Below are 57,059 nucleotides of genomic sequence, written 5' to 3'. Positions count from 1 at the left end.
CGCATCGTCAGCAACGAGTCGTCCGAGATCATCCGCATGTTCAACTCGGCCTTCAACGAGCTGACCGGCAACCACCTGGACTTCTACCCCGAAGCCCTGCGTGGCGAGATCGACGCCCTCAACGAGCGCATCTACCCGAACGTCAATAACGGCGTTTACCGCGCTGGCTTTGCCACCACTCAGGAAGCCTACGAAGAAGCCTTCGACGGTCTGTTCAACACCCTCGAATCACTGGAAACCTTGCTGGGGCAGAAGCGCTACCTGGCCGGCGAACAGATCAGCGAAGCCGACTGGCGTCTGTTCACCACCCTGATTCGCTTCGATGCGGTGTACCACGGCCACTTCAAGTGCAACCTCAAGCGCATCGAGGATTACCCGAACCTGTCCAACTGGCTGCGTGAGTTGTACCAGTGGCCGGGCGTGGCGCAGACCGTGGACTTCGAACACATCAAGCACCACTACTACGCCAGCCACCTGACCATCAACCCGACCGGGGTGGTGCCGAAGGGGCCGTTGCAGGATTTTGCTCGCCCGCACGATCGCGATCGGTTGCCGGGGCAAAGCGCCTGAATTTGAATGGATGGAAATTCGTAGGAGCGGCTGGGCGGCATTCCGATCAGCCGCGATGCCTTTCTAAACCCAAAAGCATCGCGGCTGAAGCCGCTCCTACGGGAATGCGTTAAACCTGAGACTGAGCGCCTTCGAACCAAGCCAGTTTGTCGCGCAAGGTCACGACCTCACCAACAATCACCAGCGTCGGCGCATGCACTTCATGCTCCGCCACCAATTTCGGCAGATTGCCGAGTGTGCCGGTGAACACACGCTGGTTGTGGGTTGTGCCTTGTTGGATCAATGCAGCCGGCGTATCGCTGCTACGGCCGTGTAAAACCAACTGCTCACAGATTGACGGCAAGCCCACCAGGCCCATGTAGAACACCAGGGTCTGACCCGGCGCGACCAGGTCCGGCCAGGGCAGATCGGTACTGCCATCCTTCAGGTGCCCGGTGACGAAGCGCACCGACTGCGCATAGTCGCGATGGGTCAGCGGAATACCGGCGTAAGCCGCGCATCCGCTGGCGGCGGTGATGCCCGGCACAACTTGGAAAGGGATGCCATGGGCAGCGAGCTCTTCGATCTCTTCGCCACCACGACCAAAGATAAACGGGTCACCGCCCTTCAGGCGCAGTACGCGCTTGCCTTGCTTGGCTAGCGTGACCAACTGCTGATTGAGCTGCTCTTGCGGCACCGCATGATCGGCGCGCTGCTTGCCCACGTAGATGCGTTCGGCATCGCGGCGGCACAGTTCGACGATGGCCGGCGCCACCAAACGGTCGTACAGCACCACATCGGCTTGCTGCATCAGGCGCAGGGCGCGGAAGGTCAGCAGGTCGGGATCGCCAGGGCCGGCACCGACCAGATACACCTCGCCTTTTACCTCGCCACTTTCGCCGTCCAGCCGCGCTTGTAGCAGGCGCTCGGCCTCACTGCCCTGCCCGGCCAACATGCGTTCGGCCACCGGCCCCTGGAACACGTCCTCCCAGAACACGCGGCGTTGTTGCAGGTCGGGGAAGCGCTCTTTGACTGGCGCGCGGAAACGCTTGGCCAGGCCAGCCAAACTTCCGTAGGCGGCGGGAATCCAGGTTTCCAGCTTGGCGCGAATCAGCCGCGCCAGAACCGGCGCATCGCCGCCACTGGAGACCGCCACCAGCAGCGGTGAACGATCGACAATGGCGGGAAAAATCACACTGCACAGCGCTGGCGAATCGACCACATTGACCGGCACGCCGCGAGCCCGGGCGTCTTGCGACACCTGGGCATTCAGCGGTTCGTCATCCGTGGCGGCGATGGCCAGCACGCAGCCGTTCAGATCCGCCTCGCCGTAGCCACGCAGCAACTGCTCCCCCCCGGTCGATGCCACCAGGGCCGCCAGTTGGCTGTCGATCTGCGGCGCAACCACTCGCAGCACGGCGCCGGTGTCGGCGACCAGCCGCGATTTGCGCAAGGCAATCTCGCCGCCGCCAACCACCAACACGCGTTGCCCGCGCAGGTTATGAAACAGCGGCAGAAAGTCCATTTAACCGATGACCTCGATGCCACCCATATACGGCTTGAGCACCTCTGGCACGCGGATCGAACCGTCGGCCTGCTGGTAGTTTTCCAGCACAGCCACCAGGGTGCGGCCTACGGCCAGACCGGAACCGTTAAGGGTGTGCACCAGCTCAGGCTTGCCGGTTTCCGGGTTGCGCCAGCGTGCTTGCATACGACGGGCCTGGAAGTCACCGCAGTTGGAGCAGGAGGAGATTTCGCGGAATTTGTCCTGGCTCGGCACCCACACTTCGAGGTCGTAGGTTTTCACCGCGCCAAAGCCCATGTCGCCGGTGCACAGCGCCAGAACACGGTATGGCAGGCCGAGCAGTTGCAGGACTTTCTCGGCGTTGGCGGTCAGGCCTTCCAGCGCTTCGTTGGAGGTGCTCGGCTCGACAATCTGGACCATCTCGACCTTGTCGAACTGGTGCTGACGGATCATGCCGCGGGTGTCGCGACCGGACGCACCGGCTTCGCTGCGAAAGCACGGCGTGTGGGCAACGAATTTCAGCGGCAGCTGCTTGGCGTCGAGAATGTCGCCACTGACGATGTTGGTCAGCGACACTTCGGCGGTCGGAATCAGGTACAGATCGGCTTCGCCTTCGCGGCTGATCTTGAACAGGTCTTCCTCGAACTTCGGCAGCTGGCCAGTGCCTTGCAGCGCCGGCGCCTGCACCAGGTACGGGGTGTAAGCCTCTTCGTAGCCGTGCTCGCCGGTGTGCAGGTTGATCATGAACTGCGCCAGGGCTCGGTGCAGACGAGCAATTGGGCCGCGCAGGATGGCAAAACGGGCGCCGGACAGCTTGGCGGCGCGCTCGAAGTCGAGCCAGCCGTGCAGCTCGCCGAGGGCGACGTGGTCCTGAATCGGGAAGTCGAAACTGGTCGGCGTGCCCCAGCGGCGCACTTCGACGTTGTCGTCTTCGTCTTTGCCAACCGGCACGGATTCGTGCGGAAGGTTGGGAATGCCCAGCAGAATGCTGTCCAGTTCGGCCTGAATGGCCTCCAGTTGTACTTTGCCGTCGGCCAGTTCAGTGGCCATACGGTCGACGTCAGCCATCAGCGGGCCGATGTCTTCGCCACGGGCCTTGGCCTGGCCGATGGATTTCGAACGGGCGTTACGCTCGGCCTGCAACTGCTCGGTGCTGCTCTGCACGGTCTTGCGCTGCGCTTCGAGCGACTCGATGCGCGCGACATCCAGCTGGTAGCCACGGGTGGCCAGGCGTGTGGCAATGGCGTGCAGTTCGCTACGGATCAGTTTCGGATCAAGCATGTTCGTCTCTCATCATCAGAGTTTGGTCAGGAGCAAGCCCGCCCAGGTGGCGAGCAGGCCGCCGAACACACTGAGCGCCGCGTAGCCAAGGGCCAGTGGCAACTGCCCGCTTTCCAGCAAGCGCAGTGTGTCGAGGGAAAAGGAAGAAAACGTCGTCAGGCCGCCAAGGAAGCCCACGATCAGACCTGCGCGCAATTCTATCGGCAGTTCCGGGCGCATCAAAAAGAAACCGTACAACAACCCAATCAGCAGGCAGCCAACGATGTTCACCAGAAAGGTGCCGAGGCTGAAATGCTGCGGCCAATTGGCCGCGATCCAGTTACCCGTAGCGAAGCGCACCAGGGTGCCAACGGCGCCGCCAATGGCTACCGCGAGAATCAGGCGAATCATGGTTTTCTCCGCTGCCGGGGGCTGGCCTGGTCTTGCGCCGCCAGGTGGTTGAGCTTGTCGCGAATCTTCAGTTCCAGGCCTCGCGGCACCGGCTGGTAATACTGCCGGGGCTCAAGTGCATCCGGGAAGTAGTCTTCACCAGCGGCATAGGCATCGGGCTCGTCATGGGCGTAGCGGTATTCATCGCCATAGCCCAACTCTTTCATCAACTTGGTCGGCGCATTGCGCAGGTGCAGCGGCACCTCTTGCGAGCCCTGTTCGGCGGCATCGCGCATGGCCATCTTGAAGGCGTTGTAAACCGCGTTGCTCTTCGGCGCGCAGGCCAGGTAGACGATGGCCTGGGCCACCGCCAATTCACCCTCTGGGCTGCCCAGGCGCTCCTGCACATCCCAGGCGTTCAGGCACAGGGTCAGTGCACGCGGGTCGGCATTGCCGATGTCTTCGCTGGCCATGCGCACCACGCGGCGAGCGATATACAGCGGGTCGCAGCCACCGTCGAGCATGCGCGCGAACCAGTACAGCGCACCGTCAGGGCTGGAGCCGCGGACTGACTTGTGCAGCGCAGAAATCTGGTCGTAAAACGCCTCGCCGCCTTTGTCGAAACGCCGACGACTGTCGCCAAGCAGGTTCTGCAACAGGTCGACGCTCAGCTCGCCATCATCTTCAGCGAGGTCAGCCGCGTTCTCGAGGAAATTCAGCAGGCGGCGGCCATCGCCATCAGCGGCCGCCATGAGGATTTTGAAGCTCTCCTCCGGCAGGGTCAGGTGACGATCACCCAGGCCTTTGGGGTCGGTCAGTGCGCGGTGCACCAACTTGCGTAGCGCTTCCTCGTCGAGGCTTTTCAGCACGTAAACTCGCGCCCGCGAGAGCAAGGCGTTGTTCAGTTCGAACGAGGGGTTTTCCGTGGTGGCGCCGATGAAGACCAGCGTGCCGTCTTCCACGTAAGGCAGAAAGGCGTCCTGCTGCGACTTGTTGAAGCGATGCACTTCGTCGACGAACAGGATGGTACGACGGCCGTACTGCGCGGCGTGCTGCTGGGCAACTTCCACCGCCTGGCGAATTTCTTTGACCCCGGACAGCACGGCGGAAATGGTCTCGAAATGCGCATCGGAGACCTGCGCCAACAGGCGCGCCAGGGTGGTTTTACCCACCCCCGGCGGGCCCCAGAAAATCATCGAATGCAGCGCGCCCTGCTCCAGCGCCTCACGCAGTGGCTTGCCGCGGGCCAACAGGTGTTCCTGACCGACGTACTCGTCCAGGCTGGCCGCACGCAAGCGGGCAGCCAGGGGTTGAGCGACGGGGGTGTTGCGGAACAGATCCATGGGCTGCAGCAGCGTCTCGTGGTTAAAGCAACTCTTTATGAACCGACGGTTATTCCTGGATGACGTCGGCGCCGGCCGGCACCTCGAAGGTGAACTGCTTGGCGTCGACCGCCGGGTTCATCTTCACTGCCAGGAACAGGATATTGGTGCGCTGGCCGACACTGTCGATCAGCTGCATGTCGTTGATCACGCCTTTGCGGAACGACAGACGCAGGTTATCGAACAGGGTGTCTTTGGCTTTCGGCTTGAGGGTGAAGTCCACCACGTCGCCGGCTTCCTTGAAGCTGATATCGAAGTTCTGGCGGATTTCCGACACATCACCGGACAGCAGCAGCGCCGGGGTGTGGGTCAGGCGCTGGTCGAGCTTCTGGATGGTCACCTGCTGCAGGTCAGGGTCGTACAGCCACACTTGTTGGCCGTTGGACACCAGCAGTTGCTCCTGCGGCTCGTCGGTGTGCCAGCGGAACAGGCCCGGACGTTTCAACGCCAGCTCACCGGCCGTTTCCTGCAGCTGGGTACCGCCGCCGTCGAGGGTCAGCTGGGAAAAGCGCGCAGTGATGGTCTGGGCCTGGCTGAGCAACTGGGTGAGTTTTTGCACCGCAGCTTCGTCATCGGCTTGTGCCGGGATCGCGGCAACAGCCAGGGCAGCCAGCAACAGCAAGCGGATCAGGCGCATGTAAATCCTCGTCATTGGGTCACACATAAAAGGGGTAACAGGCGTCGTCAGTCGCGAATCGGCGCCGGGGCAATCACATCACGTGAGCCGTTGGTGTTCATGGCGGTGACCACACCGGCCATTTCCATCGCTTCGACCATGCGCGCGGCGCGGTTGTAGCCGATCTTCAGCTTGCGCTGCACCGCAGAAATCGAGGCGCGACGGCTTTCGGTGACAAAGCGTACGGCTTCGTCGTACAGCGGGTCGTCTTCACTGCCCTCGCTGCCTTCACCACCACCGCCACCGCCTTCAAAGCCGCTGCCGGCCTCTTCCACGCCATTGAGAATGTCGTCGATGTAATCCGGCGCGCCACGCAATTTCCAAGCTTCCACCACGCGGTGAACTTCTTCGTCGGAAACGAAGGCGCCATGCACGCGAATCGGCAAACCGGTGCCGGGCGGCAGGTAAAGCATGTCACCGTGGCCGAGCAACTGTTCGGCGCCGCCTTGGTCGAGGATGGTCCGCGAATCGATCTTGCTCGATACCTGGAACGCCATACGGGTCGGGATGTTGGCCTTGATCAGGCCGGTGATCACATCCACCGATGGGCGCTGGGTGGCGAGAATCAGGTGGATACCGGCAGCACGGGCTTTTTGCGCGATACGGGCAATCAGCTCTTCAACCTTCTTGCCGACGATCATCATCATGTCGGCGAACTCGTCGACGACTACCACGATGGTTGGCAGGGTGTGCAGCAGCGGCGCTTCGTCGTGAATGTTTTCGCGCTTGTACAGCGGATCGGCAATCGGCTCGCCCGCTTCTTCAGCGTCTTTGACCTTGCGGTTGAAGCCGGCCAGGTTACGCACGCCGAGCTTGGACATCAGCTTGTAGCGGCGCTCCATCTCGGCAACGCTCCACCGCAGGGCGTTGGCCGCTTCCTTCATGTCGGTGACCACCGGGCACAACAGGTGCGGAATACCTTCGTAGATCGACAGCTCGAGCATTTTCGGGTCGATCATGATCAGTCGGGCGTCTTCCGGGCCAGACTTGAACAGAATCGACAGAATCATCGCGTTCACGCCCACCGACTTACCGGAACCGGTGGTACCGGCCACCAGCAGGTGCGGCATGCGCGCCAGGTCGGTAATCACCGGACGGCCGCCGATGTCGTGACCCAGGGCCAGGGTGACTGGCGACTTGGCGTCGTCGTACTCAGGCGACGACAACACCTCGGAAAAGCGCACGATCTGGCGGTCTTCGTTGGGAATCTCGATGCCGACGGTGGTCTTGCCGGGAATCACTTCCACCACCCGCACGCTCATTACCGCCAGCGAACGCGCCAGGTCGCGAGCCAGGCCGGAAATACGGCTGACCTTGATTCCGGCGGCCGGCTGGATTTCGAAACGGGTGATCACCGGGCCCGGGTGCACTGACTCGACGATGACTTCGACGCCAAACTCCTTGAGTTTGATCTCCAGCAGCCGCGACATGGCCTCCAGGGATTCCGGGGAGAACTTTTTCTGCTTTTTCTCGGCCGGGTCGAGGATGGAAATCGGTGGCAGCGTGCCTTCTACCGCGCTGTCGACAAACAGGGAGACCTGCTTCTCTTTCTGCACGCGCTTGCTCGGCTCGGCGGCCTTAGGCGGTGCTGGCGGGGTAATGATTGGTGCCGGGCGGCTTTCACGCTCGGTCATGTGTTTGCTCAGGGCGTCATCGCGCTCGATGATCCGTTCTTTGACCTTGGCCTGTTCGCGGCGGTCATGCACTACCGGGGCGGCAACTTCGCTGACGCGGTCGTCGACTTCACGCAGTTGCGCGACCAGCTGTTTGCGCTCGACCCGCGAGCTCCACCAGTTATTGATCAAGCTGTTGATCAGCTCGAACAGGTCGAGGGTGATCTTGCCGGTGATGTCCATCACCTTGAACCACGACAGGTCGCTGAACACGGTCAGGCCAAACAGGAACAAAGCGATAAACAGCAGCGTGCTGCCCTGCACGTTCAACGCAGCTACGGCCAACTGACCGAGGCTTTCGCCCAGCGCGCCGCCCGCAGATGCAGGCATGGTGCCGCCGGAGTGAAAATGGATATACGCCAGCGAGGCGCCGGACAGCACGAGGAACACCAGGCCGATCAGCCGCCAGGAAAACAGCCAGCCATTCCACTGCCACGGCTCATGGCGATTGCGAAACACCTGCACAGTCTTGATGACCAGCAGGCCAGGAAAAAGGTAAGCGAAATAGCCGAGGGCCATAAACAGGATGTCGGCAAACCAGGCGCCGGCGCGGCCTGCGGCGTTCTGCACTTGCACCACGTTGCTGGTGTGGGTCCAGCCCGGATCATTCTGGTCGTAGGTCAGCAATGCCATCCACAGATAGAGGCACAGCGCACCGAGGGCGATCAGTGCACCTTCCTTGAGCCGGTAGTGCAATTGCTGACGCCAGACTGGTGCTTGAGCGGTGGTGGTGGAATTCTTCAAAACGCGTCTTTTCCTGCGCTTGTGGCGCGTCCAACTAAACGATTGGCGGCGAAAACTCGGCCATTGTACGGATTTACCCGCTTGTTGCCACGCGCCCAGGCTTGCCTGTGGTGCGTTTTGCCGGGCTCTGCTGCTTCGGTGTAGCATAGCCGCCAGCATCTTTCGTGCGGCCCAATTGGAGCACGCATTCTCTTTTGTGACAAAGGCTTATGGGGTCTTTTTATGAGCGAAGTCAAGCATTCACGCCTGATCATCCTGGGCTCCGGCCCTGCCGGCTACAGCGCTGCTGTGTACGCCGCACGGGCCAACCTCAAACCTTTGGTCATTACCGGCATTCAACCGGGCGGCCAACTGACCACCACCGTTGAAGTCGACAACTGGCCCGGTGACGTCGAAGGCCTGACCGGCCCGGCGTTGATGGAGCGCATGCAGAAACACGCCGAGCGCTTCGACACCGAGATTGTCTACGACCACATCCACACCGCCGAGTTGCAGAGCAAGCCGTTCACCCTAAAAGGCGACAGCGGCACCTACACCTGCGACGCGTTGATCATCGCCACCGGCGCCTCCGCGCAATACCTCGGCCTGCCCTCCGAAGAAGCCTTCGCTGGCCAGGGCGTTTCCGCCTGCGCCACCTGCGACGGCTTCTTCTACCGCAACCAGGTTGTGGCAGTGATTGGCGGCGGCAACACCGCCGTGGAAGAAGCGCTGTACCTGTCCAACATCGCCAAGGAAGTGCACCTGGTGCACCGTCGCGACAAGCTGCGCGCTGAAAAAATCCTTCAGGACAAGCTGTTCGACAAAGCCGCCAACGGCAACATGCGCCTGCACTGGAACCAGAACCTCGACGAAGTACTGGGCGACAACAAAGGCGTGACCGGCGTGCGCCTGCGCGACAGCCACACTGGCGAGACCTCGGAACTGGAACTGGCTGGCGTATTCATCGCCATCGGCCACAAGCCAAACACCGATCTGTTTACCGGCCAGTTGGAAATGCGTGACGGCTACCTGCTGATCAAAGGCGGCAGTGAAGGCAATGTCACCGCCACCAACATCGAAGGCGTGTTTGCTGCCGGCGACGTGGCTGACCACGTCTACCGCCAGGCCATTACCTCGGCCGGTGCCGGCTGCATGGCTGCGCTGGATGCTGAGAAGTACCTGGATCTGTAAGCATCGCTTCGTTAGGCGGGCCCTGGCGGCCCGCCCTCCTCTCTTCGGCCGGGCCTGACCATGCTCACTTGGCTGCAACGCACCAACCTCGACTTCCCCCCGCTAGAGAAAGCCCTGCGCGATCCCGATGGCCTGCTGGCGGCCGGCGGCGATCTTAGTGCCGAGCGCTTGGTGGCGGCTTACCGGCATGGCTGCTTTCCGTGGTTTGCCGAGGGCCAGCCGATTCTCTGGTGGTCGCCAGACCCGCGCACGGTGCTATTCCCGGACGAAATCCATGTCTCCCGCAGCCTGGCCAAGGTGATTCGCCAGGGCCGCTATCAAGTTACCTTCGACCAGGACTTCGCCGCCGTGATCGCCGCCTGCGCCGGCCCGCGCAGTTACGCCGATGGCACCTGGATCACCGACGCCATGCAGGCCGCTTATCTGAAGCTGCATCAGCAGGGCTTTGCCCACTCAGTGGAAGTACGCGAGAACGGCAAGCTGGTCGGCGGGCTGTACGGCCTGGCGATGGGGCAGCTGTTTTTCGGCGAGTCGATGTTCAGCCATGCGGACAACGCCTCCAAAGTCGGCTTCGCCACCCTGGTCGCGCACCTCAAGGCCTGGGGCTTTGTATTGATCGATTGCCAGATGCCCACCCAGCACCTGCACAGCTTCGGCGCGCGGCCGATTGCCCGGGCTGAATTCGCCGGCTTTCTTGCCCGCCACCTGGATCAACCGAGCACAGCCGACTGGGTCGCCTAGTCGAGTGCGGAACCCTGGCATACACTTAAGCCCAGGCTCTCAAGAGTGTTGACCATGACCGAGCTGGCGCGCCTTAAGTTCTATGCCACTCAACCCCATCCTTGCAGCTACCTGCCCGATGAACAGGCCACCACGCTGTTCCTCGATCCCAGCCAGCCGATGGATGTGGAGGTGTATGCCGAACTTTCGGAAATGGGCTTTCGCCGCAGCGGCGACCACCTGTACCGCCCCCATTGCCAGGGCTGCACCGCCTGCGTGCCGGCGCGTATTCCCGCAGCCCTGTTCCAGCCCAACCGCCAGCAACGGCGGATTCTGAAACGCAATGAAAGCCTGCAAGTGCGCGCCGTTCGGCCGAACTTCAACGAAGAGTATTACGCCCTCTACGCCCGCTATATCGAACAACGCCATGCCGATGGCGATATGTACCCGCCCAACCGCGATCAGTTCACCACCTTCCTGGTGCGTGATCTGCCCTTCTCGCGCTTCTATGAGTTCCGCCTCGACGGCCGCCTGGTCGCCATTGCGGTGACCGACGTACTGCCCAACGGCCTTTCGGCGGTTTACACCTTCTACGATCCGGACGAAGAACGCCGCAGCCTGGGGCGCTTCGCAATTCTCTGGCAAATCGCCGAAACCCGCCGGATAGGGCTGCATGCCGTGTATCTGGGGTATTGGATCAAGAGCTGCCGGAAGATGAATTACAAGACCCAATACCGCCCCATTGAGCTGTTCGTCAATCAACGCTGGATCACCCTCACCTGAATCCCTTGGCGGCGCGGCCTGTTTTCGGGCACAATGCAGCCCGCTTTTGCCTGGCGCCAGTTGCACCGGGCCATTCATTGGACACCGAGGGCTTTACTGCATGTCGAAAGAAGACAGCTTCGAAATGGAAGGCACTGTCGTCGACACCCTGCCTAACACCATGTTTCGCGTGGAGTTGGAAAATGGGCACGTCGTAACCGCGCACATCTCCGGAAAGATGCGCAAGAACTACATCCGCATTCTTACTGGTGACAAAGTACGTGTTGAGTTGACGCCGTACGATCTGAGCAAAGGCCGCATTACCTACCGCGCGCGCTAAGCCAGTCCGAATAAAAATGCCCAGCAATTGCTGGGCATTTTTGTTGGTGCGGGTTTAAACGCCGAAACCGGCGGTGGAAACGGCTACGCCATTTCCGCCGTGGTTTCGAAGTCGAAGGTCATCTCGCCATCCTGCACGTCGATGTGTACCACACCGCCGTGCTCGGCCAGTTCGCCAAACAGAATCTCTTCGGCCAGCGGACGCTTGATCTTGTCCTGGATCAGGCGCGCCATCGGGCGAGCACCCATTTGCGTGTCGTAACCGCCAGTGGCCAGCCAGTTGCGCGCGGCGTCGCTGACTTCCAGCGTGACGTGTTTGTCCTCGAGTTGCGCTTGTAGCTCGGTGAGGAACTTGTCGACCACGCTTTTGATCACTTCGTGGCTCAGGCGACCGAACTGGATAATGGTATCCAGGCGGTTTCTGAACTCCGGCGTGAAGCTCTTTTTGATCACTTCCATGGCGTCGGTGGAGTGGTCCTGATGGGTAAACCCGATCGAGGCCCGCGCTGCCGTTTCGGCACCGGCGTTAGTGGTCATGATCAAAATCACGTTGCGGAAGTCCGCCTTACGGCCGTTGTTGTCGGTCAGGGTGCCGTGGTCCATCACCTGCAGCAGCAGGTTGAAGACTTCCGGGTGTGCCTTCTCGATTTCATCAAGCAGCAAGACGCAATGCGGCATCTTGGTGATCGCTTCGGTGAGCAGACCGCCCTGGTCGAAGCCGACGTAGCCTGGAGGCGCACCAATCAAGCGGGAAACGGTGTGGCGCTCCATGTACTCGGACATGTCGAAACGCACCAGCTCGATACCCATGGCCTTGGCCAGTTGCCGCGCTGCCTCGGTTTTACCCACACCGGTAGGCCCGGCGAACAGGAACGAACCAACAGGTTTATCCGGCGATTTGAGCCCTGCACGCGAGAGCTTGATGGCAGTAGCCAGCGAGTCGATGGCTGCATCCTGACCAAACACAGTCAGCTTCAGGTCACGCTCAAGGTTACGCAGCAGTTCCTTGTCGGAACTGGAGACATGTTTCGGCGGAATCCGCGCAATTTTCGCGACGATATCCTCGACGTGCTCCACTTCGATTCGAGCCACGCGCTTCTCGACCGGTTGCAAGCGCTGGTAGGCCCCTGCCTCGTCGATAACGTCGATGGCCTTGTCGGGCATGTGCCGATCGTTGATATAGCGCGAGGCGAGCTCAGCGGCGGCGCGCAGCGACTCATCGCTGTACTCCAGACCGTGATGCTGCTCGAAACGCCCTTTGAGGCCACGCAGAATGCCGATGGTGTCTTCCACCGACGGCTCGGTGACGTCGACTTTCTGGAAGCGACGGGCCAGCGCACGGTCTTTTTCGAAGATGCCGCGGAATTCCTGGAAGGTGGTCGAACCAATGCAACGGATCTCGCCCGACGACAGCATTGGCTTGAGCAGATTAGAGGCATCCATCACGCCACCAGAGGCCGCACCCGCTCCGATGATGGTGTGGATCTCATCGATAAACAGAATGGCGTGCGGGCGTTTGCGCAGTTCGTTGAGCAACGCTTTCAGGCGCTTCTCGAAGTCGCCTCGGTATTTGGTACCCGCCAACAAGGCGCCGAGGTCAAGGGAGTAGACCACGCTGTCAGCCAGCAGATCCGGCACCTGGCCATCGACAATGCGCTTGGCCAGGCCTTCGGCGATCGCGGTTTTACCGACACCAGCCTCACCCACCAGCAACGGGTTATTTTTGCGCCGGCGGGCGAGAATCTGCGCCACGCGCTCGACTTCGCTTTCGCGACCCACCAACGGATCGATCCGACCCAGGCGCGCAGCCTCGTTGAGGTTGCTGGCGTAGGCGTCTAGCGGATTGCTCGACGAGGAGGCTTCACCGCCCTCTTCGTCCTGCATTTCCTGATCGCTGTCTGTGTGGTCGGCGTGGCCGGGAACTTTGGAAATGCCGTGGGCGATGAAGTTGACCACATCGATACGCGCGACACTTTGTTGCTTGAGCAGAAATACAGCCTGGCTTTCCTGCTCACTGAAAATCGCCACCAGCACGTTGGCACCGGTCACTTCGCGCTTGCCCGAACTCTGCACGTGGAATACCGCGCGCTGCAGAACCCGCTGGAAGCCCAGGGTTGGCTGGGTTTCGCGCTCTTCGTCGTGTTGCGGGATCAGGGGTGTGGTGGAGTCGATGAACTCCTGCAGATCGCTGCGCAGCTTGTCCAGATTCGCTCCGCAGGCACGCAGGACCGAGGCGGCAGCCTCGTTGTCCAGCAAGGCCAGCAAGAGGTGCTCAACCGTCATGAACTCATGACGCTTGGTGCGGGCCTCCTTGAAGGCCAGATTGAGGGTGACTTCGAGCTCTCGATTCAACATAGCTTCACCTCATAACCAAGCAGTCGCAATTAACCGTCTTTCTCTATCTCACAGAGTAGCGGGTGTTGGCTTTCTCTCGCGTATTGGTTGACCTGCATTGCCTTGGTCTCCGCAACATCGCGGGTGAACACGCCGCACACTGCCCGTCCCTCTGTATGAACGGTCAGCATGATTTTGGTTGCCACTTCTCTATTCAAACTGAAGAACACTTCAAGAATTTCGACAACGAAATCCATTGGGGTGTAGTCATCGTTGAACAAAACCACCTTGTACATCGGCGGCGCCTGTAATGCGGGCTTGGCTTCCTGCACGGCCAAGCCAGAGGCGTCATCCTCATGCGGCTCGGGATGGTCCTGATTGAATGTTAGTCGAATCTGGCTACTTACACGCATGTGGGATGAAAGGTTCGTCATTGTAGGAGTGGGACGACTGACAGTTTTTGACCGACTTCGCAGACGGTCGTGCCGTCGCCTTGACTATCAGTAAATCAGTGTTACAAACAGAGAATACCCAATCGAGGGTATCAGGGTCCGCGCGCTTACCAAAGCGGATGCTTCCAGCGCGGAGTCGTAACGGATAATACCCCAGTGGTGGGTGTATTTGCAGAGGGATATCAGCATGCTTAGCGGTAAGGTCAAGTGGTTCAACAACGCCAAGGGCTACGGATTTATCCTGGCCGACGGCCGAGATGAGGACCTGTTCGCCCACTACTCGGCTATCCAGATGGACGGTTACAAAACCCTCAAAGCAGGCCAGCCGGTCAGCTTCGATATTATTCAGGGCCCCAAGGGGCTGCACGCGGTCAATATCAGTTCGATCACACAGACAACTGATGCCCCAGCCGTGGCGGTTTCGCAACCGCAGGCAGTCACCTCTGATGCGTGAGATTTAGCCCGCAAAGCTAGATTGAATACGCATAAAAAAGGCCGGTCATTAGACCGGCCTTTTTTTATCGCTGCGCGATGATCACATGTGCTTGATCATGGCGTCGCCGAACGCGGACGACGACAGGAGGGTTGCACCTTCCATCAGACGTTCGAAGTCGTAGGTAACGGTTTTAGCCGAGATAGCACCGTTAACGCCGTCGATGATCAGATCGGCCGCTTCGGTCCAGCCCATGTGACGCAGCATCATTTCGGCGGAGAGGATCAGCGAACCTGGGTTCACCTGATCTTTACCAGCGTACTTAGGCGCGGTGCCGTGGGTGGCTTCGAACATAGCGATGTTGTCGGACAGGTTAGCGCCCGGAGCAATACCGATACCGCCTACTTCAGCCGCCAGGGCGTCGGAGAGGTAGTCACCGTTGAGGTTCAGGGTAGCGATGACATCGTACTCAGCCGGGCGCAGCAGGATCTGCTGGAGCATGGCGTCGGCGATGGCGTCTTTAACCACGACCTTCTTACCGGTGTTCGGGTTGGTGAATTGCATCCAAGGACCGCCATCCAGCAGCTCGGCACCGAATTCGTTTTTGGCGATTTCGTAGCCCCAATCTTTGAAGGCACCTTCGGTGAACTTCATGATGTTGCCTTTGTGCACGATGGTCAGCGAGTCGCGGTTGTTGTCGACCACGTACTGCAGTGCTTTACGCACCAAACGCTGAGTGCCTTGCTTGGACACCGGCTTGACGCCGATACCGCAGTCCTGGTCGAAACGGATTTTGGTAACACCCATTTCTTCTTTCAGGAACTTGATGACTTTTTCAGCTTCCGGCGAACCGGCTTTCCACTCGATACCGGCATAAATGTCTTCCGAGTTTTCACGGAAGATGGTCATGTCGACGTCTTGCGGCTTTTTCACCGGGCTAGGCACGCCGGTGAACCAACGCACTGGGCGCAGGCAAACGTACAGATCGAGCTCCTGACGCAGGGCCACGTTCAGGGAACGAATGCCGCCGCCAACTGGAGTGGTCAAAGGACCTTTGATCGATACAACGTAATCACGTACGGCTTCGAGAGTTTCTTTCGGCAGCCAGGTGTCTTGATCGTAAACCTGAGTGGCTTTCTCGCCAGCGTAAACTTCCATCCAGGAGATTTTGCGCTCGCCGCCGTAGGCTTTGTTTACGGCAGCATCAACGACTTTGATCATCACTGGGCTGATATCAACGCCAATACCATCACCTTCGATGTAAGGGATGATTGGGTTGTTCGGTACATTCAGGGACATATCGGCATTGACGGTGATTTTGTCACCGGTTGCTGGCACCTGGATCTTTTGGTATCCCATGCTGGACTCCGTTGCTTTCGTGGTCTGACATCCCGCCGCGCGGATGGCGCGGCGATATGGAACTTGAATTGGTCTCGGAAAGGCGGGCCATTCTTGTAGTATTTCTACAGAAAGTCACGCACTTTTCTCGATTTTGTAGGACTAAACACCCGCTACAGGCCGCATTATTACGGCACCTTACCTATCTCTGTAGTCAAACTACATCCGCACTACATTTAGCCGTCGGCTGTGGCGCTTTTCAGCCTAGCAGCTTGACCCGATCTTGCCTTTTTGGCGCCGGCCTGAATACCTCACCGCGCGCTGATCGCACAGGAGTTACCCATGCGCTTTACCCCACACGTCACCGTCGCCACCATCGTTGAAGATCAGGGGCGCCTTCTTCTGGTCGAGGAAACTGCCGGCGGGCGCGCTGTATTTAATCAGCCTGCCGGCCACTTGGAAGCCGACGAAAGTCTCATGCAGGCGGCTATTCGTGAAACGCTGGAAGAAACCGGCTGGGATGTGGAGCTGACCGCCGTCACCGGCATCTACCTTTATACCGCCCCCAGCAACGGTATCACTTACCAGCGCGTATGCTTTGCCGCCAAACCGCTGCAGCAACGCGACAACTATCAATTGGACGACGGCATCATCGGCCCGCAATGGCTGACCCGCGAAGAGCTGGCCGCGCAGCCTGAGCGCTGGCGCAGTGAGCTGGTGTTGCGCTGCATTGACGACTACCTGGGCGGCGAACGTTTCCCCCTGGCCCTGCTGCGAAACTAACCGCGTGACCAGCACCGATCACCGTTTAACCAGTTCGCCTGATAGAATCGCGTTTTCCCGAAAAGCCCTGCATCCAAATTCCTATGCGTGACAACTCCTCTACCCGCGTGATCGTCGGCATGTCCGGCGGTGTCGACTCCTCCGTTTCTGCCGTTCTGCTCCTCGAGCAGGGTTACCAGGTGGAAGGCTTGTTCATGAAGAACTGGGAGGAAGACGACGGTACCGAATACTGCACCGCCATGGATGACATGGCTGACGCGCAGGCGGTCTGCGACAAGATTGGTATCAAGCTGCACACCGCCAACTTCGCAGCCGAATACTGGGACAACGTGTTCGAACACTTCCTGGCCGAATACAAGGCCGGGCGCACGCCCAACCCGGACATCCTCTGCAACCGCGAAATCAAGTTCAAAGCCTTCCTGGATTACGCCTTGATGCTTGGCGCCGACCTGATCGCCACGGGCCACTATGTGCGCCGCCGCGATATCGATGGCCGCACCGAGCTGCTCAAGGGCCTGGACCCGAACAAGGACCAGAGCTATTTCCTGCATGCCGTTGGCGGCGAACAGCTGGCGAAAACCCTGTTCCCGGTCGGCGAGCTGGAGAAACCGGAAGTACGCGCCATTGCCGAGAAACACGAGCTGGCCACGGCAAAGAAAAAGGATTCCACCGGCATCTGCTTTATTGGTGAGCGCCGTTTCAGCGACTTCCTCAAGCAGTACCTGCCGGCCCAGCCGGGCAACATCGAAACCACCGAAGGTGAAGTGATCGGCCGCCACCACGGCCTGATGTACCACACCATCGGCCAGCGCCAGGGCCTGGGCATCGGCGGTTTGAAAGATGCCGGTGAAGAGCCGTGGTACGTACTGATCAAAGACCTCGAGCGCAACGTATTGGTCGTCGGCCAGGGCAACGAACACCCATGGCTGTTCTCCAGCGCCCTGCTCTGCTCGGAAATTTACTGGGTCAACCCGATCGACCTGAGCAGCCCGCGCCAACTCACCGCCAAGGTGCGTTACCGCCAGGGCGACCAGGCCTGCACTCTGGAAAAAACCGCCAGCGGCTACCGCGCCATTTTCGCCATGCCGCAGCGCGCCGTGACTCCCGGCCAATCAGTGGTGTTCTACGACGGCGAAATCTGCCTCGGCGGCGGCGTAATAGAAGTAGCGGAACCTTGGAGCAGTAAGGAAAAGCGCGCATGACGCCGACTCAGGAACAACTGATCGCCCTGGGCGGGGTGTTTGAAGCCGCCTTTCTGGTCGATCAGGTCGCGCGCACCGGACAGATCAGCGAAAGCGCCTTGAGCTGCATGCTCGGCAGCCTGATGGTGCGCGACCCGAAAAGCACCCTGGACGTCTACGGCGGCGACGACATCAACCTGCACAACGGCTACCGCGCCCTGCTCAGCGCCCTGGAACGCGACCCCACCACCCTTCAACGCGAGCCGCTGCGTTATGCCCTCGCCCTGCTGGGTCTGGAGCGCAAGCTGGCCAAGCGCGACGACATGCTGCAGACCATCGGCAAACGCCTCGACCAGATCCAGCAGCAGGTGCAGCACTTCGGCCTGGTGCACGAGAACGTGATCGCCGCCAGCGGTGGCCTGTACCAGGACACCCTGAGCACCTTCCGCCAGCGCATCCAGGTGCATGGCGATATGCGCAACCTGCAGCAACCAAGCAACGCGGCGAAAATTCGCGCCCTGCTGCTCGCTGGCATTCGCTCGGCACGCCTGTGGCGGCAGCTCGGTGGCCACCGCTGGCAACTGGTGCTGAACCGTCGCAAGTTGCTAAAAGACCTGTACCCGCTGGTACGCAACTGACCGCAACACCCACTTCCCCGTAGGAGCGGCTTCAGCCGCGATGCTCTTGATCTTCAAGGACATCGCGGCTGAAGCCGCTCCTACAAGGGAATGCGTGAATAAACCATCGCGCACTACCGCAGGGAAAAACCCGACAGAGCAGTTCGCTCAGCGCGGGCCAGGCGAGTCTTTTCTATGTATAATTCGCGCCCCTTTTCGTCGCCCGACTGTCCGAGAACGCCCCATGCAGCTCTCCTCGCTCACCGCGGTATCCCCCGTTGATGGCCGTTACGCCAGCAAAACCAGCGCTCTGCGCCCAATCTTCAGCGAATACGGCCTGGTCCGTTTCCGCGTCATGGTCGAGGTTCGCTGGCTGCAGCGCCTGGCCGCCCACACCGGCGTTCCGGAAGTGGCACCCTTCTCGGCCGAGGCCAACGCCCTGCTCAACGCCCTGGTCGACAACTTCCAGGTAGAGCACGCCGAGCGCGTCAAAGAAATCGAGCGCACCACCAACCACGACGTCAAGGCCGTGGAATACCTGCTCAAAGAACAAGTCACCAAGCTGCCGGAACTGGCCGCGGTCAGCGAGTTCATCCACTTCGCCTGCACCAGTGAGGACATCAACAATCTGTCCCACGCCCTGATGCTGCGCGAAGGCCGCGACACCGTACTGCTGCCGCTGATGCAGCAACTGGCAGACGCCATCCGTGAGCTGGCTCACCGCTTCGCCGACGTGCCGATGCTGTCGCGCACCCACGGTCAGCCGGCGTCGCCGACCACCTTGGGCAAAGAACTGGCCAACGTCGTCTACCGCCTGGAGCGCCAGATCGCTCAAGTCGCCGCCGTGCCACTGCTGGGCAAAATCAACGGCGCCGTGGGCAACTACAACGCCCACCTGTCGGCCTACCCGGCTATCGACTGGGAAGCCAACGCCCGCGAGTTCATCGAGAAAGAACTGGGCCTGGGCTTCAACCCCTATACCACCCAGATCGAACCGCACGACTACATCGCCGAGCTGTTCGACGCCGTGGCGCGCTTCAACACCATCCTGATCGACTTCGATCGCGATATCTGGGGCTACATCTCCCTGGGCTATTTCAAGCAGCGCACCATTGCCGGCGAAATCGGTTCTTCGACCATGCCGCACAAGGTCAACCCGATCGACTTCGAAAACTCCGAAGGCAACCTGGGTATCGCCAACGCTCTGCTGCAACACCTGGCCAGCAAGCTGCCAATCTCGCGCTGGCAGCGTGACCTGACCGACTCCACCGTGCTGCGCAACCTCGGTGTCGGCTTCGCCCACAGCGTGATCGCCTACGAAGCCAGCCTGAAAGGCATCAGCAAGCTGGAGCTCAACGAGCAACGCATTGCTGCTGATCTCGACGCGTGCTGGGAAGTGCTGGCCGAGCCGGTACAGACCGTCATGCGCCGCTACGGCGTAGAGAATGCCTACGAGAAGCTCAAGGAGCTGACCCGCGGCAAAGGCATCAGCGGCGAAGCCCTGCAGACTTTCATCGACGGCCTGGATATTCCAGCCGAGGCCAAAGTCCAACTGCGCGCACTAACCCCTGCTGGCTACGCGGGCAACGCCGCCGCCCAGGCCAAACGCATCTGACCGTCACCGCCCCGTGCACGCCCGGCAGTGCCGGGCGTTTTTATTTATGGGCTTAGAACACTTTCAAGGGCTTAGCTATGAATCCTGATATTCCGCTTCAGATGCTTGGTGGCATTACCGCTCGCGAATTCCTGCGCGACTACTGGCAGAAGAAACCCCTGCTGGTGCGTCAAGCCATCAGCGACTTCGAAAGCCCGATCTCCGCTGACGAGCTGGCCGGCCTGGCACTGGAAGAAGAAGTTGAATCGCGCCTGGTGCTGGAACACGGTGAGCGCCCATGGGAATTGCGCCGCGGTCCTTTCGAAGAGGACGCCTTCGCCGACCTGCCTGAGCGCGATTGGACCCTGTTGGTGCAAGCCGTCGACCAGTTCGTGCCGGAAGTGGCCGAGCTGCTGCAGAACTTCCGCTTTTTGCCGAGCTGGCGCATCGACGATGTGATGATCAGCTTCGCCACCCCAGGTGGTGGCGTGGGCCCGCATTTCGACAATTACGACGTTTTCCTTCTCCAGGGCCAGGGACACCGGCGCTGGAAAATCGGCCAGATGTGCGATGCAGACAGCCCCATGCTCGAGCATGCGGACCTGCGCATTCTGGCCAACTTTGAACAGACCGACGAATGGGTGTTGGAGCCCGGCGACATGCTGTATCTGCCGCCACGTTTGGCTCACTATGGCACCGCCGAGGATGATTGCATGACTTATTCCGTGGGTTTCCGCGCCCCTAGCGCCGCAGAAGTTCTGACCCATTTCACCGACTTCCTCAGCCAGTTCCTGCCGGACGAAGAACGTTACAGCGACGCCGGCACTGCGCCTGCCAGCGACCCCCACCAGATCCAGCGCGACTCGCTGGACCGCCTCAAAGCCCTGCTCAACGAGCACATGGGTGACGAGCGCCTGCTGATGACCTGGTTCGGCCAGTTCATGACCGAACCGAAATACCCGGAACTGGTGGCTGGCACCGAGCTCAGCGAAGAAGAACTGCTCGAGCAGATCGAAAACGGCGCCATGCTGGTGCGCAACCTCAGCGCCCGCCTGGCCTGGTCCGAAGTCGGCGAAGACCTGGTGCTGTTTGCCAGCGGCCAGAGCCGCCTGCTCTCGGCCAGCCTGCGCGAATTGCTGAAGCTGATCTGCTCGGCCGACGTGCTGCATATGGAAAACCTCGGCCAATGGCTGGCCGATGACGAAGGGCGTAACCTCGTTCTCGAGCTGGTAAAACAAGGAAGTCTGGAGTTTGCAGATGAGTAGCAACGTGCAAGTACGGGTCGCCAGCTGGCAGAAAGACAATGCTGACCTGCGCCGTATCCGCGAAACCGTGTTTATCGCCGAACAGGCGGTGCCGGCCGAGCTGGAATGGGATGCCGAAGATGTCGAGGCCGTGCACTTTCTCGCCGTCGATGGCGATTACGCGATCGGTACCGCTCGCCTGCTGCCCGACGGCCATATTGGTCGGGTGTCAGTTCTCAAGGACTGGCGCGGTCTGAAAGTCGGCGAAGCGCTGATGACCGCCGTGATCAACGAAGCCGAACGCCGTGGCTTGAAAGAACAGATGCTCAGCGCCCAGGTTCACGCCACGGCGTTCTACGAGCGTCTAGGCTTTAGCGTAGTCAGCGGCGAGTTTCTCGACGCCGGCATCCCACACGTAGAGATGAAACGCACCCGTAAGTGAGGTCAGGATGATCGACAAAGACGCTCCGCCAACAGACGCCACGGACGGTGTTGCGGACGCTCTGCCAGAAGAGCTGCCCGCCATCGAGTTCGTCTCGCCGGGCAGCTTTACGGTGCACAACCCACCGCCGGTGCAGGCTCAGCCCGAGCGCCGCGAACCCGCCCCATTCAAACTTGGCGGGCAACGCGAACTGCAACACTTCACCACCCCGGAGCACGCCCAGGCCCACGCCCTGGCGCTGCTGCAACAGGCGCAACGCAGCCTGTGCATCTACACCCCCGACCTCGAACGCTGGCTGTACCACCACAGCAGCGTGCAAGAAGCCTGTACCCAATTCCTGTTGGCCAACCCGAAAAATCGCCTGCGCATTCTGCTCAATGACCCCAGCAGCGCCGTCAAGGAAGGCCATCGCCTGCTGCAACTGTCCCGGCGCCTGCCGAGCAACCTGCAGATTCGCAAGCTCAACCCCAGTTACAGCAATGACGAAGTCGCTTACCTGCTCGCCGACACCGGCGGCCTGCTGATGCGGCCCAAGCTGGAACAGATTGCCGGTTACGCGCTGTACAACGACCCAGGCCAGGTGCGGGTACTGCAAAACAAATTCGATCAGGCGTGGGACGTCAGCGTCAGCGACCTGGACTTACGGAGCCTACTGGTATGACCATCCGCGCCCTGCTTGTTGCTGTTTGCCTGAGTGTGAGCCTACCGGTGCTGGCGGCTACCGAAGTGATGCCACTGAACTATCGCACCGCCGATGACGTGTTGCCGGTGGTGCAGTCGGTGCTTGGCAACGAAGGCCGGGCCAGCAACTACGGCAATCAGTTGGTGGTCAATGCGCCGCCCGCCAAGCTGCAGGAAGTGCGCGACCTGCTCAAGCAGATCGACAAACAACCCAAGCGTCTGCTGATCAGCGTCGACACCAGCAACAGCAACAACATGAACGACCAGGGTTATTCGGTGAACGGCACAGCCTCGGCCGGCAATGTCGAGATTCAATCCGGGCGCGGCGAAGTGAATGGCCGCGACCAGGTGCGCATCATCCACCGCAGCACCCAAAGCCGTGGCGGCGGCACCCAACAGGTGCAGACCACCGAGGGCTACCCGGCGCTGATCCAGGTCGGCCAGAGCGTGCCGCTGACCAACACCAGCGTCGACAGTTACGGCCGCCCCTACAACAACACCGAATACCGCAACGTCACCCGCGGCTTTTACGTCACTGCCAGCCTCACCGGCGACCTGGTGCACGTCAGCATCAGCAACCACAACGACCGCCTCAGTCAGACCCAACAAGGCGCCATTGACATCCAGAGCACCGACACCAAAGTCACCGGCCGCCTCGGTGAATGGATCACCATTGGCGGCGTCAATGAGAACTCCCAATCTGACCAGAGCGGCTTTGTTCAGCGCCGCTCCACCTCGGGTCGCGACGACATGACCCTGCGCCTCAAGGTCGATGCCCTGGACTGACCAGACGGCAAAATCGTGACTATCCGGTCGCTCGTCGAACAATATGTAGTAGTAAGAAAAAAGCACTACAAAACGTTTGACGAAGTTCCTTCTCAGAGGCATGATGGCCCCGCTCCCGCTAATCAGAGGCCCCGAACAGAGGTCTCCGGATCGCAACCTGCTTACCGTAGATTCGATTCGTGTTTTACCGCTCAAAAGGCAGTTCGACGAGATTGCGACTGGAACGAAGTTGTCCTGAGGGACGGGGAAGCGTTTAACGTAACAGCACGATTGGCAGCCACAGCCCACCGCGACACCCATCGGTTTCCACGAACCAGCAAGTGCCAAAGCAGCTGACGCCATCAACCTGTACGCCCCCTCTGCCCCCTCCTCAGCTTCAATCCCGTCTCAGTCGATATCTCGTTGCTCTGCAGTACACCTCCGCTGCAAGACCGCTTTGCTTGTCCGGTTTTGAAAAGGGAAGTGTCGTGCTCAACCAATCATCAACTTTGAAGGATTGACCATGTCTGCTTATCAAAATGACATCAAAGCCGTAGCCGCTTTGAAAGAAACCGCCGGCAACAGCTGGAGTGCGATCAACCCTGAGTCCGTCGCTCGTATGCGCGCTCAGAACCGCTTCAAAACCGGTCTGGATATCGCCAAGTACACCGCCGCTATCATGCGCAAAGACATGGCTGACTACGACGCTAACTCGTCCGTCTACACCCAGTCCCTGGGCTGCTGGCACGGCTTCATCGGTCAGCAGAAGCTGATCTCGATCAAGAAGCACCTGAAGACTACCGACAAGCGCTACCTCTACCTGTCCGGCTGGATGGTTGCTGCTCTGCGTTCGGACTTCGGCCCGCTGCCAGACCAATCGATGCACGAGAAGACCGCCGTTTCCGGTCTGATCGAAGAGCTGTACACCTTCCTGCGCCAGGCTGACGCCCGTGAGCTGGACCTGCTGTTCACCGCTCTGGACGCTGCCCGCGCCGCTGGCGACACCGCCAAGGCTGCCGAGATCCAAGCCCAGGTCGACAACTACGAAACTCACGTAGTACCGATCATTGCCGACATCGACGCTGGTTTCGGTAACCCGGAAGCCACCTACCTGCTGGCCAAGAAAATGATCGAAGCGGGTGCTTGCTGCATCCAGATCGAAAACCAGGTTTCTGACGAGAAGCAGTGCGGCCACCAAGACGGTAAAGTGACCGTTCCGCACGAAGACTTCCTGGCCAAGATCAACGCAGTTCGCTACGCATTCCTGGAACTGGGCGTGGACGACGGCGTGATCGTTGCCCGTACCGACTCCCTGGGTGCCGGCCTGACCAAACAAATCGCTGTTACCAAGGCTGCGGGCGACCTGGGCGACCAGTACAACTCCTTCCTGGACTGCGAAGAAGTTTCCCCAAGCGAGCTGAACAACGGTGACGTAGTTCTGAACCGCGGCGGCAAACTGCTGCGTCCTAAGCGCCTGCCTTCCAACCTGTTCCAGTTCCGCGCTGGCACCGGCGAAGCTCGCTGCATCCTGGACTGCATCACCTCGCTGCAGAACGGCGCTGACCTGCTGTGGATCGAAACCGAGAAGCCACACGTTGGCCAGATCGCTGCCATGGTTAACGAGATCCGCAAGGTAATCCCGAACGCCAAGCTGGTTTACAACAACAGCCCGTCCTTCAACTGGACCCTGAACTTCCGTCAGCAAGTGTTCGATGCATTCGTCGCCGAAGGCAAAGACGTTTCCGCTTACGACCGCGCCAAGCTGATGAGCGTTGATTACGACGCCACCGAACTGGCTCAGGTTGCAGACGAGAAGATCCGCACCTTCCAACGTGATGGTTCGCAACAGGCTGGTATCTTCCACCACCTGATCACCCTGCCGACCTACCACACTGCTGCGCTGTCCACCGACAACCTGGCAAAAGGCTACTTCGCCGACCAAGGCATGCTGGCTTACGTGAAAGGCGTTCAACGCGAAGAGCTGCGTCAAGGCATCGCTTGCGTTAAGCACCAGAACATGGCCGGTTCGGACCTGGGCGACAACCATAAAGAGTACTTCGCTGGCGAAGCAGCTCTGAAGGCAAGCGGTAAAGACAACACCATGAACCAATTCCATTGATTCACGGAATTGCTCACTAAGCCTCGGCTTAGGGTGTGAGAAAAAGGCGAACTTCGGTTCGCCTTTTTTATTGCCCGCTTGAAAGCATCGCGGCTGAAGCCGCTCCTACAAATTGTGCGGTGCGTAGGAGCGGCTTCAGCCGCGATGCTTTGAATATCACACCGTAGGTTGGGTTGGCCCCAGGCAAAACCCAACATAGGCTCCGCCATCACTAGGAGCCCCACCATGCCCAGCAACCGCCTCAGCCGCGCCGTCACCCTTATCAACAAACTGCCTCACGCCCTGCACACGCCCGCCCTCTCCCTGCTGTTCGGCTCCCAAGTGAAATTCGCTGGCACCGCCAAGGTTCGCGTCCACCAACTCACGCCCAACCGCGCCGACCTTAGCCTTGCCAACCGACGCAGCGTGCAGAACCACATCAACGGCGTGCACGCTGCCGCCATGGCGCTGCTGGCCGAGTCCGCCACCGGCTTTCTGGTCGGCATGAACGTGCCGGACGACAAATTGCCACTGATCAAAAGCCTGAAAGTCGATTACCTGAAGCGCGCCACTGGCGCATTGCACGCGGCGGCAATTCTGACGCCCGAGCAGATCGAGGCCATTCGCACGCAGGAAAAAGGTGAAGTTCTGGTGGCCGTCAGCATCACCGATGAAGCCGGGATCGAGCCGATTCGCTGCGAGATGCTCTGGGCCTGGGTCAGTAAAAAGCGCTAATTAGAGCACCTGAAAATGCGACGCCAAGAGCCGCACTTACTTCCCCGGCGCGCTACGCTCGCATCTATACAAACAGCAACTATCCTGTTGGAGCGGCTGACGAGGAGAGTTTGCCGCCTAAATAACAATGAATATCATCTAGAGCACAGTTTGCAGTCATTAACAACAAAAACTGGGATATTCGACTAAGGACTTAGAAACCGCCATAACCCCGTCGCACGGGGCTTTGCGCGATTTGCAGCGCTAACATGTTGGCCCGTAAGTTAATTTTTTATAAGGAAAAATTTACTTACCAAGCCAGACACGCATAAAATTACGAAAATTAGATTGCTGGCTAAGCATTGAGAACCAGCAACTTCCACTTTCCATGATTTCGCCGATGCTTGTCTAAGGAGTACCGGCATGCCTGTTGAAGCCGTAGCGACCATGTCCCACAACTGGGGCTTTGCCATTTTCCTGTTGGGCGTTGTTGGCCTTTGCGCCTTCATGCTCGGTGTCTCCAGCCTGCTCGGTAGCAAGGCCTGGGGTCGCAGCAAAAACGAACCCTTCGAATCCGGCATGCTGCCGACTGGCAACGCGCGCCTGCGCCTCTCCGCAAAATTCTATCTGGTCGCGATGCTCTTCGTGATCTTCGACGTTGAAGCCCTCTTTCTCTTCGCCTGGTCGGTGTCGGTTCGCGAAAGCGGCTGGGCCGGCTTTATTGAAGCTACAGTTTTTATAGCAATTCTGTTGGCAGGTCTTGTCTACCTATGGCGCATCGGTGCTCTTGATTGGGCTCCCGAAGGTCGTCGCAAGCGGCAGGCGAAGCTAAAACAATGAGGCTTTGGCGATGCAATACAAACTCACCAGGATCGACCCGGATGCGCCTAATGAGCAGTATCCGATCGGCGAACGGGAGACCGTTTCAGATCCTCTAGAGGATCAAGTCCACAAAAACATCTACATGGGCAAATTGCAGGACGTACTGACCGGTGCAGTCAACTGGGGGCGTAAGAACTCCTTGTGGCCGTACAACTTCGGTTTGTCCTGCTGCTACGTGGAGATGACTACTGCCTTTACCGCTCCCCATGACATCGCCCGGTTTGGTGCCGAAGTAATTCGTGCGTCACCCCGTCAGGCCGACTTCATGGTGGTCGCAGGTACCTGTTTCGTAAAAATGGCTCCGGTCATTCAGCGCTTGTACGAGCAAATGCTCGAGCCTAAGTGGGTTATCTCCATGGGCGCCTGCGCGAATTCCGGTGGCATGTACGATATTTACTCTGTCGTTCAGGGGGTGGACAAGTTCCTGCCCGTGGACGTTTACGTGCCCGGCTGCCCTCCGCGCCCAGAAGCATTCCTGCAGGCATTGATGCTGTTGCAAGAATCGATTGGCCAGGAGCGTCGCCCCCTTTCCTGGGTCGTCGGTGATCAAGGCGTATACCGCGCCGATATGCCGTCGCAAAAGGAACAGCGCCGTGAACAGCGTATTCAGGTAACCAACCTGCGCAGCCCCGACGAAGTGTGATCTAGCTTTTTCTTACCCAGAAAGCCCGCCGGATTCACCCTTTACGTTGACTGATAGCGACCGAGACCATGACTGCAGACACCGCTCTGTACATCCCGCCCTACAAGGCAGACGACCAAGACGTCGTCAATGAACTGAACACGCGCTTTGGCGCAGAAGCGTTTACCGCGCAGCAAACCCGTACCGGCATGCCGGTGCTGTGGGTGGCCCGTGAACGCTTGATCGAGGTGCTGACCTTCCTGCGTCAGCTGCCCAAACCCTACGTCATGCTCTACGACCTGCACGGCGTCGACGAGCGCCTGCGCACCCAGCGCCGCGGGCTGCCGGGCGCCGACTTCACGGTGTTCTACCACCTGATGTCGATCGAGCGAAATAGTGACGTGATGATCAAAGTCGCCCTGTCCGAGCGCGACCTCAACCTGCCTACCGTCACCAATATCTGGCCCAACGCCAACTGGTACGAGCGCGAAGTCTGGGACATGTACGGCATCACCTTTGCCGGACACCCGCACCTGACCCGCATCATGATGCCGCCGACCTGGCAGGGTCACCCGCTGCGCAAGGACTACCCGGCGCGCGCCACCGAGTTCGATCCGTTCAGCCTGTCGGTGGCCAAACAGAATCTGGAAGAAGAAGCCGCACGCTTCAACCCGGAAGACTGGGGCATGAAACGCGGCAACCAGAACGAGGACTACATGTTCCTCAACCTCGGTCCCAACCACCCTTCGGCCCACGGTGCGTTCCGAATCGTGCTGCAGCTGGACGGTGAAGAGATCGTCGACTGCGTGCCGGAAGTCGGTTACCACCACCGTGGCGCCGAGAAGATGGCCGAGCGTCAGTCCTGGCACAGCTTCATTCCGTACACCGACCGTATCGACTACCTCGGCGGCGTAATGAACAACCTGCCGTACGTGCTCTCGGTCGAGAAGCTGGCCGGCATCAAGGTGCCAGAGAAGGTCGACGTCATCCGCATCATGATGGCCGAGTTCTTCCGTATCACCAGCCACCTGCTGTTCCTCGGTACTTACATTCAAGACGTCGGCGCCATGACGCCGGTGTTCTTCACCTTTACCGACCGCCAGCGCGCCTACACCGTGATCGAGGCCATCACTGGTTTCCGTCTGCACCCGGCCTGGTACCGCATCGGTGGCGTCGCGCACGACCTGCCGCGCGGCTGGGAAAAACTGGTGAAGGACTTCGTTGAATGGCTGCCAAAACGCCTCGACGAATACGAAAAAGCAGCGCTGAAAAACAGCATCCTGCGTGGCCGTACCATTGGCGTCGCTCAGTACAACACCAAGGAAGCCTTGGAATGGGGTATCACCGGTGCAGGCCTGCGTTCCACCGGTCTGGACTTCGACCTGCGTAAAGCGCGCCCTTATTCGGGCTACGAGAACTTCGAATTCGAAGTGCCGCTGGCCGTAAACGGCGACGCCTACGACCGCTGCATCGTGCGTGTGGAAGAGATGCGCCAGAGCATCAAAATCATCGACCAGTGCATGCGCAATATGCCGGAAGGCCCGTACAAGGCGGATCACCCGCTGACCACGCCGCCGCCGAAAGAACGCACCCTGCAGCACATCGAGACCTTGATCACCCACTTCCTGCAAGTTTCCTGGGGCCCGGTGATGCCGGCCAACGAAAGCTTCCAGATGATCGAAGCGACCAAGGGCATCAACAGTTATTACCTGACGAGCGATGGCGGCACCATGAGCTACCGCACCCGTATTCGTACGCCAAGCTTCCCGCACCTGCAGCAGATCCCTTCGGTGATCCGCGGCAGCATGGTTGCCGACTTGATTGCGTACCTGGGCAGTATCGACTTCGTTATGGCCGACGTGGACCGCTAATCATGACTACCACCACGCTGATTCAAACCGACCGCTTCACCCTCACCGATGCCGAGCGTTCGGCCATCGAGCATGAGTTGCACCACTACGAGGACTCGCGCGCGGCCTCCATCGAAGCGCTGAAGATCGTCCAGAAAGCCCGTGGCTGGGTGCCGGATGGCGCCATCGCAGCCATCGGCGAAATCATCGGCATCCCCGCCAGCGACGTCGAAGGTGTGGCTACGTTCTATAGCCAGATTTTCCGTCAGCCAGTCGGCCGCCACATCATTCGCGTGTGCGACAGCATGGTCTGCTACATCGGCGGCCATGAGTCCGTGGTTAGCAGCATTCAGGATCAACTGGGCATCGGCCTGGGCGAAACCACTAGCGATGGCCGTTTCACCCTGCTGCCCGTGTGCTGCCTGGGTAACTGCGACAAGGCCCCAGCGCTGATGATCGACGACCACACCTTCGGTGACGTACAAGCCGATGGCGTGGCGCAACTGCTGGAGGCTTACGTATGACGTCCGCTTCGACCAATCGCCTGACCTCGTTCGGTCCGGCCAACAGCATTGCCCGTACGCCTGAAACCCACCCGCTGACCTGGCGCCTGCGTGATGACGCGCAACCTGTTTGGTTGGACGAGTACCAGGCCAAAGACGGCTATGCCGCTGCGCGCAAAGCCTTCGCCGAGCTGTCGCAAGACGAGATCGTGCAAACTGTCAAAGACTCCGGCCTCAAGGGCCGTGGTGGTGCCGGCTTCCCCACTGGCGTGAAGTGGGGGCTGATGCCCAAAGACGAATCCATGAACATCCGCTACCTGCTGTGCAACGCGGATGAAATGGAACCCAACACCTGGAAAGACCGCATGCTCATGGAGCAGCTCCCGCACCTGCTGATCGAAGGCATGCTGATCAGTGCGCGGGCGCTCAAGGCTTACCGCGGCTACATCTTCCTGCGCGGCGAATACGTCGACGCCGCCGCCAACCTCAACCGTGCCGTTGAGGAAGCCAAGGCCGCCGGCCTGCTGGGCAAGAACATTCTCGGCAGCGGTTTTGACTTCGAGCTGTTCGTGCACACCGGCGCCGGGCGGTATATCTGCGGTGAAGAAACCGCACTGATCAACTCCCTCGAAGGCCGCCGCGCCAACCCACGCTCGAAGCCGCCCTTCCCGGCCGCTGTCGGCGTGTGGGGCAAGCCGACCTGCGTGAACAACGTGGAAACCCTGTGCAACGTGCCGGCCATCGTTGGTAACGGCATCGAGTGGTACAAGGGCCTGGCCCGGCCGGGCAGCGAAGACATGGGCACCAAGCTCATGGGCTTCTCCGGCAAGGTGAAAAACCCTGGTCTGTGGGAACTGCCCTTCGGCGTCACCGGTCGCGAGCTGTTCGAAGACTACGCCGGCGGCATGCGCGACGGTTACACCCTGAAAGCCTGGCAGCCCGGCGGTGCCGGTACGGGCTTCTTGTTGCCCGAACACCTGGATGCGCAGATGTACGCCGGCGGCATCGCCAAAGTCGGCACCCGTATGGGTACCGGCCTGGCAATGGCGGTGGACAACACCGTCAACATGGTCGGCCTGCTGCGCAACATGGAAGAGTTCTTCGCCCGCGAGTCTTGCGGTTTCTGTACGCCGTGCCGCGATGGCCTGCCGTGGAGCGTGAAAGTACTGCGCGCCATCGAGAAAGGTCATGGCCAACCGGGCGATATCGAAACCCTCGAGGGCCTGGTCAACTTCCTCGGCCCTGGCAAAACCTTCTGTGCGCATGCACCGGGTGCCGTGGAGCCACTGGGCAGCGCGATCAAATATTTCCGAGCGGAGTTCGAAGCGGGGATTTCCCGAACGAGCGCACCGGTGGCGCCGACTCAGTTCGTTAGCGCCTAACGTTTTAGCGACGGCGGCCAGTTAACTCGTACCTATGAGCTCTGGCCCCATCGAACCGTGATTCTATTAGCCACGCCCGTAAGTTGAGGGTGGCAAAAACCGCACCACCGGCGGTTTTTCCAGATCAACATCGGGCCAACGAAGAAACTTGAAAATGGCCACTATCCACGTAGACGGCAAAGCCCTCGAAGTCGATGGAGCGGACAACCTGTTACAGGCCTGTCTGTCCCTCGGTCTCGACATTCCGTACTTCTGCTGGCACCCGGCGCTTGGTAGCGTTGGCGCCTGCCGCCAGTGCGCGGTGAAGCAGTACACCGACGAAAACGACACCCGCGGTCGTATCGTCATGTCCTGCATGACCCCCGCCACCGACAACACCTGGATCTCCATCGACGACGACGAATCCAAGGCGTTCCGCGCCAGCGTCGTTGAATGGCTGATGACCAACCACCCGCACGACTGCCCGGTGTGTGAGGAAGGCGGTCACTGCCACCTGCAAGACATGACCGTGATGACCGGCCACAACGAGCGCCGTTATCGCTTCAGCAAACGCACTCACCAGAACCAGGATCTCGGCCCTTTCGTTGCCCACGAAATGAACCGCTGCATCGCCTGCTACCGCTGTGTGCGGTTCTACAAAGACTATGCCGGCGGCACCGACCTGGGCGTATTCGGCGCCCACGACAACGTGTACTTCGGCCGCGTTGAAGACGGCGTGCTGGAAAGTGAGTTCTCCGGCAACCTCACCGAGGTCTGCCCGACCGGTGTGTTCACCGACAAAACCCACTCCGAGCGCTACAACCGCAAGTGGGACATGCAGTTCTCGCCAAGCATCTGCCATGGCTGCTCGAGCGGCTGCAACATCAGCCCCGGCGAGCGTTACGGCGAAATCCGCCGCATCGAGAACCGCTACAACGGTTCGGTTAACCAGTACTTCCTCTGCGACCGTGGTCGTTTTGGTTATGGCTACGTCAACCGCACCGATCGCCCACGTCAGCCGCTGCTGACCGCTGGCAACCAGAAACTCAGCGTTGATTCGGCCCTGGACACCGCCGCCGATCTGCTGCGTGGCCGCACCATCGTCGGCATCGGCTCGCCGCGTGCCAGCCTGGAAAGCAACTACGCCCTGCGCGAGCTAGTGGGTGCCGAGCACTTCTACTCGGGCATCGCCGCGAACGAGCTGGACAACCTGCGCCTGGTATTGGAGGTGCTGCAAAACAGCCCGCTGCCCATTCCGAACATGCGCGACATCGAAGAGCACGACGCCGTGTTCGTCCTCGGTGAAGACCTGACCCAGACCGCTGCCCGCATCGCCCTGGCCCTGCGCCAGACGGTCAAAGGCAAGGCCGAAGACATGGCCGAAGCCATGAAGATTCAGCCATGGCTCAACGCTGCCGTGCAGAACATCGGCCAACACGCGTTGAACCCGCTATACATCGCCAGCCTCGACGCCACCAAGCTCGACGACGTCGCCGAAGAATGCGTACACGCAGCGCCTGATGACCTGGCGCGTATCGGTTTTGCCGTGGCCCACGCCATCGACGCCAGCGCCCCGGCCGTTGCCGGCCTGGATGCCGAAGCCCTGGAACTGGCTCAACGCATCGCCAATAGCCTGCTGGCTGCCAAGCGTCCGCTGATCATTGCCGGCACCTCGCTGGGCAATAACGCCCTGATCGAAGCCGCCGCCAACATTGCCAAGGCCCTCAAGCTGCGCGAGAAGAACGGTTCCCTGAGCCTGGTCGTCGGTGAAGTTAACAGCCTCGGCCTGACCATGCTCGGCGGCAACTCCGCTGACGCCGCGCTGCAAGCCGTAATCGACGGCAAAGCCGACGCCATTGTGGTGCTGGAAAACGACCTCTACACCCGCGCCGACAAAGCGCTGGTCGACGCCGCCCTGAGCGCCGCCAAAGTGGTGATCGTGGCTGACCATCAGCAAACCGCCACCACCACCCGCGCCCACCTGGTACTGCCGGCCGCCAGCTTCGCCGAAGGCGACGGCACCCTGGTCAGCCAGGAAGGCCGCGCTCAGCGCTTCTTCCAGGTGTTCGATCCGACCTACTACGACGCCAATATTCTTGTTCACGAAGGCTGGCGCTGGTTGCACGCTCTGCGCAGCACCCTGCTCGGTCAGGACGTGGATTGGACCCAGCTCGACCACGTCACCGCCGCCACCGCCGCCAGCAACCCGCTGCTGGCCGGTATCGTCGAAGCCGCCCCAAGCGCCGCGTTCCGCATCAAAGGCCTGAAAATGGCCCGCGAACCACTGCGTTACAGCGGTCGCACCTCGATGCGCGCCAATATCAGCGTGCACGAGCCGCGTACCCCGCAAGACCAAGACACCGCGTTCGCCTTCTCCATGGAAGGTTACTCGGGCTCGGCCGAACCGCGTCAGCAGGTGCCATTCGCCTGGTCGCCGGGTTGGAACTCGCCGCAAGCCTGGAACAAGTTCCAGGACGAAGTCGGCGGCCACCTGCGTGCCGGTGACCCGGGTACTCGCCTGATCGAAAGCAAAGGCGATGGCCTGAGCTGGTTCGCCACTGCACCGGGCGCGTTCAACCCGGCGCAAGGCACCTGGCAGGTTGTACCCGTGCATCACCTGTTCGGTAGCGAAGAGAACTCCTCGCGCGCCGCTCCAGTACAACAGCGCATTCCTGAAGCCTATGTAGCGGTGGCCGCTTCCGAAGCCGCCCGCCTGGGCGTCAACGACGGCGCGCTGGTCAGCCTCAATGTGGCCGGGCAAACCCTGCGTCTGCCGCTTCGTGTCAGCGAAGAGCTGAGCGCCGGTCTGGTTGCACTGCCGGTTGGTCTGGCCGGCATTCCGGCCGCGATTGCTGGAAAAACCGCTGATTCGCTGCAGGAGGCCGCGCAATGAGTTGGTTCACTCCTGAGGTGATCGACGTGATCATCGCCGTCCTCAAGGCCATCGTCATTCTGCTCGCCGTGGTGGTGTGCGGTGCGCTGTTGAGCTGGGTGGAACGTCGCCTGCTGGCCCTCTGGCAAGACCGTTACGGTCCGAACCGAGTCGGCCCGTTCGGTGCGTTCCAGATTGCAGCCGACATGATCAAAATGTTCTTCAAGGAAGACTGGACGCCGCCGTTCGCCGACAAGGTGATTTTCACCCTGGCGCCGGTGGTTGCCATGAGCTGCCTGCTGATCGCTTTCGCGATCATCCCGATCACCCCGACCTGGGGCGTGGCGGACCTGAACATCGGCTTGCTGTTCTTCTTCGCCATGGCCGGTTTGTCGGTCTACGCGGTACTGTTCGCCGGATGGTCGAGTAACAACAAGTTCGCCCTGCTCGGCAGCTTGCGTGCCTCGGCGCAAACCGTGTCGTACGAAGTGTTCATGGGCCTGTCGCTGATGGGCATCGTGATCCAGGCTGGCTCGTTCAACATGCGTGAAATCGTTGAATACCAGGCGCAAAACCTGTGGTTCATCATTCCGCAGTTCTTCGGCTTCTGTACCTTCTTCATCGCGGGCGTAGCCGTAACCCACCGTCACCCGTTCGACCAACCGGAAGCCGAGCAAGAGCTGGCCGACGGTTACCACATCGAATATGCCGGCATGAAATGGGGCATGTTCTTCGTGGGTGAATACATCGGCATCGTGCTGATCTCGGCGCTGCTGGTCACCTTGTTCTTCGGCGGCTGGCATGGCCCGTTCAATATCCTGCCGTCGTTGTCATTCGTCTGGTTTGCGCTCAAGACCGGCTTCTTCATCATGTTGTTCATCCTGCTGCGCGCCTCTATCCCGCGCCCACGCTATGACCAGGTGATGGATTTCAGCTGGAAGTTCTGCCTGCCGCTGACCCTGATCAATTTGCTGGTGACTGCTGCTGTGGTGTTGCTCAACACCCCGGCCGGCGTGGCTCAGTAAAGGAGAATGACCATGCTCAAGTACCTGTTCGACATCGTGCATGGCACCTACACCCAGCTTCGCAGCCTGGTGATGGTGTTCTCCCATGCCTTCCGCAAACGCGACACCCTGCAGTACCCGGAAGAGCCGGTGTACCTGCCGCCGCGCTACCGTGGCCGCATCGTGCTCACCCGCGACCCCGATGGTGAAGAGCGTTGCGTAGCCTGCAACCTGTGCGCCGTGGCCTGCCCGGTCGGTTGTATTGCCCTGCAGAAAGCCGAGACCGACGACGGTCGTTGGTACCCGGAGTTCTTCCGCATCAACTTCTCGCGCTGCATCTTCTGCGGCCTGTGCGAAGAAGCCTGCCCGACTACCGCTATCCAGCTCACGCCGGATTTTGAAATGGCCGAGCTCAAGCGTCAGGACCTAGTGTACGAGAAAGAAGACCTGCTGATTTCCGGCCCGGGCAAAAACCCGGACTACAACTTCTATCGCGTGGCCGGTATGGCGATCGCTGGTAAACCAAAGGGCGCGGCGCAAAACGAAGCCGAACCGATCAACGTCAAGGGGCTGCTGCCGTAATGCGCAACCTATTGAACCTGACCGGCCTCTGGCTGCCCGTATCCGTCGTGGGAAACTGACTATGGAATTCGCTTTCTACTTCGCGTCCGGCGTGGCGGTGGTGTCCACTCTACGAGTGGTCACCAACACCAACCCCGTGCACGCCCTGCTCTACCTGATCATTTCGCTGTTGGCCGTGTCGATGACCTTCTTCAGCCTCGGCGCTCCTTTTGCCGGGGCCCTGGAAATCATCGTTTACGCCGGCGCCATCATGGTGCTGTTCGTCTTCGTGGTGATGATGCTCAACCTCGGGCCCGCTGCCGCAACCCAGGAACGTGCCTGGCTGACACCAGGCATCTGGTTCGGCCCGGCGCTGCTGGCGCTGTTGCTGCTTGGCGAGTTGCTTTACGTGCTGTTCGGCAGCCCGAGCGCCGGCGTTGTAGGCCTCACCACTGTCGGCCCGAAAGCCGTCGGCATCAGCCTGTTTGGCCCTTACCTGCTGGTGGTTGAACTGGCCTCCATGCTGCTGCTGGCAGCCGTGGTCGCTGCGTTCCACCTCGGCCGTCAAGAGGCGAAGGAAATCCAATGATGAACTCGATTCCCCTGGAGCACGGCCTGGCCGTCGCGGGTGTGCTGTTCTGCCTCGGCCTCGTCGGCCTGATGGTGCGCCGCAACATCCTCTTCGTGCTGATGAGCCTGGAAATCATGATGAATGCTGCCGGTTTGGCCTTCATCGTCGCCGGAAGTCGTTGGGCCCAGCCTGACGGGCAAGTCATGTTCATTCTGGTGCTGAGCTTGGCTGCCGCCGAAGCCAGTATCGGCCTGGCCGTGTTGCTGCAGCTGTATCGCCGCTTCCACACCCTCGATATCGACGCTGCCAGCGAGATGCGCGGATGAACCTTCTATTTCTGACGTTTACGTTCCCCCTGATCGGCTGGTTGCTGCTGTCTTTTTCCCGCGGCAAATGGTCGGAAAACCTCTCGGCGCTGATCGGCGTTGGCTCGGTTGGCCTGTCGGCCCTGACCACCGCCTTTCTGATCTACCAATTCAACGTCAACCCGCCAGAGGGTGGCGTGTACACCCAGGTGCTGTGGCAATGGATGGCGGTAGACGGCTTCGCCCCAAGCTTCACCCTGTACCTGGACGGCCTGTCGCTGACCATGCTCGGTGTAGTGACTGGCGTGGGCTTTCTGATCCACCTGTTCGCCTCTTGGTACATGCGCGGTGAAGCGGGCTACTCGCGCTTCTTCTCCTACACCAACCTGTTTATCACCAGCATGCTGTTCCTGGTGCTCGGCGATAACCTGCTGTTCCTGTACTTCGGTTGGGAAGGTGTGGGCCTGTGCAGCTACCTGCTGATCGGCTTCTACTACAGCAACCGCAACAACGGTAACGCCGCACTGAAGGCCTTTATCGTCACCCGTATCGGCGACGTATTCATGGCCATCGGCTTGTTCATTCTGTTCCAACACCTGGGCACCCTGAATATTCAGGAGCTGATGGTGTTGGCGCCGCAGAAACTCGTGGCCGGTGACACCTGGCTGTGGTGGGCGACCCTGATGCTGCTCGGTGGCGCCGTCGGTAAATCGGCCCAGCTGCCGCTGCAAACCTGGCTCGCCGATGCGATGGCCGGCCCTACCCCGGTGTCCGCGCTGATCCACGCGGCGACCATGGTGACCGCCGGTGTGTACCTGATTGCCCGGACCCACGGCCTGTTCCTGCTGACCCCGGAAATTCTCGAGCTGGTCGGCATCGTCGGCGCCGTAACCCTGGTGCTCGCCGGTTTCGCCGCGCTGGTACAGACCGACATCAAGCGCATCCTCGCCTACTCGACCATGAGCCAGATCGGCTACATGTTCCTCGCTCTGGGTGTTGGCGCCTGGGACGCGGCGATTTTCCACCTGATGACCCACGCCTTCTTCAAGGCCCTGCTGTTCCTTGCTTCCGGTGCGGTGATCGTGGCCTGCCACCACGAGCAGAACATCTTTAAGATGGGCGGCCTGTGGAAGAAACTACCGTTGGCCTACGCCAGTTTCATCGTCGGTGGCGCCGCCCTGGCCGCCCTGCCGTTCGTGACCGCCGGCTTCTATTCCAAGGATGAAATCCTCTGGGAAGCCTTTGCCAGCGGCCACACCGGCCTGCTGTATGCCGGTCTGGTCGGTGCGTTCATGACCTCGCTGTACACCTTCCGCCTGATTTTCATCGCCTTCCACGGCGAGGCGAAAACCGAGGCCCACGCCGGCCACGGCATCAGCCACTGGCTGCCGCTGGGTGTACTGATCGTACTGTCGACCTTTATTGGCGCCCTGATCAGCCCACCGCTGGCAGGCGTACTGCCGGAAAGCTTCGGCCACGCTGGCGGCGAAGCCAAGCACAGCCTGGAGCTGTCCTCGGGCCTGATCGCCATCGCCGGTATCGCCCTGGCCGCTGTGCTGTTCCTCGGCAAGCGCCGTTTCGCTACTGCGGTCGCCAACAGCGGCCCGGGCAAACTGCTGTCGGCCTGGTGGTTCGCCGCGTGGGGTTTTGACTGGCTTTACGACAAGATTTTTGTTCAGCCGTACCTGCTGATTACCCGTCTGCTGGGCAATGACCCGATCAATAGCAGCATCGGTGTGATCCCGCGTCTGGTGCGCCTGGGTAATGGCCTGATGAGCCGTACGGAAACCGGCAATCTGCGCTGGTACTCGGCCTCGGTGGCCGGCGGTGCCGTGCTGCTGCTCGCCCTTCTTCTGATTTTGAATTAAGGAAAACAGCCCGTCATGATTCTGCCTTGGCTAATCCTGATTCCCTTTATCGGCGGCCTGCTGTGCTGGCAGGCCGAACGGTTCGGTAACACACTGCCGCGCTGGATCGCCCTGCTCAGCATGGTCCTGCTGTTCAGCCTGAGCCTGTGGCTGTGGGCCACCGGCAATTTCAGCCTGGCCCCGGCGCCAGGCGCTGAGCCGGTTTGGGCCCATGAGTTCAAAGTGCAATGGATTGATCGCTTCGGCATCACCATTCACCTGGCCATGGACGGTTTGTCGGTCCTGATGATCGTACTGACTGGTCTGCTCGGCGTGCTGTCCGTGCTCTGCTCCTGGAATGAAATCCAGAACCGCGTTGGCTTCTTCCACCTCAACCTGCTGTGGATTCTCGGCGGCGTGGTGGGCGTGTTCCTGGCCATCGACCTGTTCCTGTTCTTCTTCTTCTGGGAAATGATGCTGGTGCCGATGTACTTCCTCATCGCGCTCTGGGGTCACAGCGGCAGCAAGGGCAACACCCGCATCAACGCCGCCACCAAGTTCTTCATCTACACCCAGGCCAGCGGCCTGATCATGCTGATTGCCATCCTTGGCCTGGTGTTCGTCAACTACAACACCACCGGCGTGATCAGCTTCAACTACGCCGACCTGCTGAAAACCAAGATGTCGGAAGGCACCGAGTACATCCTCATGCTCGGTTTCTTCATCGCCTTCGCGGTGAAGTTCCCGGTCGTGCCATTCCACTCCTGGCTGCCGGATGCGCACGCCCAGGCGCCGACTGCCGGTTCCGTCGACCTGGCCGGTATCCTGCTGAAAACCGCTGCTTACGGCCTGCTGCGCTTCGCCCTGCCGCTGTTCCCTAACGCCTCGGCTGAGTTCGCCCACATCGCCATGTACCTGGGCGTGTTCGCGATCATCTACGGTGCCCTGCTGTCGTTCGCACAGACCGACATCAAGCGCCTGATCGCCTACTCCAGCGTGTCGCACATGGGTTTCGTGCTGATCGCCATCTACTCCGGCAGCCAGATCGCCCTGCAGGGCGCGGTGGTGCAGATGATTGCCCACGGTCTGTCGGCCTCGGCGCTGTTTATCCTCAGCGGCCAGCTGTATGAGCGCTTGCATACTCGTGATATGCGCGAAATGGGCGGTATCTGGGGTCGCCTGCCGTACCTGCCGGCCATCAGCCTGTTCTTCGCCGCTGCGGCGCTGGGCTTGCCGGGTACCGGTAACTTCGTTGGCGAATTCCTGATTCTGATCGGGGCCTTCAAAGCCTTCCCGTGGTTCACCATCGTCGCCGCTACCGGCCTGGTGTTCGGTTCGGTGTACTCGCTGATCATGATCCACCGTGCCTATTTCGGCCCGACCAAATCCGACGATGCGCTGCGAGGCATGAATGGCCGTGAGATGTTCATGGTACTGGGCCTGGCGGTGTTGCTGATTCTGCTCGGGGTGTACCCGCAGCCGATTCTCGATACCTCCTACGCCACCATGCATGGCGTTCAACAGTGGCTCGGTGCCGCTCTCCCTCAACTCGCATCGGGCAGTCTGTAATATGGAATTCACGACTCAACATCTGCTCGCCCTGCTGCCGCTGCTGGTGGTTTGCGCCACCATCGTGGTGGTGATGCTGGCAATCGCCTGGCGCCGTAACCACAGCCAGACCTTCGTGCTCTCGGGCCTTGGTCTGAACCTGGCTCTGCTAGCGATCATCCCGGCCGTCAAAGCCACGCCGCTGGCAGTCACCAGCCTGCTGCTGGTGGACAACTTCGCCAACTTCTACATCGGCCTGATCCTGGTCGCCACCCTGGCCTGCGTAACCCTGGTGCACGCCTACATGGGTGACGACAAGGTTGGCTTCCCGGGCAACCGCGACGAGCTGTACCTGCTGATTCTGCTGGCTGCAGCCGGCGCTATCGTGCTGGTCTGCGCGCAGCACCTGGCCGGTTTGTTCATCGGCCTGGAACTGCTGTCGGTGCCGGTGTATGGCATGGTCGCCTACGCCTTCTTCAACAAGCGTTCGCTGGAAGCCGGTATCAAATACATGGTGCTGTCTGCCGCCGGCTCCGCCTTCCTGCTGTTCGGTATGGCCCTGCTGTACGCCGACGCCGGCACCCTGAGCTTCACCGGCATCGGCGCCAAGCTGGCCGCCACCGGCGTACAAAGCGCCATGGCGCAACTCGGTCTGGGCATGATGCTGGTAGGTCTGGCATTCAAACTGTCGCTGGTACCGTTCCACTTGTGGACGCCGGACGTATACGAAGGTGCCCCGGCACCGGTTGCGGCCTTCCTGGCCACCGCCAGTAAAGTCGCCGTGTTTGTGGTGATGGTGCGCCTGTTCCTGCTCTCCCCGGCCGCCAACGAAGGTCTGCTGACCACCGTGCTGTCGGTGATCGCCGTGGCGTCGATTCTGGTCGGTAACTTGCTGGCACTGCTGCAGAACAACCTCAAGCGTCTGCTCGGTTACTCCTCCATCGCCCACTTCGGTTACCTGCTGATCGCCGTGATCGCCGGCAAGGGCCTGGCCGTGGAAGCGGTTGGCGTGTACCTGGCCACTTACGTGCTGACCAGCCTGGGTGCCTTCGGTGTGATCACATTGATGTCGACGCCGTACAGCGGCCGCGACGCCGACGCGCTGTACGAATACCGCGGCCTGTTCTGGCGCCGTCCGTACCTGACCGCCGTGCTCACCGTGATGATGCTGTCGCTGGCGGGTATTCCGCTGACCTCCGGCTTTATCGGCAAGTTCTACGTGATCATGGTCGGTGTCGAATCCCATCAATGGTGGCTACTGGCGGCCATGGTGCTGGGCAGCGCGATTGGCGTGTTCTACTACCTGCGCGTGATGGTCACCCTGTTCCTGGTCGAGCCGAACCTGCATCGACACGATGCACCGTTCAACTGGGGCCAACGCACCGGTGGCGTGATGTTGTTGGCCGTTGCCGCACTGGCCTTCGTGCTCGGCGTGTACCCGCAACCGTTACTGGAACTGGTACAGAACGCGACCATGGCCTTGGTTCACTAAGGTCTGTTGCGAAGAAAAAGCCCGGCTATATGCCGGGCTTTTTTGTGGGCGTGGCGTTTGCGCTGGAACTCCCCATATCCTCGCGTGGAGGTGAGGGCGCGCCCTGCCCCATTTCCTCAGAAATTTCAAAGCGTCTTTCAGGTGTCCTTTTGCGCGTGAGTCCCGTAATTTTGCGCTCCCTCAGCCCCGCTCCAATACGCCATGACCCTCTTCTTCAACCGCCAAACCGTCAGCCACTTTATCCTCAACTACTGCCTGCCTCTTGGCTGGTTCGCCACGCTCAGCGGCATGTTCTGGATCGGTGATCGCAGCGTCTATCACCAGCTCTATTACCTCAGCCTGGCCACACCAACCCTGCTGGTGGTGCTGCTTCAGCCTGGCTGCCTTGCGCTACTGCGGCAGGTGCGGTTACTGCAGCTGTTTCTGTTGTTTGCCGCCTACATGCTGCTGTCGGTGACCTGGGCAGGCAGTGACGACTCCTGGCTAAGCATGAGCAAACGGCCGCTGTATATCGGCGTGTTGCTGGTCGCTGCGGTGTTGCTGGCCGAGCACAATCAGCCGCGCCTGGAACGGATGACCGAGTGGAGCGCCTGGGTTGCTGTGCTCTGTGCACTGGCTTCGATCACCTACTACCTCTATCGCGACGAAGGCGGTCGTTTGCCGGGTTACGGCGCGCTGTACAACCCCTTGCTCAGCGCCCATGTGTTTGGATTTTTTTGCGTGTATTGGCTGGTGCGCTGGCACCAGCAACCTTCTCCCTGGGCCTGGCGCCCCCTCCTAGCGCTGGCACCGCTAGGGCTCTTCCTACTGCTGACCGGCTCGCGCACACCGTTAGTGGCAATTGCCGCCTCGTTGCTGTGGTTGACCCTGGTGCAATGGCGCAAACGGCTGTGGTTGCTGTATGGCGCAGCGCTGGCCATCGCCCTGCTCTGGCAGGTGCTGCAACCAACGCACGGTCTGCTTGATCGAGGCCTGTCCTATCGCCCGGCGATCTGGCTGGAAGTGCTCCGGCAACTGGATGGCCATTGGTGGTTCGGACTCGGGCTGAGTCACCCGCAGGTGTTTGCAGTGCCGGGCCTGGAGCAACCACTGGCGGACACCCATAACATTGAACTGGGAGTGTTGTTTTCTGGAGGGTTGATCGGCTTGGGCCTGTGGATGGCGCTCTATACCTACGCCCTCAGGCATGCCTGGCAGCAACGCCAGCGCAACGACGTGTTGCTGGCCTCGACCCTGGTGGTGTTCGGCCTGGCGGCGGGTTTAACCGAAGGCAGTGCATTTTTCTCACGGCCCAAAGAACACTGGTTTCTGCTTTGGATTCCGCTGGCACTGCTGGCCGCCACCCATCCGCGCACCTTACCCAGGCAATAACAGGCGTACTAATCCACGTAGGGTTTTGCTATCCCAGTCGCGCCAGGAGAGTTCCCTCAGTAGCTTTCGAGCCAATTGTTTGTCATGGCGCGCGACCTTGAGGAACATCGAATTACGAAAACGCTGGCACACCTGTCGGTACGCTGGGTGATCGCTGAACTGCGCGTAGGTACGTAACACATTATCGAGCATAAACGGATGGTTCTTGTAGGTATTGCTCGGGTGCACGCGATACAACGCAAGCACCTCGGGAAGCACGTCGATTACATAACCAGCGCGGGTGATCTTCAGCTCGATGAGTAAGTCTTCGAGGCGAATCTGCGGGTCGAACCCGCCCACTTCCTGCAACGCTTCACGGCGAAACATCAGGGTGGCGGCGGGCGCACCGGGCTGACGATGAAGAAAAATGTCGTCGAAATCGAGCCGGCGCCATGGCAACGATCGGGGGGTACCTAGGAGCCGCCCTTGGGCATCAATGTGTCGAATACCCCCTGCGCAGATCCCCACTTCGGCTTTGCCTTGCAGGTAGTCAACCTGGCGACCAATCCGTTCCGGCAACATCACATCATCAGAACCGAAGGGCACGATAAGCCTGCCGCTGGCGCGCGCCACAGCGGCATTTAATGTACGGGACAGGCCTTGATTGGCTTGGGTACGAAAGTCGAAGCCGTGAATCGCTTGCAGACGCTTTATACGGCCAACACTGTCGTCGCTCGAACCATCGTCAACCACCAACAGCTCAATGGCCGGATAGGTCTGCTCCAGAACGCTGGCGATGCTCGCCTCGATGTAAGGCGCATGGTTGTACGACGCGATAATCACGCTTACCAGCGGTTGTGCGAGGTCTGCCATGACTCAGGCCCAGCTCCTGCGCGACCACCACCAGCGCCAGCGCGCCGGAGCCACATAGGGCAAGGTTGGCTCTTGCAACACCTGGCTTAGCCCGGCGGCGAGGTGTTCGTAACTCAGGTGTTGCTCGACGAAAACCCGACCGTTTTGCCCGAGCGCCTGAGCCAACGCAGGCTCGCGGCGCATACGCGCCAGGTGCCGACGCAACTCGTCGAGAGAACTGTACAGCAGCAGGTGCTTGCCCTCCTCCAAGCCGATGGCAGCCTCCTCCGCCGCTTGCCGCCACGCCAGCACCACGCAGCCGCAGGCCATCGCCTCGAAGCTCTTGGCCATGTATTCATGCAACCCAAGGTCGGCACTCACAAATATCTGAACGCGATTGAGCATGCGCCGGTACGCCTCCCCTGGCTCGGTGCGTAACACTTGCAGCGGCTCGCAGCCGGCGAGTTCCTGCAGCAGCGCCTTGCGCGGTGCATAGGTGCTGCTGGCGGTACGACCGATAAACGCCAACTCGATATCCCGCGGCCCCGGTTCGACGAACAAGCGCGACGGATCAAAACCCTTGGCCAGGAAACTCACCGCCACCCCATCGGCGCGCAAACGCTCAGCCAGTAAGGCCCCGGTGACCACTACGCGCGCGTGCGGCAGGCGGCGGTAGAAGCGCAGAAACTGTCCGCAGCGCCGAGCTCCCGGCAGGTAGTTCTGGTAAGCGTCCTCCTCGTAAATCACCAAACCTTCGAGGGTAGCGAGAAAGCCACTTTGCTGGTGAATGTTGCGAAACGGCAGGTCGAGCAACACCCGCTCGAACTGCTGCCACTGCACGCCTGCCAAGGTACGTCGTAAACCGCGCTGCTGAACTTTGTTCAGCACCAGCAGCTCAAGCTGCAGATGGCGGCCGAGGTAGCGATACATCGCACTCAGGTCCGGCAGACGCTCAGCAGCGGTCAGCACCAGCACCCGCATCAGCGCCACCCAAGTCCCAAGCGCAGCAGCTTGCTCACGTACCTGGGGCGCAGCGTGTGTAGCGGGCTCAACTTAAAGGCCTGGCGAAAGAAGCCAAATGCAGCGGCACGGTCACCGCTCAGGATGGCCGCGCGAAACAAGGAAAGATAGCGCTGGGCGGCGTAACGCTGGCGCAAGCATTGGCAACTGTCGGGTAAGTGAGCAAACACTTCGCGCAGCATGCGCTCGGCAACCGCCTCTTCGTCGTCACGGTTATGCCGCAAGCTGTCGGCGTGTTTATGCACCCGTGCCAGCGGCTCAGACGTAGTGGCGACGGCGCCGCTCACCAGCACGTAGGCAAACACCGGTATGTCCTCGCCGCTGCATAGCGTTTGCGGATACGGCCGCTGCAACAGCAAGTCGCGGCGAAACAGCGAGCGGCTATGGGAAATGGCGATGGTTTTATCCAGCAAATAACGCTGACAGCGCTGCAACGCCGAGCCCTGCACCGGCGTGGGTAAGCGCAGGCGTTGATTGCCATTGGCACTTATCGACAGCTGCGCGCCGAGCACCATCGCCACCCGTGGGTTGGCCGCCAACACCTGACGCAAGGTGGCGAAAGCTTTTGGCAGCAACTCGTCATCGGCGTCCAGCAGCAGAACGTAGCGACCTTGAGCGGCGGCAATGCCACAGTTACGGGCACTGGCAGCGCCTTGATTGGCTTGCTGGATCACCTGTACCCGCGCCCCATAACATTCGACATAGCCGTGAAGGACTTCGGCCGTGTTGTCCTCGGAGCCATCGTTAACGACCAGCAGCTCGATGTCATCGGCCCACTGCACCAATACGGAATCCAGGGCGCGGGGCAACAGGTGGCCATAGTTGTAGGTGGGAATGACCACGCTAATCAGCAGAGAAGGTAGCGGGTCGAAGGTGCTGGCCGGACGCTGAGTGCCCAGGCCGAATGGCAATGAGTCGAGCGCGACACGCTGAAAAGACGTGCGCAGAACAGTGCCGGCCACAGCCGTGGCTCCCGGCAGCAGTTTGGAAATGATCAATGGCATGGCGCCCCCCTACAACCGAAGAAGGTCGCCAGATTGCGCGGAGAAGTGCACCGTTAATGCAGGAGCAAGGGGCTGGTTATGTAGGGAAATTCCTTAATATGCAGACCCGTTCGGCAGGACTATTCAGGGCAGTCGCACCGTCTGACGGCTGCTGGTGAAGATGCTCCAGCAGGACAGAAACAACGCGGCAATCAGCGGGCCGATGACAAAGCCATTGAGGCCAAAGATGGTCAGGCCACCGAGGGTCGAGAGCAGGATCATGTAGTCCGGCATCTGCGTGTCGCGCCCCACCAGAATCGGCCGCAATACGTTGTCGACCATGCCGATCACCAACACCCCGAAGAGGGTTAGCGCCACGCCCTGCCAAATCGCCCCGGTGGCGAGAAAGTACACCGCCACCGGCACCCAGACGATACCGCCGCCCACCGCCGGCAATAACGACAGGAACGCCATCAGCACCGCCCATAACAACGGACTGGTGATGCCGAGAAACCAGAACGCCAAGCCACCCAACGCACCCTGGGTGACGGCCACCAGCACGTTGCCTTTGACTGTGGCGCGCACCACACGGGTAAAACGCAGCTGCAACCGACGCTTCTGGCCTTCATTCAGCGGGATCGCCATACGGATGCGGCGCACCAATTCCTGGCCGTCGCGCAGAAAGAAGAACAGCAGATACAGCATGATGCCGAAGCTGATCAGAAACTCGAAAGTGTTCTGCCCCAGAGTGAACGCCTGGCTGGCCACTGCCTGACTGCCCTGCATGGCGCCGGTAATGGCCTTGTCTTTGATACCGGTGAAGCTGCCCATGCCGAAGCGGTCCATCTGCGTCTGCACAAAGGTCGGCAAATGGCGTTTCATCTCATACATATAAGCGCCGATATCGACCTCGCCGCTTTCGATGCGCTTGTACAGTTCACCAGCTTCCTGGATCAGCAACGCCGTGGTGAACACCACCGGCAAGATGGCAATGCACAGGCAGATCAGCAGCGTGGTCAACGCCGTCAGGTTGCGCGAACTGTTATGTCGCCGCGCCAGCCAGCGCTGCAGCGGGCTGAACAGGACCGCCAGGACAATCGCCCAGAACACCGCGCCGTAATACGGCAATAGAATCCAGCCGAATGCCAGGGTGACCAGCACCAGCAAGGCCAGAAACAGCTTGTTCTCGAAATCGGGGTTAACCATGGGCGCTCGCGGGTAAAAAGGCTGATGAGCCTTTAGTCCGCGAGCGCAGCGGCAAGTGCAGGTTTTATCGAACGGGTCAGGCCTGCATGGCCCAGCCATCAACGTTCATGGCGGCCTGGCGCAAGGCTTCTGAACGGGTCGGGTGCGGGTGGCAGGTGAGCGCGATGTCTTCGGCCGAAGCAGCAAACTCCATGGCCACGCAGTATTCGCCAATCAGTTCGCTGACACTCGGACCGATCAGGTGCACGCCTAGAACTTCGTCCGTGCGCTCATCAGCCAGGACCTTCACGAAGCCTTCGCTCTCGTGGTTGATCTTCGCCCGGCTGTTACCGGCAAAGGGGAATTTTCCGACTTTGTAGGCACGCCCTTCCGCCTTCAATTGCTCCTCGGTCTTACCCACCGTGGCCACTTCCGGCTTGGTGTAGATCACGCTGGGGATCAACGCGTAGTTCACTTCACCGGCCTTGCCGACGATCTGCTCGATGCAGGCAATCGCCTCGTCTTCGGCCTTGTGCGCCAGCATCGGCCCAGAGGTGACATCGCCGATAATCCAGATGCCCGGCACCCCGGAACGGTGTTTCTGGTTTTCCAGCATGCCGCGTTTGTCCGGCGTGATGCCGACGGTTTCCAGGCCCAGCCCTTGAGTGAACGGCCGACGGCCGATGGCCACCAGCACATAGTCGGCCTTGAGGGTTTCTTTTTCACCGCCAGCGGCCGGTTCGATCTCCAGTGTCACGCCTTTGGCGGTGGCCTTGGCGCTGCTGACCTTGCTGCCGAGCTTGAAGTTGAAGCCCTGTTTGGCCAGCGAGCGCTGGAAGGTTTTGCCGGTTTCCAGGTCCAGACCGGGGCAGATGCGGTCGAGGTATTCCACCACCGTCACTTCGCTGCCCAGTCGCCGCCATACCGAGCCCAACTCGAGGCCGATGACGCCCGCACCGACCACCACTAGGTGCTTGGGTACTTCAGGCAGTGACAGCGCGCCCGTGGAGTCGAGGATACGTTTGTTATCGATAGTCACCCCTGGCAAGGGCGTTGGCTCCGAGCCGGTGGCGATGACAATGTCCTTGGCGGTCAGCACCTGCTCGCTGCCATCGGCGGCCTTCACCACTACTTTGCCCGGCCCGTCGATGCGCCCCCAGCCCTTGATCCATTCGGCTTTGTTCTTGCGAAACAGAAACTCGATGCCCTTGGTCAGGGTGGTCACGCTTTCGTCCTTCTGCTTCATCATCTGCGCCAGATTGAGGCTGGGTTTGACCTCGATACCCAGCTTGGCGAACTCCGGCCCTACGGCCGCTTCGTAGAGTTCCGACGCATGCAGCAGCGCCTTCGAGGGCATGCAGCCAACATTCAGGCAGGTGCCGCCCAACGTCTCACGGCCCTCCACGCAGGCTACCTTGAGGCCCAACTGGCCGGCACGAATGGCCGCGTTATAGCCGCCGGGCCCGCCACCGATCACCACTACATCGTAATTGCTCATGGGGTTCTCTCCTTGGTCTGAAAACAGGCTCGGCAACATGCGCCGGCAAAAAGTCATTGCAGTAAAGACCGAAATTGAGGGGCCTGTGGCGACAGATAAAAAGCATCGAGGCTAAAGCCTCTCCCACCGGGTTAGACGATCCAATGCGGGAGAGGCTTTAGCCTCGATTCTTTTCCATCCATGGCGCTTATGCCCCTTAGCTTGGCGCTTATATTACACCCTTAATATTGTTTGTATGTCGAGTGTAATTTAGTCTGTAAGCGTGATGCCAGTGCGGCTGAATCCTTTATTCGAACTGTGGTTGAGAGGTCGTTATGAGCATGTCCCGTGAAGAGAAAATCCAGGCCTGGCTGGCGGCTGCCCAAGATATGCAGGCGCGGCTGGCCGAGCCCGGCACCCTCACCCTGAAGGAAGTGGCCGGCATGAGCCCGCAGGAGTTCTTCGATGGTATCGGCAGCGGCCAACTGCCCTCGCCGCCCATCAACGGGCCGATGGCCATGGTGCCGATCGAGTGGTCCAGCGGACACTTCATTTTCCAGGGATCGCCGCACCATATGCACTACAACCCGCTGGGCAGTGTGCACGGCGGCTACATCGCCACCATGCTCGACTCGGCCATGGGTTGCGCAATTCACACCATGCTGACTAAAGGCCAGGGCTACACCACCACAGACTTGCGCATCAGCTATGTGCGCGCCGTCACCACCGCAGCCGGCCCGCTGCGTGCCGAGGGTCGGATCATCCACGTCGGCCGCTCCACCGCGCTGGCTGAAGGACGTTTGTACGACGTCGACGACAAGCTCTACGCCACCGGCTCCACTACCTGCCTGATCATGAACATGCACGGCTAAGCCCGCGCCCAGGAGACCTACCATGCAAAACATCGTTATCGCCGGTTACGCCCGCTCAGCGTTCCACTTCGCCCGCAAAGGCGGCCTGATCAATGTGCGCCCCGACGACCTCGCCGCCCAAGTGGTGAAGGAGTTGGTCGGCCGCCTGGACATCGATCCACGGCAAATCGAAGACCTGATCATGGGCTGCGCCTACCCCGAAGCCGAGCAAGGCATGAACATCGCGCGCATCACCAGTTTTCTCGCCGGCCTGCCCGATACCCTGGGCGGCGCCACGGTCAATCGCTTTTGCGGCTCATCCATGACCGGCGTGCACTTTGCCGCCGGGCAGATTCTGCTCGGCGCCGGCGAGGCGTTTATCTGTGCCGGGGTCGAGTCGATGACCCGCGTGCCCATGGGCGGCTTCAACATTTCGCCCAACCCGAAACTGCTGGAAAGCTTCCCGCAGGCCTATATGTCCATGGGCCAGACCGCCGAGAACGTCGCCAACCTGTACGGCATCAGTCGTCAGGAACAGGAATTGATGGCGGTCGACTCCCACGCCAAAGCCGCCAAAGCCCGCGATCTGGGTTACTTCAAGGATGAGATCGTGCCGATCGTGACGCCAGAAGGCCTGGTCAGCGAAGACGGCTGCATCCGCCCCGGGACCAATGCCGAAGCGCTTTCCACCCTGAAACCCGCCTTTGGCGGCAGCGTTACCGCCGGCACCGCCTCGCCGTTGACCGACGGCGCGGCGGCCGTTTTTGTCTGCACCGAAGCCTTCGCCAAACGTTGGAACCTCGACGTACTGGCACGCGTACGGGCCGTGGCAGTAGCCGGTTGCCCGCCGGAAATCATGGGCATGGGCCCGCTGCACGCCACCAACAAACTGTTGGCGCGCGAAGGCCTGAGCATCAACGACATCGACCTGGTGGAAATCAACGAAGCCTTCTCCAGCCAGTCGATTGCCTGCGTGCGCGAGCTGGGCCTGGACATGGCCAAGGTCAACATCGACGGCGGTGCATTGGCCATGGGGCACCCGCTGGGCGCCACCGGCGCGCGGATCACCGGTAAGGCGGCGTCCTTGCTCAAGCGAACAGGCGGTCGTTTTGCCATTGCCACCCAGTGCATTGCGGGCGGTCAGGGTGTGGCTACCCTTTTGGAAGCGGTGTAACGCTCGAAAAGCGGCGTAGGTTGGGTTGAGCCCCGCGAAGCCCAACTTTCAAGATCGACACGCGCCAGCCTTTGGCTGGCTTGTTGGGCTTCGCTACGCTCACCGAACGCGGACCGACCCAAACTACGCATACGCGCCGTCTAGGTTTAGAATGACGGCCAGCATTTCACGTCATCGGAGGTTGTTGCCGTGCGTTATTCAGAAGATCACAAGGCACAAACCCATCAACGCATCATCGACGAAGCCTCGGAGCGCTTTCGCCGCGACGGCGTTGGCGTCACCGGCTTGCAGCCGTTGATGAAAGCCCTGGGGCTCACCCACGGTGGCTTCTACGCGCATTTCAAATCCAAGGATGATCTGGTCGAGCAGGCCTTGAACGCGGCGGTGGAGAAGCTCGCGGTGTCCGTGGACGAGACGTTCGCGGGCGACAACCCGCTGCAAACCTTTATCCGCCACTACCTGAGTGCCAGTCACCGCGCCAACCCTGGCATGGGCTGCCCGATGCCGACCCTGTGCTCGGAACTCGGCCAGCGCGGCCAACCCAGCCCCACCACCGACCGTATGGTGGAAAGCCGGGTGAGCAAAATGGCTGAACACCTTGAGGGGCCGGACGCCGAGCAGCAAAGCATCGCCATGCTCTCGACCATGGTCGGGGCGTTGATGCTGTCGCGCAGCGTCACTGACCCCGAACTGTCCGACCGTATTCTCAAAGGCGCTCGGCAGCAGTTGCTCAAGCACGTCGAAGGCAACTAATCCGCACCCAACAAAAAGCCCGCCAATTGGCGGGCTTTTTGTTGCAGCAGCCTCAGGCCTTGTAACGTGCCGCTGCCTGGCTGTGGGACAGATTCGGCCCCAGTTTCTGCCGCGCCGCAACGAAGGCGCTCCAATCGGCCGCATCGGGCAACGATGGAATGGTCACCAACTCACCCTGATCGAACCCGGCCAACGCCGCGTCCACCATTTCGCCAGCGTCCATCACCATAGCCGCCGGAATGCCATTGGCATCGATGCCGGCACGCTCCCAGATTTCCGTGCGGGTCACGCCCGGCAACACCGCCTGAACCTGCACGCCTGACTTGCCCAACTCACTGCTTAGCGACTGAGTCAGGCTAAGCACATAGGCCTTGGTGGCGCTGTAGGTGGCATTGAACATCTCAGGCGCCAGTGCAACCACCGAGGCGATATTGATGATTGCCCCACCGCCAGCGGCGACGAAGTTGGCCCCGGCAGCTGCCGCCAGATGGGTAAGCGCGGTGATATTCAGCTCAAGCATGCGATCGACCGCGTCGCTGTCAGCCTCAATCAGCGGCCCATTCATGGCCACGCCCGCGTTGTTCACCAGCACACTGATTGTGCTGTCGCCACGCAGGCGCTGGACCACAGCCTTGATATCGGGTTTCTGGGTCAGGTCAGCCTTCAACACCTCCACCTGCACGCCGTAATCGGCACTCAGGCTGGCCGCCAATTTTTCCAACCGCTGCTGATCACGCGCTACCAGCAGCAAGTCATAACCGCGGCGCGCCAAGCGCTCGGCATACACCGCACCAATCCCCGACGAAGCCCCGGTTACCAGCGCCGTACCTTTTTGGTTTTGCTCAGTCATCACACGTTCTCCATAGCGTTTGCAGATCAGATGGCAGCATTTCTGCCGGTTGGCGTCATGTGGTGCCAAGGCTAGAGCGCTTTAGATTACGGGCATAATTTTAAAAGTCTATATGACGATCAACATTTAACTATGAGGCATTTTAAACTCATTAATTTTGCATTTAACCAGCATCATTATTCGTTAGTCGCCAGGAGGCATCAGCGCCACACTGCCCGCCGCCAAACTGTCGAGCTTGTGCCACCTGATGTTCAGCACCTGGTTATCCGCCTTCCTCCCCGCTGCCACCAACACCCGCCCCACCGAATGGCTACGCGCCGCCTATGGCGCTGCACTGGCGGTATTTGCCTGCACCTGGGCCTGCGGCCAGCTGTTTGGTGCAGACCTGGCTGCCCATTTGCTCGGTCCACTGGGCGCTTCGGCGGTGCTGCTGTTTGCGGTTTCATCTGGCGCATTGGCGCAACCGTGGTCGATAGTCGGCAGCTACGCCGTGGCCACGGTGGTGGCGGTGACTACCCTGCTCGTTTGCCCGCCCGGCATCGCCGCTGCCGCGTTGGCGGTGGCCGGCACGCTGGTGTTGATGTGCCTGCTGCGCTGCCTGCATCCGCCGGGGGCGGCGTTGACTATCTGCCTGGTGCTCGGTGGCCCCAGTCTTACTGACCTGAGCTGGCAGCTGCTGTACCCGACGCTGTTCAACGCATTGGGCCTGCTCGCCTGCGCGCTGCTCTACAACAACCTCACCGGCGTGCGCTATCCGAAGCTGCCGGTGCCTGCCGCCAGCCTGCACGCCACTGAAGACCGTTCGCCACAAGAACGCGTGGGCATCACCACCGCCGATCTGGACGAAGCGCTGAACGAGTTGGGTGGCTTCGTCGATATCCAGCGCGAAGACCTCAAGCAGATCATCCGCGCCACCGAGAAAAATGCCCTGCGCCGCAGCATGGGTGACATCCGCGCCGAGCAGATCATGTCCCGCGACGTGCAAACCGCGACGCCGCAGACCACGGTCAAACAGGCGCTGGACCTGCTCAAACACCACCACCTGAAAACCCTGCCGGTGCTCGACGAACGGCGCCAGCTAGTGGGCATCGTCAGCCTCATCGACCTGCTCGGTCATCGCCGCCACAAACGTCCACGCACCCTGCTCGGCCGCCGCCGCGATGTGCCGTTGGAAGACGTCATGAGCCAGCCGGTAACCGCTGTGCAACGCAGCACCCATGTGGTGGAAATGATCCCGCTGTTATCCGAGCAGGGCCTGCATTGTCTGCCGGTACTGGATAAGGGCGAGCTACTGGGCATCGTCACCCAGACCGACCTGATCGCAGCCTTGCACCGCGACCTACTGACTCATCTCGGCTAAGCCGGGTCCCACCGCTGCGACCAATCCACTCCGCTGCGTACCACCTCACGCAGCAGCGCAAAGGCTTGCTGCAACGCCTCGCTGTCGCGCTCGCGGGCATACACCAGATAGGTCGGGTAATTAAACTCCGGGGCCTTTTCCACCCGTTGCAACGCGCCGCTGTCGAGGTAGCTCTGCACCACCCGCGTACGGAAATAGCCGCTGCCGCCGGAGGCCAAAATGTACTGCAAGGCCAGCGGCCCATGGTTGAAGCTCAGCGCGGCCTTGGCTTTCTCTGGCAACGCGGCGTCATGCTGACGACGAAAGCCCTCGCCCCAATCGATATACACATAGGGTTCAGGCTGCTGCGGCTGGCGCACCAGAATCAGCTTCTCCTCCAGCACCTGCTCCACCTGCAGGCCAGGCCAGTACGACGGCTGATACACCAGCGCCGCATCCAGCACGCCAAGCTCCAACTGCTTGAGTAACGCCTGGCCATCGCCGATCTCGGCCCGCACGGCAAAACTCGGCATCTGCCCGCGTAGTTGCTGCACCCAACTGAGCATTAGCGGGTTGCACAGGCTCACCTCGCCGCCCACACGCAACACCGTGCGGTAACCCGGCATCAGCGGCAGGTCGCGCTGCGCGGCTTCCCAGGTCTGCACCAACTGGTTGGCGAACAGCACAAAGGCTTCGCCATCAGCCGTCAGTTTGGCGCCTGCGCGGTTGCGCACGAACAGCTTGCAGCTCAGTTGGCTTTCGAGGTTTTGCACCCGCGCGGTGATCGCCGTTTGCGTCACGTGCAACTGCTCGGCAGCCGCCACCAGGCTGCCGCTGCGGACGATCTGCAAAAAGGTGCGGGCGAGTTCGATGTCCATGGCAGCTCGATGGCGAGGGTGGAGCGGCATTGTAAAGGCATGTGCGGCTGCGGGTACAAAACACCCGAACCTAACCGGCGCCAGGGCGTTCTTACCTTGTACTGCCCCCGCCAAGGACCTCCCATGGATCTGGTCATCGCCCGGCCCGAAGGCCTGTATTGCCCGCCCGGCGATTTTTACATCGACCCTTGGCGCCCGGTGGAACGCGCGGTGATCACCCATGCCCATGGCGACCATGCGCGCACTGGCAACCAGCGTTATCTCGCGGCCGCTCCTGGCGAAGGCATTCTGCGTTCCCGCCTGGGCCAGGACATCAACCTGCAAACCCTGGCCTATGGCGAACGCCTCGACCACCACGGCGTGACCTTGAGTTTTCACCCGGCCGGCCATGTGCTCGGCTCGGCCCAGGTACGCCTGGAACACCGCGGCGAAGTGTGGGTGGCGTCCGGCGACTATAAGGTCGAACCCGATGGAACCTGCTCGCCTTTCGAGCCGGTGCGCTGCCACTGCTTCATCACTGAATCGACCTTCGGCCTGCCGATCTACCGCTGGCAACCGCAGGCGCAGGTGTTTGCTGGCATCGATGCCTGGTGGCGGGCCAACGCGGCTGCCGGCCTGGCCAGCGTGCTGTTTGCCTACGCCTTCGGTAAAGCCCAACGCATTCTGCATGGCATCGACGCCAGCATCGGGCCGATTCTCGTGCATGGCGCCGTCGAACCGTTGAACCAGGTCTATCGCGAGGCCGGTGTGCGCATTCCACCGACCTTGTATGCCGGCGACTTCAACAAGGCCGACCCGTTGCTGCGCCAGGCACTGATCCTCGCCCCGCCCTCGGCTGGTGGCAGCACCTGGATGCGCCGTTTCGGCGAGTTCAGCGACGCCTTTGCCAGCGGCTGGATGCTGCTGCGTGGCACCCGTCGGCGCCGCGGTGTGGACCGCGGTTTTGTGCTCTCCGATCACGCCGACTGGCCCGGCCTGCTGTGGGCCATCGAGCAGACCGGCGCAGAACGGGTGATGGTCACCCATGGCCAGGTCAACGTGCTGGTCCGCCACCTGCGCGAGCGGGGTCTGGATGCCCGCGGCTTTGCCACCGAATACGGCGATGAAGACGAGCTGCCTGCGGAGCCGACGCCATGAAAGCCTTCGCCGACCTCTACGCGCGCCTCGACGCCACCACCTCAAGCAATGCCAAGTTGCAGGCGCTGCAGGACTACTTCGCCCAGGCCCCCGCTGCCGATGCTGCCTGGGCGGTGTACTTTCTCGCCGGTGGCCGACCGCGTCAGGTGGTGCCGACCAAAGTGCTGCGCGAGCTGGCCACGCAATTGGCCGGAATCGCCGACTGGCTGTTCGAGGAAAGCTACCAGGCAGTGGGCGACCTGGCGGAAACCATCAGCCTGCTGCTGCCCGAAAGCGCGCACGCCTCCGACGCCGGCCTGGCCTGGTGGCTGGAAGAAAACCTGCTGCCGCTGCGCGGCCTGCCGCCCGCCGAATTGGCTGAACGCCTGCCGCCGCTCTGGGCGCAGTTGGACCGGCAAAGCCTGCTGGTCAGCCTGAAATTACTCACCGGTGCCTTTCGCGTCGGCGTGTCGAAATTGCTCGTCACCCGTGCCCTCGCCAGCCTCGCCGGGCTCGACGCCAAACGTGTGGCGCAGCGCCTGGTGGGCTATACCGACCTCTCGCACCGGCCCAGCGCGCAAGGCTATCTCGCCCTGATCGCCGCAGAATCGGCCGACGAACATGCGCAGCGCGGTGGCCAGCCCTACCCGTTTTTTCTCGCCCATCCGCTGCAGCTGCCGGTCGAGCAATTCGACGCCGCGCTCGGCCCTGCCGAGGATTGGCTGGTGGAATGGAAGTGGGACGGCATCCGCGCGCAACTGGTGAAACGCGACGGGCAACTGTGGCTATGGTCGCGCGGCGAAGAGCTGATTACCGACCGTTTCCCCGAGCTGCACGAACTGGGCGAGGCGCTGCCCGATGGCTGCGTTCTGGACGGTGAGCTGGTGGTGTGGAAGCAGCCTGCGCCCGATAGCACCAGCGTGTTCGGCATCCAGCCTTTCGCCTTGCTGCAACAACGCATCGGACGCAAAACCTTGAGCAAAAAGCTGCTTGAGGACGTGCCGGCGGCGCTGCTGGCATACGACCTGTTGGAGTGGCGCGGCGAAGACTGGCGCAACCGCCCGCAACAGCAACGTCGGGCGCGTTTGGAATTGCTGGTAGCCGAACTTGGCCATGAGCGTTTGCACCTGTCGCCGCAGCTCAGCGGTGACGACTGGCACGACCTCGCCCGCCAGCGCGAAGCCTCCCGCGAGCTCGGGGTCGAAGGCATGATGCTCAAGCGCCGCGACGCGCTGTACGGCGTTGGCCGCACCAAAGACATGGGCGTTTGGTTGAAGTGGAAAGTCGACCCCTTCAGCATCGACGCCGTGCTGATCTACGCCCAACGCGGCCATGGCCGCCGTGCCAGCCTGTACAGCGACTACACCTTCGCCGTATGGGACGACGCCGCGCCGGGCGAGCGGGTGCTGGTGCCGTTCGCCAAGGCGTATTCCGGGCTGACCGACGAAGAAATGCGCAAGGTCGATGCAATCATTCGCAAGACCACCGTGGAGAAATTCGGCCCGGTGCGCAGCGTCACCCCCAGCCTGGTGTTCGAGCTGGGCTTTGAAGGCATCGCCCAGTCCAAACGGCACAAAAGCGGCATCGCCGTGCGCTTTCCACGGATGCTCCGTTGGCGCACCGACAAGGGAGTGGAAGAGGCCGACACCCTGGCCACCCTGCAGAGCTTGCTGTGATGGACCAACCATTGGCCCCGGCCCGCTCCGTCAGCCTGTCGCGCACCTGGTTCGCACAGCAAGGCTGGAAACCCTTCGCCTTTCAGCAGCAGGTTTGGCAGGCGGTAAAGGCCGGCGAATCCGGCTTGCTGCATGCCACCACCGGGGCCGGTAAAACCTATGCGGTGTGGTTTGCAGCGCTCAACCGGTTTGCCCGCCGTCAGCCAGCGCCGACCAGCGAACAGCCGCGGCGTCGGCAACCACCGATGGCGCCGCTGACCGTGCTGTGGCT

General features: G+C 60.9%; 53 protein-coding genes (2 of these 53 cut by a window edge). 37 read left to right on the top strand and 16 right to left on the bottom strand.

The window, feature by feature from the left end:
- Positions 1-570, top strand: partial view of a glutathione S-transferase family protein gene (locus C8K61_RS02250; RefSeq protein WP_108094543.1) — the 3' portion only. It extends 420 nt beyond the left edge of the window; only the last 570 of its 990 coding nucleotides appear in the window; the start codon falls outside the window, past its left edge; its stop codon occupies positions 568-570.
- Positions 571-679: 109 nt separating this feature from the next.
- Here C8K61_RS02250 and cysG read toward each other — a convergent pair whose 3' ends face one another.
- Genes cysG through ftsK form a run of 6 tightly spaced genes read right to left on the bottom strand, consistent with a single transcriptional unit; the run spans position 680 to position 8,199 of the window.
- Positions 680-2,074, bottom strand: coding sequence for a siroheme synthase CysG (gene cysG, locus C8K61_RS02245; RefSeq protein ID WP_108094542.1), 1,395 nt, complete (start codon positions 2,072-2,074; stop codon positions 680-682).
- Positions 2,075-3,355 (bottom strand): serine--tRNA ligase, encoded by a 1,281-nt coding sequence (gene serS / locus C8K61_RS02240; RefSeq protein ID WP_108094541.1) that lies wholly within the window; start codon positions 3,353-3,355, stop codon positions 2,075-2,077.
- A gap of 15 nt (positions 3,356-3,370) precedes the next feature.
- The gene (crcB, locus tag C8K61_RS02235; RefSeq protein ID WP_108094540.1) at positions 3,371-3,745 is read right to left on the bottom strand and encodes a fluoride efflux transporter CrcB; all 375 of its coding nucleotides are present in this window, start codon (positions 3,743-3,745) and stop codon (positions 3,371-3,373) included.
- Positions 3,742-5,067, bottom strand: a complete 1,326-nt coding sequence (locus C8K61_RS02230; protein WP_108094539.1) for a replication-associated recombination protein A — start codon at positions 5,065-5,067, stop codon at positions 3,742-3,744. Before C8K61_RS02230 ends, crcB begins: the two co-directional genes overlap by 4 nt.
- Before the next feature lie 49 nt (positions 5,068-5,116).
- Positions 5,117-5,743: an outer membrane lipoprotein chaperone LolA gene (lolA, locus tag C8K61_RS02225; protein ID WP_108094538.1), complete on the bottom strand. Its 627-nt coding sequence runs from the start codon at positions 5,741-5,743 to the stop codon at positions 5,117-5,119.
- Positions 5,744-5,790: 47 nt separating this feature from the next.
- Positions 5,791-8,199: a DNA translocase FtsK gene (gene ftsK, locus C8K61_RS02220; protein ID WP_108094537.1), complete on the bottom strand. Its 2,409-nt coding sequence runs from the start codon at positions 8,197-8,199 to the stop codon at positions 5,791-5,793.
- Positions 8,200-8,421: 222 nt separating this feature from the next.
- Here ftsK and trxB point away from each other — a divergent pair, with 222 nt between their 5' ends.
- The 4 genes from trxB to infA all read left to right on the top strand — a co-directional run bounded on the left by trxB (position 8,422) and on the right by infA (position 11,191).
- The gene (gene trxB, locus C8K61_RS02215) at positions 8,422-9,369 is read left to right on the top strand and encodes a thioredoxin-disulfide reductase (protein WP_108094536.1); all 948 of its coding nucleotides are present in this window, start codon (positions 8,422-8,424) and stop codon (positions 9,367-9,369) included.
- A 60-nt stretch (positions 9,370-9,429) separates the two neighbouring features.
- A complete protein-coding gene (gene aat / locus C8K61_RS02210) occupies positions 9,430-10,110 on the top strand; it encodes a leucyl/phenylalanyl-tRNA--protein transferase (RefSeq protein WP_108094535.1) in 681 nt (226 codons plus the stop codon).
- A gap of 54 nt (positions 10,111-10,164) precedes the next feature.
- A complete protein-coding gene (locus C8K61_RS02205) occupies positions 10,165-10,872 on the top strand; it encodes an arginyltransferase (protein WP_108094534.1) in 708 nt (235 codons plus the stop codon).
- A 100-nt stretch (positions 10,873-10,972) separates the two neighbouring features.
- The gene (gene infA, locus C8K61_RS02200; protein ID WP_002553999.1) at positions 10,973-11,191 is read left to right on the top strand and encodes a translation initiation factor IF-1; all 219 of its coding nucleotides are present in this window, start codon (positions 10,973-10,975) and stop codon (positions 11,189-11,191) included.
- 83 nt (positions 11,192-11,274) lie between these two features.
- Here infA and clpA read toward each other — a convergent pair whose 3' ends face one another.
- Both clpA and clpS read right to left on the bottom strand, forming a co-directional pair.
- Positions 11,275-13,545 (bottom strand): ATP-dependent Clp protease ATP-binding subunit ClpA, encoded by a 2,271-nt coding sequence (gene clpA / locus C8K61_RS02195; RefSeq protein WP_108094533.1) that lies wholly within the window; start codon positions 13,543-13,545, stop codon positions 11,275-11,277.
- A 29-nt stretch (positions 13,546-13,574) separates the two neighbouring features.
- Positions 13,575-13,937, bottom strand: a complete 363-nt coding sequence (clpS, locus tag C8K61_RS02190) for an ATP-dependent Clp protease adapter ClpS (RefSeq protein ID WP_108094532.1) — start codon at positions 13,935-13,937, stop codon at positions 13,575-13,577.
- Positions 13,938-14,163: 226 nt separating this feature from the next.
- On the opposite strand from clpS, the gene cspD reads away from it, so the two are divergent.
- Positions 14,164-14,430, top strand: a complete 267-nt coding sequence (gene cspD / locus C8K61_RS02185; protein WP_108094531.1) for a cold shock domain-containing protein CspD — start codon at positions 14,164-14,166, stop codon at positions 14,428-14,430.
- 81 nt (positions 14,431-14,511) lie between these two features.
- Here cspD and icd read toward each other — a convergent pair whose 3' ends face one another.
- Entirely contained in the window at positions 14,512-15,768 is a 1,257-nt protein-coding gene (icd, locus tag C8K61_RS02180; RefSeq protein ID WP_108094530.1) for an NADP-dependent isocitrate dehydrogenase, read from the bottom strand.
- A gap of 321 nt (positions 15,769-16,089) precedes the next feature.
- On the opposite strand from icd, the gene C8K61_RS02175 reads away from it, so the two are divergent.
- The 24 genes from C8K61_RS02175 (at position 16,090) to C8K61_RS02060 (ending at position 42,655) form a co-directional block, all read left to right on the top strand.
- Positions 16,090-16,530, top strand: coding sequence for an NUDIX hydrolase (locus tag C8K61_RS02175; RefSeq protein WP_108094529.1), 441 nt, complete (start codon positions 16,090-16,092; stop codon positions 16,528-16,530).
- An 83-nt stretch (positions 16,531-16,613) separates the two neighbouring features.
- Positions 16,614-17,732: a tRNA 2-thiouridine(34) synthase MnmA gene (gene mnmA / locus C8K61_RS02170; RefSeq protein ID WP_108094528.1), complete on the top strand. Its 1,119-nt coding sequence runs from the start codon at positions 16,614-16,616 to the stop codon at positions 17,730-17,732.
- On the top strand, positions 17,729-18,349 hold the full coding sequence (gene hflD, locus C8K61_RS02165; protein ID WP_108094527.1) for a high frequency lysogenization protein HflD: 621 nt from the start codon (positions 17,729-17,731) through the stop codon (positions 18,347-18,349). The genes mnmA and hflD overlap by 4 nt, the downstream gene beginning before the upstream one ends.
- Before the next feature lie 223 nt (positions 18,350-18,572).
- Positions 18,573-19,943: an adenylosuccinate lyase gene (gene purB, locus C8K61_RS02160; protein WP_108094526.1), complete on the top strand. Its 1,371-nt coding sequence runs from the start codon at positions 18,573-18,575 to the stop codon at positions 19,941-19,943.
- 77 nt (positions 19,944-20,020) lie between these two features.
- Positions 20,021-21,187 (top strand): cupin domain-containing protein, encoded by a 1,167-nt coding sequence (locus tag C8K61_RS02155; RefSeq protein WP_108094525.1) that lies wholly within the window; start codon positions 20,021-20,023, stop codon positions 21,185-21,187.
- A complete protein-coding gene (locus C8K61_RS02150) occupies positions 21,180-21,608 on the top strand; it encodes a GNAT family N-acetyltransferase (RefSeq protein WP_108094524.1) in 429 nt (142 codons plus the stop codon). The genes C8K61_RS02155 and C8K61_RS02150 overlap by 8 nt, the downstream gene beginning before the upstream one ends.
- Before the next feature lie 7 nt (positions 21,609-21,615).
- Positions 21,616-22,269, top strand: a complete 654-nt coding sequence (locus tag C8K61_RS02145) for a histone acetyltransferase HPA2 (protein ID WP_108094523.1) — start codon at positions 21,616-21,618, stop codon at positions 22,267-22,269.
- Positions 22,266-23,075 carry a secretin N-terminal domain-containing protein gene (locus C8K61_RS02140; protein WP_108094522.1) on the top strand — a complete coding sequence of 270 codons (810 nt, stop codon included), beginning with the start codon at positions 22,266-22,268 and terminating at the stop codon, positions 23,073-23,075. The genes C8K61_RS02145 and C8K61_RS02140 overlap by 4 nt, the downstream gene beginning before the upstream one ends.
- Before the next feature lie 502 nt (positions 23,076-23,577).
- The gene (locus C8K61_RS02135; protein ID WP_108094521.1) at positions 23,578-25,173 is read left to right on the top strand and encodes an isocitrate lyase; all 1,596 of its coding nucleotides are present in this window, start codon (positions 23,578-23,580) and stop codon (positions 25,171-25,173) included.
- Between the two features lie 225 nt (positions 25,174-25,398).
- On the top strand, positions 25,399-25,887 hold the full coding sequence (locus C8K61_RS02130) for a DUF4442 domain-containing protein (RefSeq protein ID WP_108094520.1): 489 nt from the start codon (positions 25,399-25,401) through the stop codon (positions 25,885-25,887).
- A 402-nt stretch (positions 25,888-26,289) separates the two neighbouring features.
- Entirely contained in the window at positions 26,290-26,706 is a 417-nt protein-coding gene (locus tag C8K61_RS02125; protein WP_108094519.1) for an NADH-quinone oxidoreductase subunit A, read from the top strand.
- A gap of 10 nt (positions 26,707-26,716) precedes the next feature.
- On the top strand, positions 26,717-27,391 hold the full coding sequence (locus C8K61_RS02120) for an NADH-quinone oxidoreductase subunit B family protein (RefSeq protein WP_108094518.1): 675 nt from the start codon (positions 26,717-26,719) through the stop codon (positions 27,389-27,391).
- A gap of 68 nt (positions 27,392-27,459) precedes the next feature.
- The gene (gene nuoC / locus C8K61_RS02115; RefSeq protein ID WP_108094517.1) at positions 27,460-29,241 is read left to right on the top strand and encodes an NADH-quinone oxidoreductase subunit C/D; all 1,782 of its coding nucleotides are present in this window, start codon (positions 27,460-27,462) and stop codon (positions 29,239-29,241) included.
- Between the two features lie 2 nt (positions 29,242-29,243).
- Positions 29,244-29,744 (top strand): NADH-quinone oxidoreductase subunit NuoE, encoded by a 501-nt coding sequence (gene nuoE, locus C8K61_RS02110; protein WP_108094516.1) that lies wholly within the window; start codon positions 29,244-29,246, stop codon positions 29,742-29,744.
- Positions 29,741-31,105 carry an NADH-quinone oxidoreductase subunit NuoF gene (nuoF, locus tag C8K61_RS02105; RefSeq protein WP_108094515.1) on the top strand — a complete coding sequence of 455 codons (1,365 nt, stop codon included), beginning with the start codon at positions 29,741-29,743 and terminating at the stop codon, positions 31,103-31,105. The genes nuoE and nuoF overlap by 4 nt, the downstream gene beginning before the upstream one ends.
- A gap of 154 nt (positions 31,106-31,259) precedes the next feature.
- Entirely contained in the window at positions 31,260-33,977 is a 2,718-nt protein-coding gene (gene nuoG, locus C8K61_RS02100; protein WP_108094514.1) for an NADH-quinone oxidoreductase subunit NuoG, read from the top strand.
- Positions 33,974-34,981: an NADH-quinone oxidoreductase subunit NuoH gene (gene nuoH, locus C8K61_RS02095; RefSeq protein WP_108094513.1), complete on the top strand. Its 1,008-nt coding sequence runs from the start codon at positions 33,974-33,976 to the stop codon at positions 34,979-34,981. Before nuoG ends, nuoH begins: the two co-directional genes overlap by 4 nt.
- Before the next feature lie 12 nt (positions 34,982-34,993).
- Entirely contained in the window at positions 34,994-35,542 is a 549-nt protein-coding gene (gene nuoI, locus C8K61_RS02090; protein ID WP_108094512.1) for an NADH-quinone oxidoreductase subunit NuoI, read from the top strand.
- A gap of 61 nt (positions 35,543-35,603) precedes the next feature.
- Positions 35,604-36,110: an NADH-quinone oxidoreductase subunit J gene (gene nuoJ, locus C8K61_RS02085; protein WP_108094511.1), complete on the top strand. Its 507-nt coding sequence runs from the start codon at positions 35,604-35,606 to the stop codon at positions 36,108-36,110.
- Positions 36,110-36,418, top strand: a complete 309-nt coding sequence (gene nuoK, locus C8K61_RS02080) for an NADH-quinone oxidoreductase subunit NuoK (RefSeq protein ID WP_108094510.1) — start codon at positions 36,110-36,112, stop codon at positions 36,416-36,418. Before nuoJ ends, nuoK begins: the two co-directional genes overlap by 1 nt.
- Positions 36,415-38,265, top strand: coding sequence for an NADH-quinone oxidoreductase subunit L (gene nuoL, locus C8K61_RS02075; protein WP_108094509.1), 1,851 nt, complete (start codon positions 36,415-36,417; stop codon positions 38,263-38,265). Before nuoK ends, nuoL begins: the two co-directional genes overlap by 4 nt.
- Before the next feature lie 15 nt (positions 38,266-38,280).
- Positions 38,281-39,813 (top strand): NADH-quinone oxidoreductase subunit M, encoded by a 1,533-nt coding sequence (gene nuoM / locus C8K61_RS02070; protein ID WP_108094508.1) that lies wholly within the window; start codon positions 38,281-38,283, stop codon positions 39,811-39,813.
- A gap of 1 nt (position 39,814) precedes the next feature.
- A complete protein-coding gene (nuoN, locus tag C8K61_RS02065) occupies positions 39,815-41,284 on the top strand; it encodes an NADH-quinone oxidoreductase subunit NuoN (RefSeq protein WP_108094507.1) in 1,470 nt (489 codons plus the stop codon).
- Between the two features lie 201 nt (positions 41,285-41,485).
- The gene (locus C8K61_RS02060) at positions 41,486-42,655 is read left to right on the top strand and encodes an O-antigen ligase (protein ID WP_108094506.1); all 1,170 of its coding nucleotides are present in this window, start codon (positions 41,486-41,488) and stop codon (positions 42,653-42,655) included.
- On the opposite strand, the gene C8K61_RS02055 is transcribed toward C8K61_RS02060, so the two are convergent.
- The 5 genes from C8K61_RS02055 to lpdA all read right to left on the bottom strand — a co-directional run bounded on the left by C8K61_RS02055 (position 42,641) and on the right by lpdA (position 48,172).
- Complete coding sequence (locus C8K61_RS02055) at positions 42,641-43,507, bottom strand: glycosyltransferase (RefSeq protein ID WP_108094505.1); 867 nt, start codon at positions 43,505-43,507, stop codon at positions 42,641-42,643. The two genes, C8K61_RS02060 and C8K61_RS02055, sit on opposite strands and share 15 nt — an antisense overlap.
- Before the next feature lie 3 nt (positions 43,508-43,510).
- Entirely contained in the window at positions 43,511-44,467 is a 957-nt protein-coding gene (locus tag C8K61_RS02050; RefSeq protein ID WP_108094887.1) for a glycosyltransferase, read from the bottom strand.
- Entirely contained in the window at positions 44,467-45,510 is a 1,044-nt protein-coding gene (locus tag C8K61_RS02045) for a glycosyltransferase family 2 protein (protein ID WP_108094504.1), read from the bottom strand. Before C8K61_RS02045 ends, C8K61_RS02050 begins: the two co-directional genes overlap by 1 nt.
- A gap of 123 nt (positions 45,511-45,633) precedes the next feature.
- Positions 45,634-46,695: an AI-2E family transporter gene (locus C8K61_RS02040; RefSeq protein ID WP_108094503.1), complete on the bottom strand. Its 1,062-nt coding sequence runs from the start codon at positions 46,693-46,695 to the stop codon at positions 45,634-45,636.
- A gap of 76 nt (positions 46,696-46,771) precedes the next feature.
- Positions 46,772-48,172, bottom strand: a complete 1,401-nt coding sequence (lpdA, locus tag C8K61_RS02035) for a dihydrolipoyl dehydrogenase (RefSeq protein WP_108094502.1) — start codon at positions 48,170-48,172, stop codon at positions 46,772-46,774.
- 320 nt (positions 48,173-48,492) lie between these two features.
- On the opposite strand from lpdA, the gene C8K61_RS02030 reads away from it, so the two are divergent.
- The 3 genes from C8K61_RS02030 to C8K61_RS02020 all read left to right on the top strand — a co-directional run bounded on the left by C8K61_RS02030 (position 48,493) and on the right by C8K61_RS02020 (position 50,929).
- The gene (locus C8K61_RS02030) at positions 48,493-49,023 is read left to right on the top strand and encodes a PaaI family thioesterase (protein WP_371919961.1); all 531 of its coding nucleotides are present in this window, start codon (positions 48,493-48,495) and stop codon (positions 49,021-49,023) included.
- A 22-nt stretch (positions 49,024-49,045) separates the two neighbouring features.
- Entirely contained in the window at positions 49,046-50,176 is a 1,131-nt protein-coding gene (locus C8K61_RS02025) for a thiolase family protein (RefSeq protein WP_108094500.1), read from the top strand.
- A gap of 189 nt (positions 50,177-50,365) precedes the next feature.
- Positions 50,366-50,929, top strand: coding sequence for a TetR/AcrR family transcriptional regulator (locus C8K61_RS02020; RefSeq protein WP_108094499.1), 564 nt, complete (start codon positions 50,366-50,368; stop codon positions 50,927-50,929).
- A gap of 52 nt (positions 50,930-50,981) precedes the next feature.
- On the opposite strand, the gene C8K61_RS02015 is transcribed toward C8K61_RS02020, so the two are convergent.
- Positions 50,982-51,779 (bottom strand): SDR family oxidoreductase, encoded by a 798-nt coding sequence (locus C8K61_RS02015; RefSeq protein ID WP_108094498.1) that lies wholly within the window; start codon positions 51,777-51,779, stop codon positions 50,982-50,984.
- A gap of 247 nt (positions 51,780-52,026) precedes the next feature.
- Between C8K61_RS02015 and C8K61_RS02010 the strand changes: the two genes are divergently transcribed.
- Positions 52,027-53,139 (top strand): HPP family protein, encoded by a 1,113-nt coding sequence (locus C8K61_RS02010; RefSeq protein ID WP_108094497.1) that lies wholly within the window; start codon positions 52,027-52,029, stop codon positions 53,137-53,139.
- On the opposite strand, the gene C8K61_RS02005 is transcribed toward C8K61_RS02010, so the two are convergent.
- The gene (locus C8K61_RS02005) at positions 53,136-53,996 is read right to left on the bottom strand and encodes a LysR family transcriptional regulator (RefSeq protein ID WP_108094496.1); all 861 of its coding nucleotides are present in this window, start codon (positions 53,994-53,996) and stop codon (positions 53,136-53,138) included. The two genes, C8K61_RS02010 and C8K61_RS02005, sit on opposite strands and share 4 nt — an antisense overlap.
- A gap of 123 nt (positions 53,997-54,119) precedes the next feature.
- On the opposite strand from C8K61_RS02005, the gene C8K61_RS02000 reads away from it, so the two are divergent.
- The 3 genes in view from C8K61_RS02000 to C8K61_RS01990 are tightly spaced (each overlapping or abutting the next) and all read left to right on the top strand, a layout consistent with a single transcriptional unit that may run on beyond the window.
- Positions 54,120-55,133, top strand: a complete 1,014-nt coding sequence (locus tag C8K61_RS02000; protein WP_108094495.1) for a ligase-associated DNA damage response exonuclease — start codon at positions 54,120-54,122, stop codon at positions 55,131-55,133.
- Positions 55,130-56,788, top strand: a complete 1,659-nt coding sequence (locus C8K61_RS01995; RefSeq protein WP_108094494.1) for an ATP-dependent DNA ligase — start codon at positions 55,130-55,132, stop codon at positions 56,786-56,788. The genes C8K61_RS02000 and C8K61_RS01995 overlap by 4 nt, the downstream gene beginning before the upstream one ends.
- Positions 56,788-57,059: the 5' end (the start) of a ligase-associated DNA damage response DEXH box helicase gene (locus C8K61_RS01990; RefSeq protein ID WP_108094493.1), read on the top strand. The gene runs 2,359 nt beyond the window's last position; 272 of the gene's 2,631 nt are visible here — the first part of the coding sequence; the start codon lies at positions 56,788-56,790; its stop codon lies off the right edge, out of view. Before C8K61_RS01995 ends, C8K61_RS01990 begins: the two co-directional genes overlap by 1 nt.

The sequence above is a fragment of the Pseudomonas sp. GV071 genome (genome assembly GCF_003050835.1).
Taxonomy (GTDB): domain Bacteria; phylum Pseudomonadota; class Gammaproteobacteria; order Pseudomonadales; family Pseudomonadaceae; genus Aquipseudomonas.
Note: the sequence above shows the minus strand (reverse complement) of the source record. Positions and strands in the feature narration are given on the sequence as shown.

Bases quoted from the DNA above. Each gene is read 5' to 3' on its own strand.
- aat (WP_108094535.1), top strand. From the start codon at position 9,430: ATGCTCACTTGGCTGCAACGCACCAACCTCGACTTCCCCCCGCTAGAG.
- C8K61_RS02175 (WP_108094529.1), top strand. From the start codon at position 16,090: ATGCGCTTTACCCCACACGTCACCGTCGCCACCATCGTTGAAGATCAG.
- purB (WP_108094526.1), top strand. From the start codon at position 18,573: ATGCAGCTCTCCTCGCTCACCGCGGTATCCCCCGTTGATGGCCGTTAC.
- C8K61_RS02040 (WP_108094503.1), bottom strand. From the start codon at position 46,695: ATGGTTAACCCCGATTTCGAGAACAAGCTGTTTCTGGCCTTGCTGGTG.
- C8K61_RS02045 (WP_108094504.1), bottom strand. From the start codon at position 45,510: ATGCCATTGATCATTTCCAAACTGCTGCCGGGAGCCACGGCTGTGGCC.
- C8K61_RS02055 (WP_108094505.1), bottom strand. From the start codon at position 43,507: ATGGCAGACCTCGCACAACCGCTGGTAAGCGTGATTATCGCGTCGTAC.
- lpdA (WP_108094502.1), bottom strand. From the start codon at position 48,172: ATGAGCAATTACGATGTAGTGGTGATCGGTGGCGGGCCCGGCGGCTAT.
- C8K61_RS02005 (WP_108094496.1), bottom strand. From the start codon at position 53,996: ATGGACATCGAACTCGCCCGCACCTTTTTGCAGATCGTCCGCAGCGGC.
- cysG (WP_108094542.1), bottom strand. From the start codon at position 2,074: ATGGACTTTCTGCCGCTGTTTCATAACCTGCGCGGGCAACGCGTGTTG.
- icd (WP_108094530.1), bottom strand. From the start codon at position 15,768: ATGGGATACCAAAAGATCCAGGTGCCAGCAACCGGTGACAAAATCACC.
- nuoM (WP_108094508.1), top strand. From the start codon at position 38,281: ATGATTCTGCCTTGGCTAATCCTGATTCCCTTTATCGGCGGCCTGCTG.
- C8K61_RS02015 (WP_108094498.1), bottom strand. From the start codon at position 51,779: ATGACTGAGCAAAACCAAAAAGGTACGGCGCTGGTAACCGGGGCTTCG.
- C8K61_RS02130 (WP_108094520.1), top strand. From the start codon at position 25,399: ATGCCCAGCAACCGCCTCAGCCGCGCCGTCACCCTTATCAACAAACTG.
- serS (WP_108094541.1), bottom strand. From the start codon at position 3,355: ATGCTTGATCCGAAACTGATCCGTAGCGAACTGCACGCCATTGCCACA.
- C8K61_RS02230 (WP_108094539.1), bottom strand. From the start codon at position 5,067: ATGGATCTGTTCCGCAACACCCCCGTCGCTCAACCCCTGGCTGCCCGC.
- C8K61_RS02010 (WP_108094497.1), top strand. From the start codon at position 52,027: ATGTTCAGCACCTGGTTATCCGCCTTCCTCCCCGCTGCCACCAACACC.
- nuoG (WP_108094514.1), top strand. From the start codon at position 31,260: ATGGCCACTATCCACGTAGACGGCAAAGCCCTCGAAGTCGATGGAGCG.
- nuoJ (WP_108094511.1), top strand. From the start codon at position 35,604: ATGGAATTCGCTTTCTACTTCGCGTCCGGCGTGGCGGTGGTGTCCACT.
- C8K61_RS02120 (WP_108094518.1), top strand. From the start codon at position 26,717: ATGCAATACAAACTCACCAGGATCGACCCGGATGCGCCTAATGAGCAG.
- C8K61_RS02060 (WP_108094506.1), top strand. From the start codon at position 41,486: ATGACCCTCTTCTTCAACCGCCAAACCGTCAGCCACTTTATCCTCAAC.
- hflD (WP_108094527.1), top strand. From the start codon at position 17,729: ATGACGCCGACTCAGGAACAACTGATCGCCCTGGGCGGGGTGTTTGAA.
- C8K61_RS02150 (WP_108094524.1), top strand. From the start codon at position 21,180: ATGAGTAGCAACGTGCAAGTACGGGTCGCCAGCTGGCAGAAAGACAAT.
- C8K61_RS02145 (WP_108094523.1), top strand. From the start codon at position 21,616: ATGATCGACAAAGACGCTCCGCCAACAGACGCCACGGACGGTGTTGCG.
- clpA (WP_108094533.1), bottom strand. From the start codon at position 13,545: ATGTTGAATCGAGAGCTCGAAGTCACCCTCAATCTGGCCTTCAAGGAG.
- nuoN (WP_108094507.1), top strand. From the start codon at position 39,815: ATGGAATTCACGACTCAACATCTGCTCGCCCTGCTGCCGCTGCTGGTG.
- nuoE (WP_108094516.1), top strand. From the start codon at position 29,244: ATGACTACCACCACGCTGATTCAAACCGACCGCTTCACCCTCACCGAT.
- C8K61_RS02000 (WP_108094495.1), top strand. From the start codon at position 54,120: ATGGATCTGGTCATCGCCCGGCCCGAAGGCCTGTATTGCCCGCCCGGC.
- C8K61_RS02135 (WP_108094521.1), top strand. From the start codon at position 23,578: ATGTCTGCTTATCAAAATGACATCAAAGCCGTAGCCGCTTTGAAAGAA.
- nuoL (WP_108094509.1), top strand. From the start codon at position 36,415: ATGAACCTTCTATTTCTGACGTTTACGTTCCCCCTGATCGGCTGGTTG.
- crcB (WP_108094540.1), bottom strand. From the start codon at position 3,745: ATGATTCGCCTGATTCTCGCGGTAGCCATTGGCGGCGCCGTTGGCACC.
- cspD (WP_108094531.1), top strand. From the start codon at position 14,164: ATGCTTAGCGGTAAGGTCAAGTGGTTCAACAACGCCAAGGGCTACGGA.
- nuoC (WP_108094517.1), top strand. From the start codon at position 27,460: ATGACTGCAGACACCGCTCTGTACATCCCGCCCTACAAGGCAGACGAC.
- C8K61_RS02030 (WP_371919961.1), top strand. From the start codon at position 48,493: ATGTCCCGTGAAGAGAAAATCCAGGCCTGGCTGGCGGCTGCCCAAGAT.
- infA (WP_002553999.1), top strand. From the start codon at position 10,973: ATGTCGAAAGAAGACAGCTTCGAAATGGAAGGCACTGTCGTCGACACC.
- nuoK (WP_108094510.1), top strand. From the start codon at position 36,110: ATGAACTCGATTCCCCTGGAGCACGGCCTGGCCGTCGCGGGTGTGCTG.
- C8K61_RS02025 (WP_108094500.1), top strand. From the start codon at position 49,046: ATGCAAAACATCGTTATCGCCGGTTACGCCCGCTCAGCGTTCCACTTC.
- trxB (WP_108094536.1), top strand. From the start codon at position 8,422: ATGAGCGAAGTCAAGCATTCACGCCTGATCATCCTGGGCTCCGGCCCT.
- C8K61_RS02050 (WP_108094887.1), bottom strand. From the start codon at position 44,467: ATGCGGGTGCTGGTGCTGACCGCTGCTGAGCGTCTGCCGGACCTGAGT.
- nuoF (WP_108094515.1), top strand. From the start codon at position 29,741: ATGACGTCCGCTTCGACCAATCGCCTGACCTCGTTCGGTCCGGCCAAC.
- nuoH (WP_108094513.1), top strand. From the start codon at position 33,974: ATGAGTTGGTTCACTCCTGAGGTGATCGACGTGATCATCGCCGTCCTC.
- C8K61_RS02155 (WP_108094525.1), top strand. From the start codon at position 20,021: ATGAATCCTGATATTCCGCTTCAGATGCTTGGTGGCATTACCGCTCGC.
- clpS (WP_108094532.1), bottom strand. From the start codon at position 13,937: ATGCGTGTAAGTAGCCAGATTCGACTAACATTCAATCAGGACCATCCC.
- C8K61_RS02205 (WP_108094534.1), top strand. From the start codon at position 10,165: ATGACCGAGCTGGCGCGCCTTAAGTTCTATGCCACTCAACCCCATCCT.
- C8K61_RS01995 (WP_108094494.1), top strand. From the start codon at position 55,130: ATGAAAGCCTTCGCCGACCTCTACGCGCGCCTCGACGCCACCACCTCA.
- mnmA (WP_108094528.1), top strand. From the start codon at position 16,614: ATGCGTGACAACTCCTCTACCCGCGTGATCGTCGGCATGTCCGGCGGT.
- lolA (WP_108094538.1), bottom strand. From the start codon at position 5,743: ATGCGCCTGATCCGCTTGCTGTTGCTGGCTGCCCTGGCTGTTGCCGCG.
- C8K61_RS02125 (WP_108094519.1), top strand. From the start codon at position 26,290: ATGCCTGTTGAAGCCGTAGCGACCATGTCCCACAACTGGGGCTTTGCC.
- C8K61_RS02140 (WP_108094522.1), top strand. From the start codon at position 22,266: ATGACCATCCGCGCCCTGCTTGTTGCTGTTTGCCTGAGTGTGAGCCTA.
- nuoI (WP_108094512.1), top strand. From the start codon at position 34,994: ATGCTCAAGTACCTGTTCGACATCGTGCATGGCACCTACACCCAGCTT.